We start from the raw sequence: 49,070 nt of genomic DNA on the forward strand, positions 1-49,070 counted from the left end.
AGGTGCACGGGCGTCATCGCCATGACGGCGACCATCGTCGCGTGGCTGAGCGCGATCGACAGGAGTGCGAGACGCACTCCCGCGCGATCCTCCGACAGCCCGGCCGGCACAGGGGCGGCGACCCCTGAGCGTGCGGCCTCCGCCGCCGTGGCGCGATCCTGCTCGTCCTGCCAGGCGGCCGCGAGGGCGAGCGGATCGGGTCGGAGCCCGACGAGGTACAGCGCGGCCGCGAGGCACTGCGCGAGGACCGTGAAGAGGAAGGGCCCGCTGAGCTCGGGCAGGCCGAGCACCGCGCCGAGGCTCTCCCCGGGCCCGATGAGGTTCGGGCCGCTCACCGCTCCGACGGTCGTCGCCCAGACGACGAGGGAGAGGTCGCGACCGCGCGTGGCGGGAGCCGAGAGGTCGGCGGCAGCGAAGCGCGATTGCAGGTTGACCGCCGTGCCCGTGCCGATGAGCAGGATGCCCAGCAGGAGCAGCGGGAAGCTGCCGATGCCGGCGGAGGCCATAGCGAGCACCGCACCGAGGGCGGCGGTCACGGCGCCGGTCGCGAGCGCGGGTGCGCGGCCTGAGCGACGGGCAAGCCGCGCGAGCGGCACGGCCGCGAGGGCGGCGCCGAGAGTCGACATCGTCGCCGCCATGCCGCTGAAGGCGGGCGAGCCCGAGATCTGCGCCGCGAGGATCGCGCCGATCGAGAGCGTCGAGCCCATGCCCAGGCCGGCGAGCACCTGACCGACCATGAGCACGCGCCGAGTGCGGCGCTGCGCCGCCGCTACCGTCTCGGCGGTCAGCGGCACGGTGGTGGTCATGCCGGGTCGAGCCGATCGTCGCGGTTCTTGGCGGGGTTGCTCAGCACGCCGAGCCCCTCGATGTGGATCTCGACGGTCTGCCCGTCGACGAACCCGCCGAGACCGTTGGGGGTGCCGGTCATGATGATGTCGCCCGGCAGGAGGGTCCACGCATCCGTGATGAACGCGATGATGTCGGGAATCGAGTGGATGAAGTCGTTGGTGTTGCCCTTGCGCCGCAGCTCCCCGTCGACGAAGGTCTCGATCTCGAGGTTGGTCGGGTCGAGGTCGGTCTCGATGTACGGCCCGATGGGTGCGAAGGTGTCGTAGCCCTTTGCGCGCGCCCACTGCCCGTCGGCGAACATGACGTCGCGGGCGGAGACGTCGTTGCCGATCGTGTACCCGAAGACGACGTCCTTCCAGTCCTCAGGCTTGACGCGCTTGGCGATCGCGCCGATGACGATGACGAGCTCGCCCTCGTGGGTGATGCGACCCTCGACGGGCGGCAGGATGATCGGCTCGCCCGGCCCGATGACGGCCGTGTTGGGCTTCATGAAGATGAGCGGCGTCTCGGCGACGTCGTGCCCCATCTCGGCGGCGTGCGCGGCGTAGTTCATGCCGACGCACACGACCTTGGACCGCGGGATGACCGGTGCGAGGATGCGCGCCTGGGCGAGCGGCACGCGCTCCCCCGTCGTGGCGAACCCGTGGTACATCGGGTCGCCGGTGAGCACGACGAGGTGGTCGGCGTCGACGATGCCGAACTGGGGGGCCTCTCCCTCGGTGCTAAAACGCGCGATCTTCACCGCATCAGCCTACTGCCGGGGTACCCGTCGATTCGATGCGAACGCATCACCGACGGGATGCTCGGCTCACGCGTTCTGCTTCTTGAGGCGCGAGGCGGCGCGGGCGCGCAGGGTCTGGTCGAGCTCGACCTTGCGGATGCGCACCTTCTCGGGGGTCACCTCGACGCACTCGTCCTCCCGGGCGAACTCGAGGCACTCCTCAAGAGTGAGCTGACGCGGCGGGGTCAGTCGCTCGAGCTCCTCGGCCGTGGAGGAGCGGATGTTGTTGAGCTTCTTCTCCTTGGTGATGTTGACGTCCATGTCGTCGGCGCGCGAGTTCTCGCCCACGACCATGCCCTCGTAGACCTCTTCGGTCGGGTTGACGAAGAACGTCATGCGCTCCTGGAGCGTCATCATCGCGTTGCTCGTCACGACACCCGAACGGTCGGCGACGATCGAGCCGTTGTTGCGCGAGACGATCGACCCCGCCCACGCCTCGTAGCCGTGGAAGATCGCGTTCGCGATGCCCGTGCCTCGCGTGGTCGTGAGGAACTCGGTGCGGAAGCCGATGAGCCCGCGGCTCGGCACGAGGAACTCCATGCGCACCCAGCCCGTGCCGTGGTTCGTCATGCCCTCCATGCGGCCGCGGCGCGAGGCGAGCAGCTGCGTGATGGCGCCGAGGTACTCCTCGGGAGCGTCGATCGTGAGCTCCTCGAACGGCTCGTGGAGCTTGCCGTCGACCTGCTTGGTGACGACCTGCGGCTTGCCGACCGTGAGTTCGAATCCTTCGCGACGCATGTTCTCGACGAGGATCGCGAGGGCGAGCTCGCCGCGGCCCTGCACCTCCCACGCGTCGGGACGCCCGATGTCGACGACGCGGATCGACACGTTGCCGATGAGCTCTCGGTCCAGGCGATCCTTGACCATGCGAGCCGTGAGCTTGTGGCCCTTGACCTTGCCGACGAGCGGCGAGGTGTTGGTGCCGATCGTCATCGAGATCGCCGGGTCGTCGACGGTGATCGCCGGCAGCGGCCGGATGTCGTCGGGGTCGGCGATCGTCTCGCCGATCGTGATCTCGTCCATGCCCGCCACGGCGACGATGTCGCCCGCGTAGCCGGACTCTGCCGGGTAGCGCTCGAGCGCGCGCGTCTTGAGCAGCTCGGTGATGCGCACGTTCGTGTGGCTGCCGTCGTGGCGCACCCAGGCGACGGTCTGGCCCTTCTTGAGCGTGCCGTTGAAGATGCGCAGCAGGGCGATGCGGCCGAGGAACGGGCTCGCGTCGAGATTCGTAACGTGCGCCTGCAGGGGGTGCTCGTCGTCGTAGCTCGGCGCCGGGACGTGCTGCAGAATCGCCTCGAAGAGCGGCTCGAGGTCGTCGTTGTCGGGAAGCTCGCCGTCGGCGGGACGGTTGCGGCTCGCCGCGCCGGCGCGACCCGAGGCGTAGATGACCGGCAGATCGAGGATCGCGTCGACGTCGAGGTCGGGCACCTCGTCCTGCAGGTCGCTCGCCAACCCCAGCAGAAGGTCGTGAGTCTCCTCCTCGACGGCTTCGATGCGGGCATCCGGTCGATCGGTCTTGTTGACCAGAAGGATGACCGGGAGCTTGGCGGCGAGCGCCTTGCGCAGCACGAAGCGGGTCTGCGGCAGCGGGCCCTCGCTCGCGTCGACGAGCAGCACGACGCCGTCGACCATGCTCAGGCCGCGCTCGACCTCGCCGCCGAAGTCGGCGTGGCCGGGGGTGTCGATCACGTTGATCGTGATCTCCTGGCCCTCGGCGTGCTTGCCCTTGTAGGTGACCGCCGTGTTCTTGGCGAGGATCGTGATGCCCTTCTCGCGCTCGAGATCGTTCGAGTCCATCGCCCGATCCTCGAGGTGAGCGTGCGCGGCGAAGGAGTCGGTCTGCCGCAGCATGGCGTCGACGAGGGTGGTCTTGCCGTGGTCGACGTGGGCGACGATCGCCACGTTGCGCAGGTCGGTGCGGGTGGCGAGTGCCATGGTGAATCAGTCCTTGGTTGCTGCGCGCTGCTCTCGACGCTCCCGCTGCGCCACTGGATCGGGCAGGGGAACAGCGGCGATGAGGCGCTGAGTGTAGGGGTCCTGGGGATTGCGCAGAATCTGATCGCGCGAACCCTGCTCCACGAGTCTACCGCGATGCATGACCGCGATACGGTGCGCCAGGATATCGACCACGGCGAGGTCGTGGCTGATGAACAGACAGGCGAACTGCAGTCTCTGCTGAAGCTCCTGGAGCAGGTCGAGGAACCGTGCCTGCACCGACACGTCGAGGGCGCTCGTGGGCTCGTCCGCGACGAGAAGCTCGGGAGTGAGCGCGAGGGCGCGGGCGATGCCGACGCGCTGGCGCTGGCCACCCGAGAGTTCGTGAGGGTAGCGGTTGCGGTAGCTGCGCGGCAGCTCCACGGAGTCGAGCAGGTCTTCCACGCGCGCGTCGAGCTCTGACCCTTTCGCCTCGCCAGCGAGGTAGAGCGGTTCGCCGATGCTCTCGCCGATCGGCATGCGCGGGTTGAGGCTCGACCCGGGGTCCTGGAAGACGATGCCGGCCTTGCGGCGCAGCGGCCTCAGATCGCGAGCGTTCGCGGTCGAGATGTCGAGACCCGCCGAGACGAGTCGGCCCTGCTTGATCGGCAGAAGGCCGACCGCCGCGCGCCCGAGGGTCGTCTTGCCCGAGCCGGACTCCCCCACGAGCCCGACGATCTCGCCGGGGAAGACCTCCAGATTGATCTCGTCGGCGGCGAGGAAGGCGGGTACTCGACCGCGCTTGGGGTACTCGATCGAGACGCTCTGGAACGAGAGCACGGGCTCGGCTGTTCGCGTCGTGCCGGCGCGAGAGCCCTCCTCCGTGAGGTTGACGCCCAGGTGCGGAACGGAGGCGAGGAGTGACTGGGTGTAGGGATGCTGCGGCTTCTGGAAGATGTCGAGAGCGGTTCCCTGCTCGACTGCTTCGCCATCCTTCATGACCATGATCGAGTCGGCAAGGTCGGCGACGACGCCCATGTCGTGCGTGATGAGCACGATCGCCGAGTCGAGGCGCGTGCGCAGGCTACGCAGCAGCTCGAGGATCTCGGCCTGGACCGTGACATCGAGCGCGGTCGTGGGCTCGTCGGCGATGAGCAGCACCGGGTCGCACGAGATCGCCTGCGCGATCATGGCGCGCTGCCGCTGGCCGCCGGAGAGCTGGTGCGGGTACTTGTGGAACGCCGTGCCCGGGTCGGGCATGTCGACCTTGTCGAGCAGCTCGATCGACCGTTCTTTGGCCTGGGCGGGTGTGAGGTCGAAGTGCGTCCGAAGGGTCTCGACGATCTGGAAGCCCACCGTGTAGACGGGGTTGAGGGCCGTCATGGGCTCCTGGAAGATGACGGCGATCTCGCTGCCGCGCACCTTGCGCAGCTCGTTGGCACCGAGCCCGGCGAGTTCGCGCTCGAGCAGCTGGATCGAGCCGGTGACGCGCGCAGTCGGAGGCAGCAGGCCGAGGAGCGCCATCGAGCTCGAGCTCTTGCCCGAGCCGGACTCGCCGACGATCGCGAGCACCTCGCCGCGGCGGACGCTGTAGGTGAGGCCGACCGCCGCCGGGTAGTACTCGCCGTCGACCCAGAAGTCGACGCCGAGATCGGCGACCTCGAGCACGGTCTCGACATCGGCGGGTGCGGTGGGGGTCACGAGGGGTCCTTCCTTGCTCGCGCAGTGCGCGATCCTGACGAGCGGGGTGAGTCTGAGAAACTGGCGTCATGCGCCTTCAGCCCGCGAGCTTCCGCCCCGCCTTCGGGCGCGTCATCACGATCGCCATGATCGCGATCGCGCTCGTGTGCCTCGCGAGCTTCGTGGTGGCGGGCGATCTCGCGGGGCTCGTGCGCTTCGGCTCGTGGTTCGTGCTTCTCGCCGTGCTGGCTGTCGCCCTCTTCTGGCTTCCTCGAGTCGATGTGCTCGAGCACGCCGTAGTGGTGCGCAACCCCCTGAGCACGTGGGTCGTGCCGTGGCAGGCCATTCAGATCGTCGACACGAAGTACGCGCTCACCCTCACGACGCCCGCTGGGCGCATCGAAGCGTGGGCGGCGCCCGCATCGGGCCGCTTCACGGTCTTCACGCTCAACCCGGAGGACACGCGCGTGAGCGAATCCGCTCGCGTCGCGGGCTCGATCCGGCCGGGCGACACCCTCTCGAGCGAGAGCGGCGCCGCTGCCAACCACATCCGCCGCTGGTGGGAGGAGCTGCGCGACGATGGACTGCTCGACGGTCCGCTCGAGCCCGGCAGCCTGCGGCGCACGTGGCACCCGACGACGATCGCCGTGATGAGCGCGCTCGGCGCGCTGGGCATCCTGGGCCTCGCGGTCTAGTCGGCGCACCGTCGCTTCTCGACCGATCGACATGCGCCTGACGCGCACTGAGGCGAGCATCACGATGAGCTCCCGCTCCGGCCAGGTCGGTCGTCCTTGTCTGTATCGACCGAGGGGCCGACGCCGCCGACCGCCGTGCCGCCCGCCTGGAAGCCCGCACCGCGCGTGACGCCCGCGGTCGTCGCGCGCTGGAGCGACTCGCGGTTCTGCTTGACGAGCTTGCGCGCGTTCGGAAGCCGCTTCTGGCGCGGGTCGAACGCGTCGCGCAGCCCGTCGCCGATGAAGTTGATGCACAGGGCGATCGCGATGATGAAGACGCCTGGCCACCAGAACAGCCACGGCCGCGTCGCGAAGGCGGCCTGGTTCTCGCTGATGATGCGCCCGAGCGACGTGTCGGGCGGCTGCACGCCGTAGCCGAGGAAGCTCAGTGCCGTCTCCAGCAGGATCGCCGCCGCCATGAGCAGCGTCGTGTTGACGATAATGACGCCGATCGCGTTGGGCAGGATGTGCTTGAAGATGATGCGGCGGTCGCTCGCCCCCGCCACGCGCGCGGCATCGACGAATTCGCGCTCGCGCAGGCTCAGCACCTCGGCGCGCACGAGTCGAGCGAGGCCCGTCCACGTGAAGAGACCGATGATGATCGCGAGCACGAAGGCACCGAGTCGTCCGAAGGCCAGGCCGAGGACGGCGCCGACCACGATGAGCGGGATCGTGATGATGATGTCGGTGAAGCGCATGAGCACCGAGTCGACCCAGCCGCGGTAGTAGCCCGCGATCGCGCCGATGACGGTGCCGATCGCGGTAGCGATGAGTCCGACGACGACCATGATGACGACGGACTGCTGGGTGCCCCGCATGACGACCGCGAAGATGTCGCGGCCGATCTCGTCCTGACCGAAGGGGTGATCGCCGATGCGGATGCCGTCACCGCCGAGGAACTCCGGCACGAGGCTGAGCGTCGGCGCTCCGCCGTTCTGGGGAGTGGGGATCGCCGTCCAGGTCCACTGCCACCACCCGGCGGTCTTGATCGCGAGGTCGAACACCGCGAAGTCGAATCCCACGGCGCTGAAGGCGAGCACGATGATGAACGCGAGCACGATCATCGAGATCACGGCGCCGCGGTGACGGAAGAAGCGTCGGCGGACGATCTGGCCCTGGCTGAGGCCCTCGACCTCCTTGAGCTCGATCGAGTTCTCGGCGTCGGTCACGCCCGTCGAGGCGTCGCCCGGCTTCGGAGACGGTTCAGTGGTCATCAGGACACCCGGATTCGCGGATCGAGAGCGGCATAAGCGAGGTCGGCGATCAGGTTGAAGAGGATCGCGAGACCGCCGACTACGACGAAGAAGGCCATCACGGGGTTCGGGTCAACCTGGTTGAGGCCGTTGATGAAGAGCTGGCCCATGCCGGTCCACCCGAATACCGTCTCGGTGATGACAGCGCCACCGACGATTCCGCCGATATCGAAGGCGACGATCGTCGCGATGGGGATGAGGGCGTTGCGGAAGGCGTGACGCACGACGACCGTGCGCTCGTTGAGGCCCTTGGCCCTCGCCGTGCGGATGTAGTCCTGGTTCATGACTTCGAGCAGGCTCGCGCGCGAGTAGCGCGTGTAGGTCGCGAACGAGATGAGGATGAGCGCGATCGTGGGCAGCAGCAGGTGGGTGTAGATGTCGACGCCCTCGACCCAGATGGAGCCCTCGAGCCCGGGGGTCGACGAGCCGATCGTCGCGATCGGCCTGCCGCGGATGCGGCCCGACGAGACGTAGTCGTCCCACACGATCATGAAGCGGTCGAGAAGGATCGCGAGCGCCGTGAGGACTCCCGTGAATGCTGTGATGCGCATGACGGGGGCGCGGTCATGACCGCCCATGAGGCGACCGACGAGCATGCTGGCACCGACCGTCGCGAGACCGAGGAGGACGAGCATCCACCACTCTGTGATGAAGAACGAGAAGTAGAACTGGAACGGGAAGTACACGGCGAGCCCGATGCCGGCGGTCACGAGCGCGGCACGCAGAGCGCGTCGGTTCTGGAGCCCGGTGATGAGCAGCGTCATGCCGACTGCCGAGCCGATCGCGACGATGGCGACACCGACGATCGTGAGGCCCGGCACGGTGAACCAGTCGACGAGGTTCATGATCACGAGGATCGAGACGGTCGCGCCGACCGCGATGACGAACGTCGTAATCTTGCGCCTCAACGCCCCCGGGATGATCGACGCCCAGAGGAGCCCCGACGCGGTGGCCAGGAGCGCGATGACCCAGACCGGCAACTGCGGATCATCCTGGAGGAAGTCGTTGAAGCCGATCGCGATGTACTGCTTGAGCAGCACGGCCACCCAGAAGATGGGGAGCGAGAAGAACAGGAAGGAGATGAAGGTGACCGTGTAGTCGTAGCCGCTGTACTGACGCAGCGCCGTCGTGATTCCGACGACGAGACCGAGGATGATCGCGACGACCGTCGCGACGGTCACGAGCTGCAGAGTGGCGCCGATGGCCTGCTCGAGCATCGCGTTGACATCGCGGCCCTGCACGCTGATGCCGAAGTCGAGACGCAGAATGCCGAAGAACCAGATGAAGTAGCGCAACGGCGGCACGACATCGAGGTTCAGGAGCCGCGTGCGCGACTCGATGAGCTGCTCCTTGTTGGGAGCGTTGCTCGCTCGGAGGTCTTCGAGCGGATCGCCCGAGAACGCCACGAGGTTGTACATGAGGAACGTCGCCGCGAGAAGCACGAAGACTGAGGCGATGAGTCGCCGGACGACGAATGTGGCCATGGAACTGGCACCCTACCTGTTCAGAATCCCTGGGGCACCCTCAGCGCGGGGCGCTGGAACCGCCGAAGCGATTCCAGCGCCCGCACTGAGGACTGACGCGAGTCAGTCGGTGGTGCTGCTGCCGACTAGTTGTTCTCGGTCGGTGCCCAGTCCCAGACGTTCCAGAAGATCGTCGGGGACAGCGGGCCCGGGTTCACGTTCTCCACGCGGTCCGAGTAGGCGGTGACGCCAGGGAACTGGAAGATGGTGAGACCGTAGAAGTCGTCCATCAGCAGCTTGTCGATCTGCAGCTGGATGTCGATCTGCTCCTCGGGGTCGAGGGTCACGTCCAGCTGGCTCAGCAGCTCGTCGACCTCAGCGTTGTTGTACTTGCTGAAGTTGTTGATGCCGTCCGAGCGGAAGGTCGCCGAGCTGTTGGTCACACCGAGGCTCGTCGACTGCCATCCGAAGAAGGTCGCGTCGTACGCGCCCGGCGTGCCGAGCAGGCCACCCCACTCGGGGCTGCCGCAGTCCTCGACCACGAAGCCGGCCTCGGTGGCCGAGGCCTGAATGAGGGCGAACTCGTTGACACGACGCGGGTTGTTCGACGCGTACAGGATGCAGACCGCGGGGTCGGTGACGCCGGCCTCAGCGATGAGCGCCTGAGCGCCCGCGATGTCGACCTCTCCGAAGTTCGCCTGCATGCCGTTGTTCTCGACGGTCTCGTCGTAGCCGGGCGCACCCGGGAGGAAGAGCTGCGAGTTGCGCACCTCGGCCTCGGGGTTGAGCGGAACGATGAGCGTGTCGACGATCTGCTGACGCGGGATCGTCTTGAGGAAGGCCTCGCGCAGGAGCGGGTCGTCGAACGTGCCGTTCTTCGAGTCCGCGAAGGTGAGGTCGACGTGCTCGTAGACAGCCTCTTCGCCACCGAGGACGGTCACGCCGTCGAGCGCCGCGAGGGCGTCCGCAACGTCGGCCGTGGCCTGGGGGCTGATGATGTCGACCTCGCCGTTGGCGAGCGCCTGCACGGCGGCGAGCGGGTCAGGAATGAACCGCACCGTGATCTCTTCGATCTCGGGCAGGTTGTCGCCACGGTAGTTCTCGTTGGCGGTCAGCGTGATGTACTGGTCGGCCACGAAGTCCGTGATCGTGTACGGGCCGCTGCCGACGACGAGATCGGTGTCCTCCGGCATCTCGCTGAAGTTGAATCCCGAGTTCCAGAACGACGAGATCGCGGCGAGCGCCTCGGTGTCGTTGTTCTGCACGGCGTCGATGAGCGCCTGCTTGGCCTCGGCCGGGTCCTCGATCTCGAGAGCCTTGCCCGCGGTGATGTGGGCCGGCATGCCGACGTCGAAGACGAGCTCCCAATCGACGAAGAAGTCGTCGTACACGAGCGTGATGGTCTTGCCATCGATCTCGGGAGTCTGCGAGACGAGCTCGAGGCCCGAACCGATGGAGCCGTCGAAGAAGACGACGTCGGTCGGGTACTCGTCGGTGAACTCACCGGTGTCGGGGTCGGTGAACTCGCTCGGGTCGAAGTCGGGCGTGTTGAGAACGCCCGAGTTCGCGACCCACGCGAGGAGCATGTCTGCGGCGTCGACCTCGGTGCCGTCGGACCACTGCGTGTCGTCGTTGATCGTGTACTGGACCGTCAGCGGGTCCTCGGAGACGATCTCGTAGGTGCCGAAGGACTCGTCACGCACGAGCGCGGGCTCGTTGTTGTAGTAGTTGAAGCCCGAGTTGGACATGTACACGATGTTCGCGTTGGCCGTGGCGTTGCCGAACGACGTGTCGGGGTTGTACGAGTAAAACGCCTGGTTCCACGCGACGCTGATGGAGCTACCCTCGACGACCTCGGACTGCGGCGCTGCGCAAGCCGAGAGTACGAGAGCGCTCGCCGCGACCGTGGCCACTGAGGCCCCGATTCTGCTGTTTCGCAATTTTCCTCCTGTGCAAGATGGATACGTGCAGCACCGACTTGCGGTCGGGCGCGCACGCGTATTGGATCTGACCCTAGAGAGGCTGAATCATCGGAGCCAAACCGGCGCGGCATTCGTTACACACCAGTAACGATGTGCGCGGAAAATCGTCGCGACTACTGTTTTCGTGCGCGAAAGCGCCGCTTGATGCAGATATTTTGCGTCCGACGGCGCATCGTTGATGATTTCCGTGATGCCCGCCAATCCGGTGGCTGAGGAGCGAGGAGTTGCCCTGGTGGTTTGCGCCAAAGAACAGACCGTGTTGTCCACCCCGCGTTGGGGCATGTCCACAAAGTGCGCGTTTGCGCGCTTGCTGTTGCTCGGGGAACCCCGCCCGACCACCACGACGTACCCATGACTGATCAGCCCCGCCCCGACGGTCTCGAGATCGCTCCCCTCACCCGCGCTCGCGTGCGCATCGAGATCTTGCTCGTGCTGGGCCTCTCCCTCGGTGCGAGCGCCGTCTACTCGATCGTCGCGATCACCAACCGACTCACGCGGGAGGTTCCCCTCTCGCAGCAGACCGCCACCATCAATGCCTCGCGCGACAGCCGGGAGATCTTCGACCTCGTCTACCAGTTGCTCAGCATCGCGTTCGGCCTGGTGCCCGTCGCGCTCGTCGCGTGGCTGCTGTGGAGTGCGGCGCGACCCCACCTGCACCGCTTGGGGCTCGACGCGACGCGGCCATGGCGCGACCTCCGCGACGGGCTGGGGATCGCCCTCCTCGTGGGCGTGCCCGGGCTCGGTCTCTACCTCGCCGGGCGTGGTCTGGGGCTCACGGTGACGGTCGTGCCCACCGCGCTCGACGAGTACTGGTGGACGGTTCCCGTGCTGCTGCTCGCGGCACTGCGCGCAGGCCTCGTCGAGGAGCTCATCGCCGTCGGGTACCTGTTCGCCCGACTGCGCGACCTGCGCTGGAGCCCCTGGGCGATCATCCTCACGAGCGCCCTGCTGCGCGGCACCTACCACCTCTACCAGGGCTTCGGTGCGTTCGTCGGCAACGTGGCCATGGGCATCCTCTTCGGATGGTTGTACACGCGCACCGGCCGCGTGGCCCCTCTCATCGTGGCCCACACCGCGATCAATGCGGCGGTCTTCGTCGGCTACCCGGCCACCGCCGCGGCCTTCCCCGACCTCTTCGGCATCCCCGCCTAGCGGGCTGCGCGGAAACTACTCAGCAAAGGCGCTCCCGTCGCGCCGCAGGCGCGCCAGACAAGCACAGCGGGATGCCGGTGGAGGCAATCGCCTTTAGGCGAATGCCTCCACCGGCGGGCAGGAGCAGGCGACGTTGCGGTCGCCGTAGGCCTGGTCGACGCGGCGCACGGGCGGCCAGTACTTGTCGGCGCGCGTCGCGCCGAACCCGCCGTCGACGGTGGAGCCGGCGAGCGTGGCCGGGTAGCTGGCGAGCTCGCGCGAGTAGGGGTGCTCCCACTCGCCGACGATGACGCTCTCGGCGGTGTGCGGCGCGTTCACGAGCGGGTTGTCGCTGGCGGGCCACTCCCCCGCGGCGACCGCGTCGGCTTCGTGCCTGATGGCGATCATCGCCTGGATGAACCGCTCAAGCTCGGCGAGATCCTCCGACTCGGTCGGCTCGACCATGAGAGTGCCGGCCACGGGGAACGACATGGTGGGCGCATGGAACCCGTAGTCGATGAGGCGCTTGGCGACGTCGTCGACGGTCACACCTGTGGTTTCGCGCAGCGGCCGCAGGTCGAGGATGCACTCGTGGGCGACGAGACCGTTCTCGCCGGCGTAGAGCACGGGATAGTGCTCGCGCAGGCGCAGGGCGATGTAGTTCGCGGCGAGGACGGCGGTCGCCGTGGCCTCCGTGAGGCCCTCAGCGCCCATGAGGCGGGCGTAGGCCCAGGAGATCGGCAGGATGCTCGCGCTGCCGTAGGGCGCGGCCGAGACGGGCGCCCCGCGGTGCACGACAGTACCGACGGAGCCGGTGCGCATGTCGAAGGGCGGGTGCGCCTCCATCTGGGCCAGCGGGTGGCCGGGGAGGAACGCGGCCAGGTGCGCCTTGGCGGCGACGGGCCCCACTCCGGGGCCTCCACCGCCGTGGGGGATGCAGAAGGTCTTGTGAAGGTTGAGATGGCTGACGTCGCCGCCGAGGTCGCCGAAGCGCGCGTAGCCGAGCAGGGCGTTGAGGTTCGCGCCGTCGACGTAGACCTGGCCGCCTGCCTCGTGGACGGCGGCCGTGACGTCCTTGACGTCGTGCTCGTACACACCGTGCGTCGAGGGGTAGGTGATCATGAGCGCGGCGAGCTCATCGCCGTGCTCGGCGAGCTTGGCGCGCAGGTCGTCGAGATCGACGTCGCCGCTGCCGGTCGTGGCGACGACGACGACGCGCATCCCGGCGAGGACGGCCGAGGCCGCGTTCGTGCCGTGCGCGCTCGACGGGATCAGACAGACCGTGCGGTGATCGTCGCCTCGCGACCGGTGGTAGCCGCGGATGGCGAGCAGACCGGCGAGCTCGCCTTGGCTGCCGGCGTTGGGCTGCAGTGAGACGGCGTCGTAGCCGGTGAGTTCGGCGAGCCAGTCTTCGAGCATGCCGATCATGACGAGCGAGCCCTGCACGTCGTCGAGCGGCGCGAAGGGGTGCAGGCCGTTGAACTCGGGCCAGCTCACGGCGGCCATCTCGGTCGCGGCGTTGAGCTTCATGGTGCACGACCCCAGCGGGATCATGCCGCGGTCGAGCGCGTAGTCGCGGTCGGCGAGGCGCTTGAGGTAGCGCATCATGGCGGTCTCGCTGCGGTGGGCGTGGAACACCGGGTGCTCCATGTACGCGGATGCCCGGCGCAGGCTCGAGGGGATCGCACTGTCGAACACCATCGCCCAGTCTGACTCGAGCCCGAACACGCTCACCACGTCGGGCAGCACTGCCTCCGTCGTCTCATCGACGCTCAACCGGATGGTGTCGTCATCGACCTGCCACAGCAGCAGGTCGCGCTCGCGCGCTGCCGCCACGAGCTCGCGGGCTCGCCCGGGGGCGCTGATCTCGAGGGTGTCGAAGAAGGCCTCGTGCGCCACCGCGTAGTCGGCCCCGCGCAGGAGCGCCGCGAGCGTCGACGCCTGATCGTGCACGCGCTCGGCGATCCGGCGCAGCCCGTCGGGCCCGTGGTAGACGCCATACATCGATGCCATGACGGCGAGCAGTACTTGCGCCGTGCAGATATTGCTCGTCGCCTTGTCGCGGCGGATGTGCTGCTCACGCGTCTGGAGCGTGAGCCGGTAGGCGGGCTTGCCGTCGGCGTCCTTCGAGACGCCCACGAGTCGGCCGGGCAGCTGCCGCTCGAGCCCCTCGCGCACGGCGAGGTAGCCCGCGTGAGGGCCGCCGAATCCCATCGGCACGCCGAAGCGCTGCGTCGTGCCGACAGCGACGTCGGCACCGTGCTCGCCGGGTGGGGTCAGAAGCGTCAGCGCGAGGAGGTCGGCGGCCACGACCGCGAGGCCGCCGTGCTCCTTCACGCGGGCGATGACCGCGGAGGGATCCCACACGCGACCGGATGCGGCCGGGTACTGCACGAAGACGCCGAAGGCCTCCGGCAGGTCGGCCCGGTCGGTCTCGGCGAGCGGCAGGTACTCGAGGTCGAGCCCGAGCGCTTCCGCGCGCCCGTCGAGAACGGCGCGCGTCTGCGCGAAGAGGTCGCTATCGACCAGGAAGAGATTCGACGCGCTCTTCGACACCCGGCGGGCGAGGAGCATGCCCTCAACGACGGCCGTGGCCTCGTCGAGCATCGACGCATTCGCGGTGTGCAGCCTCGTGAGGTCGGCGACCATGGTCTGGAAGTTCAGCAGTGCCTCGAGGCGCCCCTGCGAGATCTCGGGCTGGTACGGCGTATAGGCCGTGTACCAACTGGGGTTCTCGAAGACGTTGCGCTGAATCACCGCGGGGGTGAACGTGCCGTAGTAGCCCTGCCCGATGAGCGAGCGCCGCACGGTGTTGTGGTCGGCGATCGCGCGCAACTCGGCGAGCACCTCGGCCTCCGACGCCGGTTCGGGCAACGTGCGCAGCGGGCTCGACTGGCGGATGGCGGTGGGTACGGCCGCATCCATCATCGATGCGAGGTCGGGGTACCCGAGGGCGTCGAGCATGAGCTGGCGGGCGTCGGTGTCGAGGCCGATGTGACGGTCGGCGAAGGCGTGGCTCACAGGTGTCGAGGCTCCCAGGGGTCGAGTGCGTAAAGGGCTGATGCGGTGCGCCGGTCAGGCACTGATGAGTGTGCGGTACTCGTCGGCGGTCAGGAGGGTCGGCGGCTCGCTCACGCGCAGCTTCACGAGCCAGCCCTCGCCATAGGGATCGGAGTTGATCGACTCTGGCGCGTCGACCACACCCTGATTCGCCTCGACGACCTCGCCGTCGAGCGGCGCGTAGAGCTCGCCGACCGACTTGGTCGACTCGACCTCGCCGACGATCGCGCCCGAGGTGAGCGCCGCACCGACAGCCGGCAGCTCGACATAGACGACGTCGCCGAGCGCGTCGGCGGCATACTGCGTGATGCCGACCGTCGCGATGTCGCCGTCGAGGCGCACCCACTCGTGCTCGGCGGTGTACTGCAGCTCGTCGGGAACGCTCATGGCTCACGCCTCTTTTCGATAGAAGGGAAGGGCAACGACGGTCGCGGGCACGCGGGTGCCGCGCACGTCGACGTCGAGCACGGTGCCCGGCGTCTGGTGATCGGGGTGCACGAAGGCCATCGCGATCGGGTACCCCAGCGTGGGCGACAGCGCGCCGCTCGTGACGACGCCCACCTCGGTGTCGCCCGCCAGCACCGGGTAGTCGGCGCGCGGGGCGCGACGGCCCTCGGTGCGCAGGCCTACGAGCACGCGCGCGTCGGCGGCGGGGCCGGCCTCGACCGCCGACTTGCCGACGAAGCGCGGCTTGTCGACGGCGACGACGCGGCCGAGGCCCGCCTGCACGGGCAGGATGTCGCGGCTCAACTCGTGACCGTAGAGCGGCATGCCCGCCTCGAGGCGCAGGGTGTCGCGCGCGGCGAGCCCGCAGGGCACGAGGCCGTTCGGCTCGCCCGCGGCGAGGATGGCCCGCCACAGGGAGGGTGCGTCGGCGTTGTCGAGGTACAGCTCGAAGCCGTCCTCGCCCGTGTAGCCCGTGCGCGCGATGAAGACGGCGCCGCCGGCCCACGTCATACCCATCGCGGCGTAGTAGCCGAGGCTGTCGAGTGTGCGGCCACGTGAGAGCTCGTCGCTGATCTCGAGCCCCTCCGTCTGCTCGAGGATCGCGCGCGCCGCCGGGCCCTGCACGGCGATGAGCGAGAGCTGCTCGGTCAGATCGGCGAGCTGCACCTCGAAGTCGGCCTGCCGGTCGAGAAGTGCCTCCTCGACGGCATGGCGGTTGCTCGCGTTGGCCACCACGAGGTACTCGGCATCGGCGCTCGCGTAGACGATGAGGTCGTCGATGATGCCACCGCTCTCGTCGAGCAAGAGCGAGTACTTCGCCTTGAGCAGGGGCAGTGTCGACAGCCGCCCCGCGAGCGCGACGTCGAGGAAGGCGCCCGCATCAGCTCCCGTGACGGAGATCTCAGCCATGTGCGAGAGGTCGAAGAGCCCCGCGGCGGTGCGCACGGCGGCGTGCTCGGCGAGGTCGCTGCTGTAGCGCACGGGCATCTGCCAGCCCGCGAAGCCCGTGAAGGACGCCCCCAGGGCGAGATGCTCGTCGTGCAGCGGTGATCTCTGCATCGGTGCGAGAGGGGTGGTGTCTGACACGGAGTTCTCCTGACACGTCGGGTCGGTGGAACTCCCCCTCTGTCATGAGCCTGAGAGTTTCACGCGCCCGAGATGCACGGGCGGCGCTTTCACCGTGGGCGAGGAGGCGCGAGCGCGCTCCTGCTTTTCAGAGTGGCCTGGTCGAGCGGTACGGATGACCTGAGAGATTGGCGGGGAGGCTTGCTCCTTCGGTGCGCGGCCGTGCTGCTGTGGCTCGCGCTCTCCCGCCCGACGTTGCGGCCGAGTGTGAAGTTGTCGCCTCAGACTACAACTGTCGGGCTCCCTTGGCGTGAGGAAACGCATACCGGGAAGCCACCGTGACGTGGGGCTTCCCGGTATACGCGGCAGATCGAGCGTGGAAGGAGGCTAGATCAGACCCTTTTCCTCGAGCCAGTCGCGCGCGGCGACCGAGGCCTGCACGTTCTCGTCGCCTTCGACCCGATCACGGAGGGCGATGAGGTCCTCCGTCGAGAGGGCTGCGGAGATCTCATTGAGCACGGCCGCGAGCTCGTCGCTGTACACGGCCGAGTTGAGCAACGGGAGCACGTTCTGCGCGGCGATGAGGTTGAGGGGATCCTCCAGTACCACGAGATCCTCGGCCGTGATCGCGGGCGACGTCGTGTAGATGTCGGCGACCTGCACGGCGTCGTCGACGAGCGCACGCACCGTGTCCGGTCCGCCGAAGTCCTCGATCGGGACGAACTCGACGTCGGTCACGCCGTACACCGAGGCGAGCCCCGGAATGCCGTACCCGAGCTCGCCGAACTGCGGATTGGCTCCGAGAGCGAACGGTTCGAGTGCGCTCAGGTCGCCGATCTCTACCAGGCCGAACTCGTCGGCCTTGGCGCGCGTGACCACGTAGGCGTCCTTGTCTTGAGCGGGAGACGAGTCGAGCACCTGGAAGCCGTCGGGCACGATCTCGGCGAGCGCCGCATCAACCTCTTCCGTCGATCGAGCCTCGTTCTCGGTGTCGTAGAAGAACAGGAGATTGCCGTTGTACTCGGGCATGAGGTCGATCGATCCGTCCTCGAGCGCGGGAATCGTCGCCTGTCGCGGCCCGAGATTCAGCGCCGTCTCGACGTCGAACCCTGCTTCCTCGAGAGCGATCGCGTACATCTCCGCGAGGATCTCGCTCTCGGGGAAGGCGAACGACCCGATGACGATGGTCTCACCGGTGCCCTCGGCCGGCTCCGACGGGCCCGTCGGATCAGTGGTCGCGCACCCTGCCAGAGCGACGAGCGCTCCGACCGCGACCGCACTGACGGCGAATCGTGCCTTGTTCTGTGCTGTGAACATGCGTTATTTCCCTTCGTCGGCAGAGGCTTCTGCCACCGCGCGTCGTCCGGCTGACGCCGCGCGGGTGTCTGAGGTTTCCCGGCGCACTGCGCGGGGCGTGAAGATCGGGGTGCGCAGTGCGCGCGGGCTGACGAAGCGCTGCACGAGGGCGAGCATTCCGTCGACCACGAGCGCCAGAATCGTGACGAGGAGCGCTCCACCCAGGATGCGGTCGTTGTCGTTGAACCCGATGCCGCTGGAGATGATGCGGCCGATCCCGCCGAGCCCGATGTACGAGGCCACCACGGCGGTCGCGATGACCTGCAGGACGGACGCGCGGATGCCCCCGATGATGAGCGGCATCGCCAAGGGAATCTCCACCTTGGCGAGAATCTGCATCTCGCTCATGCCGCTCGCCCGAGCGGCGTCGACGGTCGTGCGGTCGACCGACTCGATACCCGCGTACGCGCCCGCGAGCGTCGAGGGGATCGCGAGGATCGTGAGCGCCGTGAACGCCGCGGCGAACCCGGTCACGGTGAACGAGAGGAAATACCCGAAGAACACCGACAGCGCCATGAGGAGGCCGAGCGTCGGCATGGCTCGAGCGCCGCCGGTGAGCGAGATCACGAACTGCCGCCCGCGCCCCGTGTGCCCGATGTAGAACCCGAGCGGCAGGGCGATGACCGCGGAGATGAGCACGCAGATCGCGGTGTAGAGCACGTGCTCGATGAGCCGATCACTGATGGGGAGCGGGCTCTGCGAACCGGGAACGTAGTTCTCCGGGTTGACGAGCCAGATCAGCGCGCTGAGGAAGAACTCCACGACGCACCTCCCCTCTGGCGGGGCGGCGAAGGCTGCCGGGCGAGCAAGCGCAGGGGCGCCGTCGTCTGCCACGGCATGAGCACGCGCCCGAGCGCGACCAGGATGACGTCGAACAGCAGAGCGATGAGGATGCTCGCCACGATGCCGATCAGGATCTCCTCGAGGTTGTTGCGCTGCCGACCGTTGAGGAACAGGTACCCGAGGTTGCGCGAGCCGATGATCGCGCCGACCGAGACGAGGGCGATCGTGCTCACCGACACGACGCGCAGACCCGCGAGCAGCACGGGGCCGGCGAGGGGAAGCTCGACCCGCCAGAACCGTGTCCACGACGAGTAGCCGACCGCGGTCGCTGCTTGCCGCGTGTCCTTGTCGACCGAGGCCAGAGCGTCCGCTGCGGATCGCACCATGACCGCCACGCCGTAGATGGTGAGTGCGACCAGGACGTTCACTTCACTGAGAACACGGGTTCCGAGAATGTAGGGCAGGATCACGAAGAGCGGCAGGGACGGGATCGTGTAGAGCAGGCTGCCCGCGCTGATGGTGACGGCCCGCAGCGTGGGGTTGCGGTTGGCGACCCACCCGAGCGGCACGGCGATCACGAACGACAGCACGATGGGCACGACGCTCAAGCGAATGTGGCTGAGGGTGAGCTCGGCAACCAGGTCGAGGTTGTCGAGCGTCCAGCTCATCGGGGATCCGCTCCCGGGGCTGCCGGCGAACCGGCGAGCACTCCTGTCGGTCGCCCGTCGCCGTCGACGACGAGAGTCACGTCGCCGTCGCCCTGGCGGTGCTGGAGGTAGAGCTGCCGCTTGCCGGCGTCGGCACCGATGAAGCTCGCCACGAAGTCCTCCGCCGGCTCCGAGAGAATCTGGCCGGGCGTTCCCACCTGCGCGACGACTCCCCCGGTCTTCAAGATCACGACCTGATCGGCGAGGAGGAACGCCTCGTCGATATCGTGCGTCACGAACACGATCGTCTTGCCGAGTTCGCGCTGCAGCCGGTTGAGCTCCTGCTGCAGTTCTGCGCGCACGATTGGGTCAACGGCCCCGAAGGGTTCGTCCATGAGGAGCACGTTGGGGTCGGCGGCGAGAGCACGCGCGACTCCAACGCGCTGCTGCTGCCCCCCGGAGAGCTGGTTCGGGTACCTCATCGCGAGCGACTCCTCGAGGCCGACGGTGCCGAGCAGTTCGCGTGCAGCAGCTCGGGCCTGCGCCCTGGGCACCCCGTTGAGGCGCGGCACCGTCGCGATGTTGTCGACGACCGTGCGATGCGGAAGGAGGCCCGCTGCCTGCAGCACGTAGCCGATCCGGCGTCGCAGCCGCACGGGGTCGAGTCGGGCGATGTCCTCGCCATCGATGAGAATGCGGCCCCCGGTCGGGTCGACCATGCGATTGATCATGCGCAGCAGGGTGGTCTTGCCCGAGCCGGACGAGCCGACGAAGACGGTGGTCTTGTGAGAGGGCAACACGAGCGTGAAGTCGTCGACGGCTCGCGTGCCGTCGTCGAAGACCTTGGACACTCCCTGGAACTCGATCATGGCTGTCGGCTCGTCTCTGGGCGGGAATGCGGCTTCTAACAGGTCAACCCAAACATGATTCAGGCTTCCGTGCCTGGGAAGTTCATGCGCACGTGGCTGGCTGCGGCGTCCGGTCGGCGCCTGCGTGCATCACGGGAGTCGCCACTGCGGCTCCCCCAGAGCTGTGTCGCCGCGGTCGCCGGAGCCCTAGTCCGAGTCCGAGCCCGAGTCCGAGTCCGAGTCCGAGTCCGAGTCCGAGTCTTCTGAACGGAAGTACCGCACGGCTTGCCAGATGAGCAGCACGACGACCGTGAGCGCCATGAGTGCGAAGACCGGGCCCGCCCACGCGGCAGTGGCCGCGTCGGTCGGTATCGGAAGGGCGCCGAGATCGTTCATGACCTCACCCTACGACGGAGCCGCGGCTCTACTCACTCGAGCCACGGAAGTCGTCGGGGCTCGGAAAGTCGTCGTCGTCGAATTGCAGCGTGAGCATCTCTGCGGCGCCCTGGGTCACCTCGATGATGCCGCGCAGCAGTTCCTCGGTTGTCGCAGAGCGCAGGAGAGTCACCTGGTCGAGCGGCCCCACGGGCGCGATACCCGCGAGCTGCCAGACGGCCGCGACCGGGTCGTCGTCGAGCACGATGTCGGCGGGCCACTGCTGCTCGACGAACTCGCTCGCCTGGGCGATCGTGCGGCGCACGAGCTGCTCTGCCTGCTCGCGCAGGGGCTGCAGCGAATCCTGCCACTCCAGCTCGGGCAACACGCGCACCTCTGCTTGAGGGTGGGGGTCGTCGTCGAGCCATTCGACGACCTCGATGCGGCGCGAGCCCTGCGCCACGAGCCCGATGAACCCTTCGCTCGCCTCGACCTGGGTGATCTGCGCGACGGTGCCGATCGGGAACCGCTGCTCGCCCCCGCCGACCTCCGAGCCTCGCTCGATGAGGACGATGCCGAATTCGGAGGGCTCCTCGCCGAGCACCTTCGAGAGCATGACGATGTACCGCTCCTCGAAGATGCGCAGGGCGGCGGGCATGGACGGGAACAGCACGCTGCCCAGCGGGAACATCGGCAGAACCGTCATGCCGCCAGAATCCCACGGGATCCTGTGCGGGCGCGGGACGTTCGACCCTGCCGAACGGCAGAGAGGGTGACTAGCCTTGTGGTGCGCGCAGCCGCGCATCCTCACGATCAAGGAGCATCATGCAGATCACCTCGAAGGTCTTCGTCGTCACCGGCGCCGGCAACGGCATCGGGCGCGAGGTCGCCCTCCAGCTCGTCGAGAAGGGCGCGCGCGTCGCGGCCATCGACCTGAGCGAGGCGGGTCTCGCCGAGACCGTGAATCTCGCGGGAGAAAAGGGCGATGCGATCTCGACGCACGTCGTCAACATCACCGATCGGGATGCTGTGCTCGCGCTGCCCGCCGCCGTCACCGCCGCGCACGGCCAGGTCGACGGGCTGCTCAACATCGCCGGCATCATCCAGAAGTTCGTACCGATCGCCGATCTGGGCTTCGACCAGATCGAGCGCGTCATCGACGTGAACCTGTACGGCACGATCAACACCATCAAGGCCTTCCTGCCCGAGCTCACGCAGCGGCCCGAGGCCGCGATCGTCAACGTCGCGAGCATGGGCGCCTACGCCCCCGTGCCCGGCCAGTCGCTCTACGGCGCGACCAAGGCCGCTGTGGCGCAACTGTCACGCGGACTGCATTCCGAGCTCATGGCGACCAACGTGCAGGTCACGGGCGTCTTCCCGGGCGCGATCGGCACGAACATCGCGGTGAACTCGGCCATCATGACCCCCGAGGAGATGGCGGCGATGAGCGCCGGCGCTGGCGGCAAGGAGCGCAAGTCGACCCCCGCGCCCGAGGCGGGGCGGCAGATCGTCGCGGCCGTCGAGAAGGGCAGCTACGAGATCTTCATCGGCTCCGACGCTCGCTTCATGTCGCGCATGTCGCGCCTCTCGCCGAAGCGCGCGGCAGCACTCATCTACTCGCAGATGAAAGACCTGCTCGGGCACTAGCCGGTAGCGCGGCCCCGTCGGTGGTCGGCGGTGTAGCGCTCGAACACCTCCGGGGCGGCCGGCGGCTCCGTGCGGCGGCCGCCGAGGAAAGCGCCGTGCAAGTACTGCGCCAAGTCGCGCAGCGCCGCGTCGAGCACCGCGCCCGAGTGCCGCACCTCGGCGTCGGGCGAGGCGAGCGCGGCCTCCGCGATGCGCCAGGCCGCGTGGAGCGCGGAGGAGAGCGAGGCCCGCTCGTCGAGGTCGCGGAAGTAGTACGTCTCCGTCGATTGCACGTAGTCGACTCGTGCGACCGCGATCTGCTCGGCGATGGACTCGATGATGACCGCCGCGGCGGGGCGCGGAGTCTGGGTGTGCGACTCGGCGAAGCCTGCCTCCTCGAGCTGCGAAACCCGCAGGGCGAGGGAGCGGCGCCGGGCGAGTGCTCCGTGCAGTTGGAGGAACCACGTCGCGCTCGCCGAGAGCAGTGCGAAGCCCGCGAGCGCCTCGACGGGCGCGAGCACGCGCAGCCACGGCTCGATCGGCACGGTGTCCCCGAACCCGAGCGTCGTGAGCGTGGCGCCCGAGAAGTAGACCGCCTCCCAGAAGGCGACGAAGTCGGCCGGGTCGATGTCGTGCGAGTAGGCGAAGCCCTCCGGAATGTGCGGCGTGTAGATGAGGGCCCATCCGACGACCTGCGTCGCCGCCCAGATCGCGATGACGGCGACTACCGAAGCAGGACCGACGGCGAGTCCCAGACGGCGGGCCCGCCGTGTCGCGCGCCAAGAGAGCGCGAAGATCAGCCGACTGATGGTGCCACGCCCGCTGGGGTTGAGGAGCGTGTGGAATACGTCGTACGCGCTCGCGAGAACGAGCGCGATGCCGAGGGCGGAGACGAGCCAATCCATGCCGCCGAGAGTAGCCGAGTGCGTCAGCCCTCGGGCCGCGATCCCTCGTCGCTCGCGCTCGCCTCGCGCGCGGCGAGCCGTTTGCCCCGATGCAACCCCACCTCGTAGGTAGTGACAACGACGAGTGTGAGGGCGATGAGCGGCACCACGAACCACAGCATGACGTCGGTGAAACCTTCGAGAACGTCATGCTGCGTGGCTGCGAGCACGAGGTAGGCCGTGTAGGCGACGTAGATCGCCACGAAGAGCCCGCCCTCCCATCGAGCGATGATGAACCCCGTGAACGCGATCGGCAGGAGGGCGATCGCGGTGGCGAGCATGACCGGCAGGTCGAGTGAGATCGCGGCGGCGGGAACGGGGATGCCCTCGCCGAAGATGATCGCCGGCAGACCGAGCACGAGCCCGATGTTGAAGATGTTGCTGCCGACGATGTTGCCGACGGCCATGTCGCGCTCGCCGCGCCGCACGGCGATGATCGAGGTCGCGAGCTCCGGCAGCGAGGTGCCGATCGCGACGACGGTGAGCCCGACGACGAGGCTGCTCACACCGAGCCCGGTCGCGATGCTCACGGCACCGGTCACGAGCAGCTGCGAGCCGAGCACCAGGAGCCCGATGCCGACGGCGAGCAGGAGGAGCGAGAGCCACACCGGCGTGGGTCTGCCGTGGGTCGGGATCGGCGCGGTGCCGGCACCCTCCGCCCCCACGCGCACCTCCCGACGCCCGATGAGGATGCTCAGTACCGCGTGCACGACGAGCCCGGCGAGCAGCAGCACGCCGTCGAGCAGCCCGATCTGACCGTCGAGGCTCACGGCGACGAGCAGCACCGACAGTCCCACCATGACGGGGATGTCGAACCGCACGAGCTGTCGCTTGATGAGCAGCGGCACGACGAGGGCAGAGAGCCCGAGGATGAGCAGGATGTTGACGATGTTGCTGCCGATGACGTTGCCGACGGCGAGCCCCGGCTCGCCGCTGATGACCGAGCCGACGGTCACCGCCAGCTCGGGTGCCGATGTGGCCGCGGAGACGACGATGAGGCCGACGATGAGCGGCGACATGCCGATGCGGGTCGCAATGCTCGACGCACCGCGCACGAGCGCCTCACCGCCGGCAATGAGAAGAACGAGCCCGCCGAGGACAAGGAGGACGTCGAGAATCTGCACCCGCCCAGCCTAGAGTTCGCGCGTGAGCGTGAGCCGGAAGAGTCGCACGACGCGGCCGGACTCGCGCTCGTAGGCCCGGTACCCCGGCCACTGGTGCTCGATGCGGCGCCAGGCTGCTTCTCGAGCATCCCCCTCGATGAGGGCGGCGCGCACCGCGTACCGCCGCCCTCTCACCGCGATCTGCGCGTCGGGATGGGCGAGCAGGTTGTACGTCCACGCCGGATGCTTCTCGCGGGCGAAGCTCGTGCCGGCCACGATGGCGCAGCCGTGGCCGTCGGCCGTGTACATGAGGATCGAGTCGCGCGGCTGGCCGCTGCGCGCCCCGATCGTGCGCAGCACGAGCGAGGGTACGAGGAGACCGCTCAACTGGATGGAGCTGCCGGTGACCGTCGCGATCGCGCGCTCGATCGGCGGCATGAGGCGCGGGGCGAGCCAGCGGAAGGCGCGCGTGCGGGTGATCGGCGCGACGACGGCGCGGACGGTGCGGACGATCGGGTCGCTCATGCCCCCAGTGTGGCGCAGGCGGTGCCGCGAGCGCTCGGTGGTGTGATGCCTGGGGGGTCAGGCCTGGGCGGGCATCGCCGGCAGGGGCCGCAGGGCGAGGGTCATGACGAGGCTGTCGTACGCCTTGCCCGGCCACTGGATGACCTCGCGCTCGGCGAAGCCCCAGTACAGGTAGATCTCGACCAGGTCCTCGGCGGGTCGCGCCGTGTCGATACCGAGGAACGCGGCACGTCGGCGGATCGCCTCATCGCGGATCTTCTCGAAGAGCGTGCGCGCGTGGCCGTCGCCCCGATGATCGGGATGCACGGCCAACTGGTTGAGCCACGCGGCGCGACGCACGTTCGCGACCTCGCTGAGATTGCGCAGCACGCTGCTCGGCGGCATGCTCAGGGTCGCCATGCCGATGAGCTGGCCGTCCTGCTCGAGCACCCACGTGCTGCCCTGGAACGAGCGGCGGCGCGTCGTGGCGACGGTCTGGTCGACGCCGGAGAAGTTGAGGCCCCGGTCGGCGAGTTCAGCGTGCGCGAGGTGCAAGAGGTTCGTCATTTCGACGACCTCGTCCCGGTCGGCCTTGCGCAGAATCGGACCGGTCATGCGGCCCTCGGGGAGAACATTCCCCCTAGCCTACCGAGGTCGCTCCCCCGGTGGTTCGCGAGCCGCTGAGGTCAAGACGCTCCTGCACGTAGTCGCCGAGCGGTCGGAGTGCGTCATCGGGGGCGGTCGGCATCCACCGCACACGAACGCCGTCATCGGTGAGGACGAGCGGGCCGGACTCGGCGCGCATCGCCGACTCGTCGTCGAGCGGGAGGGCGCGGGAGTCGAGCACGACGGTGGTTCCCTCGCGAAAGCCGGCGTCGAGCGCGGTCTGCCGCAGGGCGCGACGCTCCTGGGCCGACGCGGCCTGATGGCCGGGGAGCACCTGGCGTGTGGCACGCAGGATGGTGCCGGGCTCGAAGGCCTCGCCGTCGACGGTGACGAGGATCGCGCCGAGGAAGAATCCTTCACCGGTGCGCCGCATCGTCGCGGGGCGCGGGATGAACCCGAGCGCGCGACGGGGCGGCACGGTGACGGCGAGCTGCTCGGGCGGGATGCCGCGGGCGGCGAGCTCGGCGGCGGCCGCGGCGAGCGCGGCTCGGGCGTCGGTCAGCGCGCGGTGAGCATCCACGTTTCTATCGTGCCGGACGCGACCTGCGCGTCAGCCGATGAGGCCGAGGACGAGGCCCGCGAGAGTGAGACCGACGATGTCGCCGCCGACCTCGATCGCCCACACGCGGAAGCCGTCACCACCGAAGAGGCGGTGCGAGAGCGAGCTCGCGGCGGCGAAGCCGATGCCGATGAGGAGGCCGGCGAGCGCGCCGCCGAGCGGACCGGCGGCGCCCTGCGCCTCGGCGACGAACCAGAGCACGCTCGCGAGCGCAATGACCTGCACGAGGGCGCCGACCGCGGTCAGACCGAAGACGACGGTCATGCCGTGCATGCCGGGCGGGTTCGCCGGGTCGTGACCCTTGGCCCGCATCCACGCGGGGTAGAAGGTCTTGGGGCCGAACCAGATCGCGCCCGTGATGAAGTACACGACGAATCCGGCGAGAATGCCCAGCCAGTTGAGCTCGAGAAGGAACATGCGCTGACGCTAGCGCGCGAGCAGTGCGCGCGTCCATGTTCGATTTCTGGGCGTCAGGTGCGGGTGGCGTGTGCGGGTGGGGCGTGCGGGCTGTGTGTCGGCTCTGCGCCGATGCCGGTCGGAATACCCGTGATCGCCCTGTGCCTCTCGCGGCACATGCCTCGCGAGGCACACTCCCCCGCGTGCGTGTCGGCTCCCACGGCGACATACGCTTGACCCATGGTCGTTCGACGCCTCGTCGCCCGCGCGTTCTGGGCCGTCAGCCGCTGGAAGCTCGTCTCGGAGCCCGCCCCCGATCGCCCCACCGTTCTCGTTGGGGCACCGCACACGTCGAACTGGGATTTCGTCTTCATGCTCGCGATCGCCTGGCGGCTCGACCTGCACTTTCGCTGGCTCGGCAAGAAGAGCCTGTTCCGCGGCTGGCGCGGGCCGATCATGCGACGCCTCGGCGGCATACCTGTCGACCGGGATGCTCCAGCTCTCGTGGTGTCGGAAGTGCTCGAGCGCATCCGCTCTGGCGATGTCTTCGGCCTCGTCGCCACCCCCGATGGCACCCGCAGAGGCCACAGCCACTGGAAGTCGGGCTTCTACCGGATCGCGCGCGAAGCGGGCCTCCCGGTCACGCTGGGCTACGTCGACCGCACGACCATGACCACCGGGCTCGGGCCGACGCTTGAGCTCACCGGCGACGTGCCGCACGACATGGACCGCATTCGCGCCTTCTACGCCGACAAGTCGGGGGCTCGACCCGAGCACCGGGTTGAGCCGAGGTTGCGCGAAGAGCTCGGCAGCTGACGACACCGCGCGACTCGAGTGCGAGAATTGTCGAGTGAGCTTCGTGTTCGACGTCATCGGCGACCTGCTCGTCGGATGGCTCTGGTGGCTCATTCCCGAAGAGGTCGACCGACGCAACGACCGCAAACGGCTCCTCGTGGGGGAAGTGCGGTGCTCGATCCGTGCACTCGAACGACGCGTACTGAACATTGGTACCGAATGGAGCGGCGGCGTCGCCACCGTGGAACCCGGCCTGTTGCGCTTCAGCCCGTCGATCGGGATCGTCGGTGATCGCGTCGTGCCCGTGCAGAGCATCCGACCTGCCCCATCGCCCAACGCGCTCTCCATCAGTGGCGCGCCACTCGGGGGCGCCTCAGGCGGCATCGGCACCGGCTTCATCATCACCACCACCGGTGGAGAACTGACGGTCACCTTTCCGACGGTGGTTGCCACGGAGGTCGCCGACCTCCTCGCGAGCGCACCCCGCGCGACCGAGGCTGCCGAGAACTGAGCCGTCGCGCCACCGCGGAGGCGGGCTGCTAGCGGAAGACGGGAGCCTGGCTGATCCCGTACGTGAAGAGTGAGAGCCAGACGATGAAGAAGATCACCTGCACGGTCGTGCCGACGATTCCGATGATCAGGGCGGCTGTAGCGAGCCCCCGACCTCCCTCATGCGTCACGGCGATCTGGCGGCGAGCCATCACGCCGAGCACGATGCCGACGATCGGGAGCATGAAGCTGGCGATGAATCCGACGAGTGCGAGCGTGTTGGTGCGAGGCGGGTAGGTCGTGGTCACGACTCATTCTCACACGCCGTCGCGGCGCAGCATCGCGAAGACGTGAGCGAGCGAGCTACCGATTAGGCGTTATCGAGGTCCGGTTCCGCTCGAGCTGCGTCGGCGATCTCCTCCTCCGGTCGAGGGGCGATCGTCTCATCGTCCTCGAGCTCGGGGATGCTCGACTCGTCGGGCGCGGGCGTGCGGCCCTCCGAGGCACCCTCATTGTGGGAAGTCATCTTGGCTCCTTGTCGTCGATGAATCGGTAGACGATCTCACCAGCGAGTATCTGGGTGTCATGGTTCAAGGTCGTTGTTGCGTGAATCGTGTGTCATCTGATGGGCCAGTTCGCGCGCGCGGCGAGAAACCTCCCGTACGCCGGTCAGGTCAGCTGTGAGATTTCGAACAAGTGGCCGTCCGGGTCGCGGAAGAATGCCCGAATCTCGCCACCTCGATCAAGAGGTGCGCTCAGAAACTGGGCTCCGCGCGCGCTGAGCAGGACGTAGGTGCCCTGACAGTCATCGACCCGAAAGATGAGCTGCGAGCTGACGTGATCAGCATCACCCGGCGCGGCGAACGTGACAGTCGGCTTTTCCGGGCTCGGTCCACCGCCGGTGACGAGCAACAGCCAGTTCCCCAGCAGATCCAGCACCACCGAGGTGCCTCCGTATTCGCCGTAGACAGAGGCACCCAAGACCTTGACGTACCAGTCACGACTGGCGGTCGCATCTTCCACAACCAGCATGTGCGTCATCGCTCGGGCCTCGAATTGGTCCATGCCCGCAGGCTACTCCGACGGCCCGACTGCGGACGCCTACGCGAACGCTTCGGTCGAGCACCTCGGCCGTCACGCGACCTGGAGAGGCGTGATCGCGGCGATCTGGTCAGCTGCTCGATCTTGCGCACGATCGAGCTCGTAGTGCGTCTGCAGGTTCAGCCAGAACTCGGCCGACGTGCCGAAGTACTTCGACAGCCGAAGCGCGGTGTCTGCGCTGATTCCGCGCGTGCCATGCACGATCTCGTTGATGCGACGCGGAGGCACACCGATCGCAACAGCGAGGCGGTTCTGGGTGATGCCAAACCCCCTGATGAAGTCCTCCATGAGAACCTCGCCCGGATGAATCGGGGGAATCTTGTCAGTGATAGTCAACGATCTCGACCTCCTCTGGCCCAGCATCGGTCCACACGAAGCAGATCCGCCACTGGTCGTTGATTCTGATGCTGTGCTGCCCGGCTCGATTGCCTTTCAGCGCCTCAAGCCGATTACCGGGCGGGATTCGCAAGTCGTCAAGAACGGTCGCGGCTCCCACTTGGCGAAGCTTCCGCAGCGCCACCGAATGGATCCGAGGATCGATCGACGGCACCCGTTCACGACGCCACAGTCGCTCTGTGTCTTTGCTGCCGAACGACCGGATCACGCGATCATTGTATAACGCGTCGCGTCAATAACGCTAGGCGTTAAGCCGGGACTCGACCACTTCACAAGCCACGATCTCGCATGACGCGAGCGGACTCGAGCTCGTGGAAGTGCTCATCAATGAAGCTGCGAAGTTCACTGGAAGGCAACCACTCAATCGCCGACTCGTTGAGTCTTGCAATAAGCGCTTCTCCATCCCAATAGGAATCGGTACATTCGGCGTCCGGATCGTCCCAAGGAACGTCATGCAACTCCCAGAGCGGCGGGGAACGACGAAAGTTCCAACGCGGCGGGGGAAGTTGGACGAGCAATACGGCCCGACCCGCGACCTCTCCTGCGGTTGCACGGCCCCCGAGCACCGTTGAGTCGAGAAGCATCGGACATCTACCTACTTCTGGTTTCCAGACGTTGCTTGGAAGCGGAACTCGACCACGTCGCCGTCCTGCATGACGTAGTCCTTGCCCTCGATGCGGGCCTTGCCCTTCGCGCGGGCCTCCGCGACCGAACCACACGCGACGAGGTCGTCGAAGCCGATGATCTCGGCCTTGATGAAGCCCTTCTCGAAGTCGGTGTGGATGACACCGGCTGCCTGCGGGGCCTTCCAGCCCTTGCCGATCGTCCAGGCGCGCGACTCCTTCGGGCCCGCCGTGAGGTACGTCTGCAGTCCGAGCGTGTCGAAGCCGATGCGCGCGAGCTGCGAGAGCCCGCTCTCCGTCTGACCCGTCGACGCGAGAAGCTCGGCCGCGTCCTCGGGGTCGAGGCCGATGAGCTCGCTCTCGATCTTCGCGTCGAGGAACACGGCTTGCGCCGGCGCGACCAGTGCGGCGAGCTCGTCCATGCGCGCGCGGTCGCCGAGCACGCCCTCGTCGACGTTGAACACGTAGATGAACGGCTTCGCGCTCAGCAGGCCGAGCTCGCGGATCGGGGAGGCGTCGAACCCGGCGGCGGAGAGCGTGCGCCCGGCCTCGAGGTGGGCCTTCGCAGCGAGGGCCGCATCCATGACCGCAGGATCCAGCTTCTTGCCCCGCAGCTCCTTCTCGTATCGCGGGAGCGCCTTCTCGAGCGTCTGCAGGTCGGCGAGCATGAGCTCGGTGTTGATCGTCTCCATGTCGCTCGCCGGGTCGACTCCGCCGGCGACGTGCACGACGTCGCTGTCGGTGAAGGCGCGCACGACCTGCGCGATCGCGTCGGACTCGCGAATGTTCGCGAGGAACTGGTTGCCGAGGCCCTCGCCCTCGCTCGCACCCTTGACGATGCCCGCGATGTCGACGAACGACAGAGTGGCGGGCAGGATGCGCTCACTGCCGAAGATCTGCGCGAGCACCGTCAGGCGCTCGTCGGGCAGCTCGACGACACCCACGTTCGGGTCGATCGTGGCGAACGGATAGTTCGCCGCGAGCACGTCGTTCTCGGTGAGCGCGTTGAAGAGGGTGGACTTGCCGACGTTGGGCAGGCCGACGATGCCGATAGTGAGAGCCACGGGGGTTCAGCCTACCGGCGACCGCTGAGCCGAGAGCGCCGATCTCGGGCGCATCAGCAGGGTTGCCGTCGCAGTCGGTAGCATCGAGGGATGCTCGGCCTCCGCCCTCGCGCCGCCACCGCCCTCGCCCTCCTCGCCGGCGCGGGCATCGTGCTCGCGGCTTCGGCCCCCGCTCAAGCGGAGCGCCCCGCCGTGCCGACCTCGCTCGGCTCGACGCAGCCCGTGACGTCGACCGTCTCGCCCGCCGCCGCGACGACCGAGCGCATCAGCGGCGCCGACCGGTACGCGACCTCCGTCGCGGCGAGCCTCGCGACCTTCCCCGGCCCCGACACCCCCGACGTCGTGTACCTCGTCGCGGGCGAGAACTTCCCCGACGCGATCGTTGCCGGGCCCGTCGCGGCCGCCGCCGGCGGGGGCCTGCTGCTCACCGCCTCGCGCAGCCTGCCGCGCGTCGTCGCCGACGAGCTGCGACGTCTCGACCCCGATCGCATCGTCGTCGTCGGCGGCACGAGCGCGATCTCGTCGTCGGTCGCGAGGGCCGCCGACGCCATTGCGCCCGTCGAGCGCATCGGCGGCGCCGACCGCTACGCGACCGCTGAGCTGCTCGTGCGCTCCGTCTTCAGCAGTGCCGACACCGTGTTCGTCGCCACGGGCGCGAGCTTCCCCGACGCTCTCGCCGCCGGCCCCGCCGCGGGCTCCGCGGGAGCGCCCGTGCTCATCGTGCGCGGCAACGGCTCTCGTCTCGACCGCACCGCTCTGCGGCTGCTGCGCGACCTCGGCACGACCTCGGTCGTGCTCGTCGGCGGCACGAGCGTCGTCTCCCGCGGCATCGCATCGCAGCTGGGTTCCGAGCTGGGCTCGAGCCAGGTGGAGCGCGCCGCCGGCGCCGACCGCTACGCCACGGCGCGCGCAATCTCCGAATCGGCGTTCGGCACGAGCGCGCCCCGCGTGCTCATCGCCTCCGGCACGAGCTTCGCCGACGCCCTCTCCATCTCCGTCCTCGCCGCGCGCGAGAACCTGCCGCTGTACCTCTCGCTCCCCTACTGCGCCCCCAGCTCGGTGCGCAGCGCCCTGGGCTCGAGCGCCATCACGACGCGCACCCTCGTCGGCGGGCCGGGCGCCCTCAGCCCCGGCGTCGAGCGACTCGAGCAGTGCCGAAGCCTGAGCTCAGCATCCTCACTGTGGGTGCTCGTGAACAAGCGCAACGGCATTCCGACGAGCTACGTGCCGAGCAGCCTGCGTCGCCCCTCGATTCCCAGCAGCGGCTCCTACCTGCTGCGGTCGGATGCGGCGGCGGCCCTCGAGCGCATGTACTCGGGTGTGCGCGCGGCGGGCGCGGGGAGTGTGGGGCTCACGAGCGGCTACCGGCCCGCGTCCTCCCAGGCGGCGATCTACAACAACGCCGTCCGCACGCGCGGCCAGACGTACGCCGACCTGTACGTCGCGCGACCGGGGCACAGCGAGCACCAGACGGGGCTCGCCGCCGACCTGTACCCCATCGGGGCCTCCAACTGCGGCTCATACACGTGCCTGGGCGCCACCCGCCAGGGGCGCTGGCTGGCCGCCAACTCGTGGAAGTACGGCTACATCCTGCGCTACGAGTCGGGCATGACGAGCGTCACCGGGTACGAGTACGAGTCCTGGCACTTCCGGTACGTCGGGGAGACGCTCGCCGCCGACTACGCCGCGAGCGGCCGGCGCACGCTCGAGCAGTTCTACGGCCAGCCGGCCGCGCCGCGCTACTGAGCGCCTAGCGTGGGAGCATGAGCGCCGACTCCCCCTCCCCCGCCTTCACCCCGGCGCCCGCCGACCGCACGCGCCCCGAGCTGCGGGGAACGTTCGGCATGGCGGCGAGCACGCACTGGCTCGCCACGGCCACCGCGCAGTCGGTGCTCGAGCGGGGCGGCACCGCCGTCGACGCCGCCGTGGCTGCGGCGTTCGTGCTGCACGTGGTCGAGCCGCACCTCAACGGGCCGGGCGGGGATCTCACGGCGCTCGTCGCACCCGCGGGCGAGCATCCCTTCGTTCTCGCAGGGCAGGGCGCCGCGCCGGCCGCCGCGACCATCGAGCACTACCGCTCGCTGGGGCTCGACGAGGTTCCCGGTGCCGGCCCGCTCGCCGCCGCCGTGCCCGGCTCGGTTGTCGCGTGGCTTCACCTGCTCGAGACGCGCGGCACCTGGGAGCTGGCCGACGTGCTCGCCCCCGCTCTCGGCTACGCGCGCGACGGGCACCCCGTGCACGAGAACGTGGTGCGCGTGATCACCGCGGTGGCGCCGCTGTTCGAGGAGCATTGGCCGACCTCGGCTGCGCAGTGGATGCCCGGCGGCACGGCTCCCGCACCCGGCGACATGATCACCAACGAGCCGTGGGCCGCGGTGCTCGCGCGCCTCATGGGCGCGGGCGAGGCGCCTTCGTCGAGTGCGGGCAGCAGCCGCGAGTCGCGCGTGCGCGCCGCGATCGACTGGTGGAACCGCGAGGTGGGCTCGGCCGTCGAGGAGTTCGTGCGCGAGCCCGTGCAGCACTCCCTCGGCGGCGCGCTGCCCGGCGTGCTCACCGCGGCGGATCTCGCCGCGTACGCGCCCGCCGAGGAGGAGCCCGTCGCGTTGAGCTTCCGCGGCGTCGACGTGGTCAAGGCCGGCCCGTGGAGCCAGGGGCCCGTGCTGCTGCAGGCGCTCGCGATCCTCGAGGCGCGCGCCGCGACATCGCCGCACGGCGATGCCGTGCTCGACCCGTCGACGGCGCTCGGCGTGCACACCATCACCGAGGCGCTCAAGCTCGCCCTCGCCGACCGCGACGCCTGGTACGGCGACCCCGCCCACGCCGAGGTGCCGCTCGCCGAGCTGCTGAGCGCGTCCTACGCGGCCGAGCGCGCTGCCGCGATCAGCGAGAACGCGTCGCGCGAGGTGCGCCCCGGCCGCCCCGGCGGCCGCTCGCCGTGGATGCCGCCCGTGCGCTCAGCCGGCGAGACTGCGGCCGATCCCCTGCCGGGCTCGGGCGAGCCGACGCTCGACCGCGCGGGGCGCCAGCGCGGCGACACGTGCCACCTCGACGTGGTCGACCGGCACGGCACGATGATCTCGGTGACGCCCTCGGGCGGCTGGCTGCAGTCGTCGCCCACGATTCCGGGTCTCGGCTTCTGCCTGGGCACGCGCCTGCAGATGGCGTGGCTCGACGAGGATGCTCCGTCTCGGCTTGCGCCGGGCATCCGGCCGCGCAGCACGCTGTCGCCGACCATGCTCGTGCGCGACGGGCGCGTGATCGAAGCGCTCGGCACCCCGGGCGGTGACCAGCAGGACCAGTGGCAGCTGCTCTACCTTCTGCGCCGGCTCGTGGGAGGCTACGAGCCGCAGCAGGCCATCGACGCGCCCATGTTCCACACCGATGCGATGGTCTCGTCGTTCGAGCCGCGCACGGTGCAGCCGGCGTCGCTCACGGTCGAGTCGCGGCTGGGGGATTCAGTGATCGAGGAACTGCGGGCGCGCGGCCACGAGGTGACGGTCATGGGGCCGTGGAGCCTCGGCCGCCTGAGCTGCGTGGGTGTCGACCCCGAGCGCGGCTGCTTCTACGCGGCGGCGAACTCGCGCGGGGCGCAGGGGTACGCCGCCGGGCGCTGAGACACACCGCGCGGGGCGACCCACCCGACCTGGAACGACTCGCCCGTTCCGGAACCGGTGAAGCGTTCCCGAACGGGCGAGTTCGGCGCTGCACGCGGAGGAGCGTCCCGCCGAGCAACTCAGCGCGGGGTCGGCACGAGGGTCACGTCGTGCAGAGCGCCGTCGGCGACGTGGGCGGTCATGACCGTGCCGACGGGCTGGCGCCGCCGGTCAGTCGGCGAGCCCGGGTTGAGGAGGCGCACGCCGCCGGGAGTCGTCGAATCCCAGGGGATGTGGGAGTGGCCGAAGACGAGGACGTCGGCGGGAGCATCCGAATCGGGACCGAACAGGGCGTCGCACCGGCGCTCGCGACCCGCTGCGGCGCCTGTCTCGTGGATGACCGCGATACGCACGCCCTCGACCTCGACGCGGGCAACCTCGCCGAGCCGGTCGTGCAGCTCGGGGCCGTCGTTGTTGCCCGCAACGCCGACGAGGCGTGCCGCGCGCGACTCGAGTGCGTCGAGCGTCGCGACGTCGACCCAGTCGCCCGCGTGGATGACGAGGTCTGCCTCGTCGACGAGGCGCCACACCTGCGGCTGCAGGGCCTTCGCCCGCACGGGCAGGTGCGTATCGCTGAGAAGGAGGATCCTCACGCGAGCGAGGGTACGACCTCGGCGTCCACGATGGGCATGATGTCGCGCTTGATGGACTCGAGGATGCGGGCATTGAACTCCGGCCCGAGCTGGTTCGGCACGGTCACGAGCAGCGTGTCGGCGGCCTGCACGGCGGCGTCCTGCGCGAGCTCCGCGGCAATCGCGTCGGGTGCTCCGATGTAGGAGCGGCCGAAGCGCGAGCGCGCACCGTCGAGAATGCCCACCTGGTCGCGCTGGGCGCCCTGCGCCTGCACGCCGAAGTAGTACTGCGTCTCCTCGTCGATGATCGGCAGGATGCTCCGACTCACCGACACCCGCGGCGTGCGAGCGTGCCCCGCCGACGCCCATGCCTCGCGGTACATCGCGATTTGCTCCGCCTGCAGCTCGTCGAACGGAGCCCCGGTGTCCTCCGTGAGCAGCGTCGAACTCATGAGGTTCATGCCCTGCTCGGCCGTCCACACGGCGGTCGCGCGCGTGCCCGCGCCCCACCAGATGCGGTCGCTCAGGCCCGGCGCATGCGGCTGGATCGGCTGCATCGCCGTCGTGCCCGTCATGTGCGGGTTCGCGGGCGCGAAGCCCTCCCCGGCGATCGCGCGGCGGAAGATGTCGGTGTGGCGCCGCGCCATGTCGGCGTCGCTCTCGCCCTCGGCGGGCTTGAAGCCGAATGCGCGCCAGCCGTCGACGACCGTCTCGGGTGACCCCCGGCTGATGCCGAGCTGCAGTCGGCCGCTCGCAATGAGGTCGGCCTGTGCGGCGAGCTCCGCCATCGCGAGGGGGTTCTCGTAGCGCATGTCAATGACGCCCGTGCCGAGCTCGATGCGGCTCGTGCGCGCACCCGCGGCGGCCAGCAAGGGCCACGGCGAGGCGTGCTGGCGGGCGAAGTGGTGCACGCGGAAGTACGCGCCGTCGACGCCGACCTCCTCGGCGGCGACCGCGAGCTCGATCGCCTGCTGCAGCACTTCGGCGCCTGTGCGCGTGCGCGAGCCGGGGACGTCCTGCCAGTGTCCGAAGGAGAGGAATCCGAGCTTCGTCATGCTGGAGTCAATGCGTTCGTATGCAGAACTATTCCCGGCGCGCGGGGTCGGCGGGAGCATCCGGGTCAGGCTTCTCCGGGTCGAGCGGCTCCGGCAGAGCGGGAACGCCCGGTTCGTGATCCCTTCCCGGCCGCGTCGTCAGGTACACGCCGGCGAGCACGACCGCGCCGCCGACGACCTGGCCGATCGTGAGGACGTCGCCGAACGCGAGTGCGATGACCGCCGTGAACACCGGCAAGAGGTTGAGGAACACGCCCGTCTTCGACGCGCCGAGGGTGCCGACCGCGATGTTCCAGAACAGGTAGGCGAGGGCGGAGGGGAAGACCATGATCCAGACGAGGCCCCACCACGCCCCAGCGCTCGGCCCGGCCTCGATGCCGGGCGCCCCGAGCACGGCGACGACGGGAACGAGCATGACCGCGCTCATGGCCGCCTGGATCGTCGTCGCCGTGATCGGCGGAGTCGTCAGGCGGCGGCTCGTGATGACGTAGGCCGTCCACACGCTGATCGCGCCGAGCATGAGCAGGTCGCCGGGCGAGAAGCCGATGCCTTCGCTGAGGCCCTGCCCCGTGAGGATGACGATCAGCACACCCGCGAACGACACGACGATGCCGACGACGCCGGGTCGTCGGATGCGCTCGTGCAGCACGATGACCGCCGCGATCGCGATGACCGCCGGGTTGAGCGCCGTGATGACGCTCGCCGTCACCGGCGAGGTCGACTCGAGCGCCGAGTAGAGGAAGAGTGTGTAGAACACCATGCCGAGCAGTGCCTGCACGAGGTGCAGGCGCCACTCGCGCAGAGCATCCCGCCACCGGGGCTTCTCCAGCCACCACGCCACGACGACGAGGATCGGCAGCGCGCCCACCCAGCGCAGCCATGTCAGTTCGAGCGGCGAGAACTCGGCGACCACCCGGTCGGCGACGACGAAGTTGCTCGCCCAGAACAACTGGGCGAGCACGGCGGGGCTGAAGCGGCGGAGGGCGTTCACGGTCTCAGGCTAGGGCCGCGCGGCGCGCCCGGAGCACGCGGTCGGGGGCGCATGCGAGCATCGGAGCGTGCCCCTGAACTTCACCGCCATCGACTTCGAGACCGCCAACAATGCTGCGGCCTCCGCGTGCTCGGTGGGGCTCGTGAAGGTGCGCGACGGTCGCGTGGTCGACAAGGCGGGCTGGCTAATCCGCCCGCCGCTCGGCTTCGACCACGTGCTCGAGTGGAACACGCGCATCCACGGCATCACCGCCGCCGACATCGTCGACGCGCCTCTGTGGTGCGATCAGGTGGATGCCCTGCTCGACTTCGTCGACGGCGACGTTCTCACCGCCCACAACGCGGGGTTCGACATGGGGGTGCTGCGCGCCGCCTGCGAGGCGAGCCGGCTCGAGACGCCCGACCTGCGCTACCTGTGCAGCCTGCGGGTCGCGCGCAAGACCTACCACCTCGACTCCTACAAGCTGCCCGTCGCGGCGATGGCGGCGGGCTTCGAGGACTTCGCCCACCACGACGCGCTCGCCGACGCCGAAGCGTGCGCCGCCATCATCGTCCATGCGGCGAAGCGCCACGACGTCTCCACGATGGAGGACCTCGCGCGCATCACGGGCGGCGGGCTCGGCCTCATCGGTCCGGCGGCCGAGGCGGCCGCGGCTGACCGACGCCCGGCCGTGCTCGGCTAGGCCGAGTCGCTCCGGCCCGAGCGACGCGGTTCAGCCCTTGCGCACCGTCGCGGTCACGGGCGTCGCGTTCGCGAACAGGTCGAGCACCGGGCAGTGCGCGTCGACAGCCTCGCGCAAGTGCTCGTAGCGCTCCTGCGACTCGGGGCCGGTGATCGTGATCGCGAGCCGCACGTCGCTGAAGCCGGCCCGCACGCCCTCGTCGATGCCGAACAGGCGGCGCGCATCCAGATCGCCTTCCGCGTCGATCGTGATGTCGTCGACCTGGATGCCCAGCGCCTGCGCGTACAGGCGGTAGACGACGACCTGGCACGAGATGAGAGCGCCGAGCGCGAACTCGACGGGGCTCGGAGCGACATCGTCGCCCGCGAGCGCGGCCGGCTCGTCGACGACGAACGCGTGCTTGCCGGCGCGGATCGTCGTCGCGACCGAGCCCTCGCCGACGCCCGAGACGCGGTAGGTGAGCTGGGCGGAGGTCGCGTCTGCGGCAATGCGATCGCCCCAGGCGGCGCCCGCCTCGGTGAGCCGCGCGGCCCGCTCGTCGGCGGTGGACGTGGGGACGGAGGGTGCGGTGAGAAGAGTCATGCGGGCGACGCTAGGCGGGATGCCCGGCGCGCGTCGAGGGCGGCCGTCACGCACCGCAACACGACGTCACGCAGTGACGCGCGACGTCACACCCCGCAACATGCGCCAGATCTGACGCGAAGTGGCGCATCCGGAGGAGGCGAGCGCCCCCTTGCGCCAGATCTGACACTGGTTGCGGCGCCACATCCCGGAAGCTGGGAGGCCACTCGCGCCGACGGGCTACCGTGGCGAGCGCTCGCGGCCCCCGAGTGCCGCGCGCGGAGAGGGGAGCGTGATGTGGTTCGACTCGTGGGGAGACATAGCGCGGGTGCTGCTCGTGGGGAGTGCCGCGTATGCGACGCTCATCGTCGTACTGCGGCTGAGCGGCAAGCGCACGCTGAGCCAGCTCAACGCCTTCGACTTCGTCGTCACCGTCGCGATCGGCTCGACGCTCGCGACGATCCTGCTGAGCTCCGACGTGTCGTGGTCCGAGGGTCTCGCGGCCCTCGCCCTGCTCGTCGGCCTGCAGCTCGTCGTCGCGCTCGTGTCATCGCGGTGGCCGCGCACTCGCTCCGTCGTCTCTGCTCAGCCGGTCGTGCTCGTGCGCGACGGCGCACTCAGGCGCGACGCGATCGCCCGCAACCGGCTCACGGAGACCGAGGTCGAGCAGGCGGTGCGCTCGAGCGGCAGCGGGGACCTCGCGAGCATCGCCGCGATCGTACTCAAGACCAACGGCACGCTCAGCGTCATCCCGCGCGAGAAGTACGGCGACGGCTCCGCGATGGGCAGCATGCGCGACCGCGACGCCGCCGACGAGACGTAGCCGCGCGCCCGCGCACGCGCCCGCGCCCACGCCCACGCCCGCGCACGCGCCCGCGCCCACGCCCGATCGTCGCGCCCAAGTCCGCCCCACGTGCCCCGAGCCCGTTCTTCGTGCTCCCAGAATTGCCCCAAGAGGGCGGAACCGCGGGCGGCGAGTGCCCCTCTGCGCCAGATCTGGCGCGTAGGGGCGCTCGCGCAGCGCGCCGCGGAGCGGCGCGGAGCGGAGCGGAGCGCTGCGCGAGCGCTAGTTCTGCGGGAAGCCCAGGTTGATGCCGCCGTGCGAGGGGTCGAGCCAGCGCGAGGTGATCGCCTTCTCGCGCGTGAAGAACGGGATCGCCTGCGTGCCGTACGCCTTCGCGTCGCCGAAGAGCGAGTTCTTCCAGCCGCCGAACGAGTAGTAGCCGACCGGCACGGGGATGGGCACGTTGATGCCGATCATGCCCACGGTGACCTCGTTCTGGAAGCGCCGCGCGGCTCCGCCGTCGTTGGTGAAGATCGCCGTGCCGTTGCCGTACTGCGAGCCGTTGATGAGGGCGAGCCCCTCCTCGTACGTCTTGACGCGCACGACGGAGAGCACGGGGCCGAAGATCTCGTCGGTGTAGACGCGCGAGGTCGTGGGCACCTTGTCGACGAGGGTCGGGCCGAGCCAGAAGCCGTTCGCGTCGCCGTCGACCTCGATGCCGCGCCCGTCGACGACGATCTCGGCGCCGTCCTCGGCGGCGACGTCGAGGTAGGAGGCGACCTTGTCGCGGTGCTCCTGCGTGATGAGCGGGCCCATGTCGCAGCTGCGCGTGCCGTCGCCGACCTTCAGGCCGCTCATGCGCGAGCGGATCTTGTCGATGAGCTCATCGGCGACGGGCTCGACGGCGACGACGACCGACACGGCCATGCAGCGCTCGCCGGCCGAGCCGAAGCCCGCGTTGACGGCGGAGTCGGCGACGAGGTCGAGGTCGGCGTCGGGCAGCACGAGCATGTGGTTCTTGGCGCCGCCGAGGGCCTGCACGCGCTTGCCGTTCTTGGAGGCGGTCTCGTAGATGTAGCGGGCGATCGGCGTCGACCCGACGAAGGAGATGCTGGCGATCTCGGGATGCTCGAGCAGAGCATCCACGGCCTCCTTGTCGCCGTTCACGACGTTGAGAACGCCGTCCGGCAGACCGCACTCCTTCATGACCTGCGCCATCCACAGCGACGCCGAGGGGTCCTTCTCGGAGGGCTTGAGCACGACCGTGTTGCCTGCGGCGATCGCGAGCGGGAAGAACCACAGCGGCACCATGGCGGGAAAGTTGAAGGGGCTGATGATGCCGACGACGCCGAGAGGCTGCTTGAGCGAGTAGACGTCGACGCCGGTGGAGACGTTCTCGCTGTACTCGCCCTTGAGCAGCTGCGGGATCGAGCAGGCGAGCTCGACGATCTCGAGGCCGCGCGCGATCTCGCCGGCCGCGTCGCTGAGCACCTTGCCGTGCTCCTCGGTGAGGATCGCCGCGAGCTCGTCCTTGCGCGCGTTGAGCGCCTCGCGGAAGGCGAACATGATCTGCTGGCGCTTCGCGATCGACGTGCCAGCCCACCCGGGCTGCGCTACTGCGGCGACGGAGACGGCGTGGTCGACGTCGGCGGTCGAGGCGAGGGCGACCTCGCGGGCGACGGCGCCGCGAGCAGGGTTGTAGACCGGCGCGGTGCGCGTAGAGGTGCCGGCGAAGGCCTCGCCGCCGACCCAGTGCTGCACGAGCGAATTCTGGACATCGGTCATGGGGTGCTCCTTCACGCGGACGACGGTGGTCGACCCCAGTCTGCGCTCCCCACGCTCTGCGATCAAGCACCGAAGTCGCACACGCTATCTGCGAAAACGCACAGCACTAGCCACCCGGCAGCAGCTCGGCGCGACGCCGGTCAACCTCATCGCGCAGCGCCTCGCGCACGATCGCGACGGCATCCACCGCGGGGCTGTCGGGGCGCGTGGAGAGCGTGAACGGCAGCCGGAAGTCGACCGCGCCGGGCAGCACCGGCACGAGCCCCTCGACGCCCTCGGCCATGAACGCGTGCAGCAGCCCGATGCCCGCCCCGGCGCGCGCCGCCTCGAGTTGCGCGAAGACGCTCGTCGAGCCGAAGCCGAGCCGCATGTCGCCGAGCACGGGGGCGAGGTCGAGTTCGTGCACCGTGAGCAGGGCATCCACGTAGAAGACGAGGTCGTGGCCGGCGAGGTCGGCGGGGTCGCGGATAGGCGGCCGCGCGGCCAGGTACTCGGGCGAGGCGTAGAGGCGCAGCGAGTACTCCGTGAGAAGCTCGGACTGCACGCGCGACCCCGCCGTCGACCCGATCGACACGACGAGATCGAAACCGGAGCCGCGCAAGGAGATCGGCTTCGTGGAGGTCACGAGCTCGACGGCGATTCCGGGATGCTCGGTGCGCACCCGCGCGAGCGCCGCAGCCGCGAACACCGCGCCGAAGCCGTCGGGCGTCGCGACCCGCACGGTGCCGCGCACGACGTCGCTGCCGGACGCCGCCGCGACGACCTGCTCGACGAGCCCCTCGAGGCCCGAGGCGCGCTCGACGACGTCGCGCCCGATCGCGGTGAGCTGCCACCCGTCGGCACCGCGGTCGAGCAGTCGCACGCCGAGCGCCGCCTCGAGGCGGTCGAGCCGCCGCCGCACGGTCGTGTGGTCGACGCCGAGGAGCGCCGCGGCCGACACCATGCGGCCGACGCGCGCGACGGCGACGAGGTAGCGCAGGTCATCGGTGCTCACGTCGAGGGAGCGCGGCGCCTGGGTCATGCCCTCACGATACGACCACGGCCACCGTCTCCTCGGGACGATCGCTGTCGGATGCTCCTGGCACACTGGCTCGTATGGACTTCCTGCTCCCGCTCCTGCTCGGCCTCGTCGTCGGCGCTGTGCTCGGCGTCATCATCGGCCTCCTCCTCTCGCGTCGCGGGGGCGCAGCGGCAGAGCTCGCCGCACTGCGCGAGCAGGCCACCGCTGCGGAGGTGCGCGTCGCCCAGGCGGAGTCGCGCGCGAGCGCCCTCGACGAGCAGCTCGCCCTCGCCCGGCATCGCGACCTCGAGCGGGAGGAGCGCGACAAGCAGGAGAGCCGCGTGCTGCAGGCCCTCGCGCCCGTGCAGGAGTCGCTGCGCACGATGCAGTCGAAGGTCACCGAGCTCGAGGCGCAGCGCAGCCAGCAGCACGGCCAGCTCGCGCAGCAGCTGCGCGCGGCGACCGAGTCGGAGGAGAGGCTGCGCAGCACGGCCGAGTCGCTCGCCTCGGCCCTGCGCTCGAACAGCGTGCGCGGCGTCTGGGGCGAGACGCAGCTGCGCAACGTCGTCGAGGCGGCGGGGCTCATCGAGCGCGTCGACTTCGACGTGCAGTCGAGCATCACCTCCGACGCCGGCGCGGGTCGCCCCGACATGGTCATCCACCTTCCCGGCGGCAAGAACATCGCCGTCGACGCCAAGGTGCCGTTCGAGGCGTACCTGCGCGCGAGCCAGATTCCCGTCACCGCGACGGGTGAGGAGGGCGCGCAGCGCGAGACCCTCATGAAGCAGCACGTGCGGCTCGTGCGCGGCCACATCGACACCCTCGCGAGCAAGGCCTACTGGGCGGGCCTCGAGGCCTCGCCCGAGCTCGTCATCGCCTTCATTCCGAGCGAGTCGCTCGTGTCGTCGGCCATGGAGGCCGACCCGGGCATCATGGACTACGCCTTCAGCAAGCGCGTGGCCCTCGCCTCCCCCGTCACCCTGTGGTCGGTGCTCAAGACCGTCGCGTTCTCCTGGCAGCAGGATGTCCTCACCGCCGATGCGAAGGTGCTCTTCGATCTGAGCCGCGAGCTCTACGGGCGCCTCGCGACGATGGCCGGGCACGTCGAGAAGCTCGGGCGCTCCATCGAGAGCACGATCAAGAACTACAACGGCTTCGTCGGGTCGATGGAGCGCCAGGTCTTCCCCACTGCGCGCAAGCTGCAGCGCCTCGACGAGTCGACCGTGCTCGGCACGCTCGACGCGATCGAGGAGGGGCCGCGCGAGCTCACGGCCATGGAGCTCGTCGCTGAGCTCGAGCAGGGCGAGGCGAGCACGGAGCGCGGCTCCGAAGCGAAGGGGTAGCGCCCCGGCGGGCGCGGTGCCATTCTGAGCGGCAGGGCGGCGATCGCTCCGCCGACACGAGAGGGGAGCATCCGATGCCCGACTACGTCTACGGATTCAGTGGGCTCGCCGTGCCCGACATCGACGCCGCTCGCACCTTCTACCGCGACACCCTCGGGCTCGACGTGACCGACGCGGAGATGGGCCAGCTCTCGCTCACCCTCCCGGGCGGCGGCTGGGTACTCGTGTACCCCAAGCCCGACCACTCCCCCGCCACCTACACGGTGCTGAACCTCGAGGTCTCCGACATCGACGACGCCGTCACCGACCTCATGGCACGCGGTGTCGAGATGACCCGCTACGAGGGTTTCGAGCAGGACGAGCTCGGCATCGCCCGCGGCATCGAGGGCGACTTCGGGCCCGATATCGCATGGTTCACAGACCCGGCGGGCAACATCCTCTCGGTGTTGGAGAATCCCACAAGCACCTAGCCGCAGGGCGACCACTGCTGGCTAGGATGAGCCGCACACACCAACGGCGGTGATCGATCGTCGTTGACCCTACGGCGAAAGATCAACGATGACCGAACGCCCCTGGCTCGCCCACTATCCGGCGGGACTGCTGAAGGTTCTGGTGACTCGTCTTCTTAGGCCGCGGATGCGGCCCGTGTGGTCATAATTGCTTCGAACTCGACCGGCGTCAATCTGCCCAGTACTCGTTGTTGGATCGCCATTCTGAGGGCCGCGACGGCGAGCTCCGAGGTCATCCGGTCAGCGATGGAGTATCCGACGATGCGGTTGGAAAACACATCCTTCATCGCGCACAGATAGACCTTCCCCTCGCTGGTGGGATGCTCGGTGATATCCGTCAACCACAGCAGGTCAGGCCGATTCGCAGTGAACTCGCGTCGGACGAGGTCGTCGCGCACCGGCGGCCCGACCAGGCGGCTCTTGCCCCGCTTCTTGCGCACGAACGCGCTGGTGATGCCCATCTGGGAGCACAGCCGCCAGACGCGTCGCTCCGAAGCGGTGAAGCCCGCGTCAGCGAGCTCGTCGGCGATGAACCGATACCCGAACGCCGGATCGTCGACGTGGATATCGATCGCAGCGTTGATCAGGTGCGCTTCGTCCCAGTCCCGTTGCGAAACCGGGTCGGCAAGCCACCGGTAATAGGGCTGCTTGGCGATCTTCAACACCCGGCACGTCACCGCGACCGGCACCCTCACGGGAGCGCCGGGCGCGGCCAGCTCCAGGACGAGCGGGTAGATCATTTTGAGATAGCGCCCTGCGACAGATAGGCAGCCGCTCGACGGAGCACCTCGTTCTCCTGCTCGAGCAGACGGATCCGTTTCCGCGCTTCGCGCAACTCGAGATTCTCCGCCGAGGTCGATCCCGGCTTGATACCGTCCTCGACCTCGGCCTTACGAACCCAGTTCTGGACACAGGTCTCGGAGATTCCGATGTCCTGAATCGGCCTGACTTTCGTTCCGTTCTTCAAGTAAGGATGGAACACGATGAACAGGAAGTATTCGCCGGAGATGCGTGAGCGGGCGTTGCGGATGCTCGCGGAGACGCGGCCGTCGCACCCCACGATGATGAGCGCCGTCCGCCACGTGGCAGGGCTGCTCGGGATGAGCCCCGAGACGCTGCGGCTGTGGCAACGCCGATACGAGGTCGACGCCGGGGTGACGACCGATGCAGCGGCTGAGATCAAGCGATTGCAGAAGGAGGTCTCGGAGTTGCGAAAGGCGAATGAGATCCTCAAGGCTGCGAGCATCTTTTTCGCGAAGGAGCTCGACCACCCCTCGACGAGATGATCCGGTTCATCAACGAGCATCGGGATCGTTTCGGGGTCGAGCTCATCTGCCAGGTCCTGCGGCCGGCAGTGAGAGGATTCCTGACCTCGCGCGGCTATCGCGCTGCGGCGGGCCGAGCGCCGTCCGCTCGGCAGTTGCGTGATGATCTGCTCGTGCCCGAGGTTGCGCGGCTGCACGCGGAGAACTACGGCGTTTATGGGCGACGGAAGATGCACGCGCTCCTGCGCCGGCAAGGGTGGGGCATCGGTCGCGATCAAACTGAACGGCTCATGCGGCTCGCCGGCGTGCGAGGCGTGAAGCGATCCAAGAAGGTGTTCACGACGAAGTCCGATCCGACGGTGGAGAAGCCGAAGGATCTCGTGCAGCGCCGGTTCACGGCCCCTGGCCCACGCCGTCTCTGGGTCGCCGACGTGACCTACGTTGCGACGTGGTCAGGGTTCGCCTACGTCGCGTTCGTCACCGATGTCTACTCGCGTCGCATCGTCGGCTGGAACGTCGCGTCGACACTGAGATCCGACATCCTGCCGTTGCAGGCGCTCGACATGGCCGCATGGGCCGCCGGTGGTCGACTCGACGGGCTGATCCACCATGCCGATCACAGGTCGAACTACCTCGCCGTGGTCTACACCGACCGCATCGAAGAACTCGGCGCGAAACCCTCGACGGGGACCGTCGGCGATTCCTTTGATAACGCCCTCGCTGAGGCCGTGAACGGACTCTACAAGACGGAACTGATCCGTCAGCGCGGGCCGTGGCGAACCGTCGAGCGGTCGAGCTCGCGACCCTCGAATACGTGTGGTGGTGGAACAACGCTCGCCTCCACGGCGAGCTCGACATGCGCACCCCACTTGAGGTCGAGCAGGCGTACTACGCTGACCTCGAATCAGCCCAACCGGCACCCGCCGGACAAGGCTCCCGATAGGAACGAAAGTCAGGCCGATTCAGTACTTCTTCGACTGCCTCACGGCGGAGGGTGTCCGCGAACTCGTCTGCGAGGCGCCCCCGCAATCCCGCGCCGACCTCGTTCACGGGGATGCGGTGGCATTCATTAGCGACGGTGCACCGTGCTGGTCGGAAAATCCGAACCATCGGACGACAAGTGCGTTCGACGACCCTCGCTCGGTAGTCGACGACGGAAATGCCTCAGCGCGACGGCTCCTGGGCTGACAGTTCCGAATGCATCCGTCCGTCGGGTTGCTGTTCAAGCTTGTGCCCTTCGATGTCGAGGTCGGGAAGGATCCGCTGGAGCCAGCGGGGTGCCCACCAGGTCGCCCGACCAAGGATCGCGAACGCCGCGGGGATGAGGGTCATGCGCACCAGGAACGCGTCGATGAGCACACCAATAGCGAGGGTGAAGCCGATCTGGGCGATCATCGTCTCCGGGGAGAAGATGAAGCCGGCGAAGACGGATGCCATGATGATCGCTGCGGCGACCACGACGCGCGAGGTGGCCGAGAACCCGTTGACTATGGCCTGCTGCGGGCTTTCGCCCTGGAGGAAGTGGTCGCGCATCGACGAGGACAGGAACACCTGGTAGTCCATCGCCAGTCCGTACAGGATGCCGGTGCCGATAATGGGGATGACCGGCACAAGGGGAGTGCCGGGCTCCACATTGAACAAGCCGCCTAGCCAGCCGTCTTGGAATACCAGAGTCGTCAGGCCCAGGGTCGCCAGGATGGATAGCACGAAGCCGCCGGTAGCGAGTATTGGCAGCAGCACGGAGCGGAAGGCGAACAGCAGGATGATCATCGACAGGATCACGATGATGGCGATATAGATCGGGAAGACCTCAGCCATCTTCTCGGTCATGTCTATCATCACAGCAGTGAGCCCGGTGACTCCCAGCGTTGCGCCGTCGCCGGAACCGTCCACGGCCGTTTCACGCAGCTCGTCCACGAGGTGCGCGGTCCGCTCGTCGCCCGGCCCGGTCTCGGGGATGACCATGAAGGCGACGGTGGCGTTGTCGTCGCTGGTGCCGATCAGCTGGGCTAGCCGCACGCCGTCCGCGTCGGAGATCCGTGTCGTGATCTCTGTGATCTGTTCCTCGTCGAAGTTGGACCCGGCCTCGGCCTCGGCGACCGCAATGAGCGGCCCGTTGAAGCCGGCGCCGAACGAATCGCCGACCGCATCGTAGCTCTGCCGGGCGGATGAGTCCGGGCTCGAGTTGCCGCCGGTGGGCATCCCCAGGGTCATGTTCGTGGCGGGTAGGGCCGCAAGTACGATGATGACCGTGGTGCCCAGGAGCACTAGCCAGCGGCGCTTGACGATGAACCCGGACCATCCGCGTGCGATGCGGTGGTGTTGATCCGCGGTCGCGCCCGTGGCGCGTGCTTTGACGGAGACGACCCTTTCGCCGACAAGGCCGAGGACGGCGGGCAGCAGGGTCAGGGCCACCAGGACGGCGACGGCGACGGTTCCGGCCGCGACGAGGGCCATCGCGGTGAGCATCGAGACGCCCACGGCGGCGAGGCCGACGAGTGCGACGACAACGGTGAGTCCGGCAAACACGACGGACGAGCCTGCGCTGCCAACTGCACGGCCGGTGGCCTCGCGAGCGGTGAGCTGCTGGACCCTGATCAGGTTGCGTTGGCGGTTGACGATGAACAGTGAGTAGTCGATGCCGACCGCAAGCCCGATCATGACGGCGAGGATCGGGGTCATCAGGTTGATCGGCTCGCCAGCAGCGGACGCGATGGCAATTCCCACGCCCACGCCGACGCTGACGATGCCGGTCACCAAGGGCAGGGCGCCTGCCAAGAACGAGCCGAGAACGAGTACCAGCACGACAGCTGCGATCAAGACGCCCACGATCTCGGCGGCGCCCAGCGCGGGCAGCGCGAACTTGAGTGATTCGCCGGGCAGGACGGTCAGGCCGGCCTCTCCGTCGTAGGCCTCGCCGGCCGCGATGATCTTCTCGATGTCAGCGGATCCCATCGACTGCACCTGCTGATCGAGTGCGAACTGGAACAGAGCTGCACTCTTGTCCTCGGAGATCAGCACCTGCGGGATGGGAAGCCCGTCGACGATCAGCGGCGCGAACCCATAGTCGTCGATCTGCTGCTGGATCTGCGCGTCTGCCTGCTGCTGGATCTGCGCCAGGTATGCCGCCTGTTCCGCCGCGGGAAGCGCAGCGGCCTGGGACATGAGGGCTTCGAGCTGCTCGACGAACGGTTGCTGCGCCTCCTCGACGGACCCTACGACGTGCTCTGTGCCGTAGACCGATTCGACCACGTCCATAATCACCTCGACACGCTCCGGCTCGGCAACCGAGCTGCCGTCTTCGGCGGTAAGGATGAAGCTCCCTTGGCCACGCGCCGCGTCGGGCAGCTCATCGGCGAGCGTGTCGAGGACATCCTGGGACGGAGTGCCGTCAATAGACAGGTTCGATGTGAGCTGTACGCCTCCCACCGCAATTACGGCGCCGAGCACCCCCAGGACGAGAGCCCAGGCGCTGATCGCGATCCAAGGTCGATGGAACGAGGAAAGGCCGAGGCGGTAGAGAAGGCTTGACATATGTGAACTCCTGGGTTTGCCGGTGGCAGTTGTGTGTTACCGAGTGTTCGCGAAACCAGAGCGAAGTCTGGCGAACATCACGTTGATGAGCGGATCCATGTTGTGGGCGAGTGTGGGCAGCGCGTCGTCACCGCGCGCCGGGAGGGCGATCTCACCCAAAGTGATTGCGCTGAAGATCCCATAGCAGGCGTTCACCAATAGCAGGGTGTCAAGGTCAGCACCGACGCCGCCAGTGGTCATGCCGAGGGCGCTGAGGAGTGGTCGCATGACCTGGCCATAGGTGGCGAGCAAGTACGGGCGCAGAGCAGGGTGGTCGCGTGCCAAGTCCTGCAACTGTGTCAATCGCTCAACGTTGCCCTGATTCAATTGCGAGCGTATCGCCCGTTCAAGTGCGTCGATGGCCGTCTCGCCCGACTCGACGCGCATACCTTTCAGCACCTGGAGCGCATCGATCACCACTACCGCTGCAACCGCCTCCTCTTTGCAGGAGAAGTGGTTGGCGAACGTTCGCCGGGAGTAACCGGTGGCGGTAGTGACTTCGTCAATCACAAAACCGCCCATCCCACGCTCGACCGCCAGACGGAAACTCGACTCAGCAAGCAGCCGCGAGGTCACCGCACGGTCAAGTCCCTGGAAGTGGTGTAACGGCTGATCCTTCGCTTTATGCGCTGAGTGCGATGAAGGTGTCGGCGACCACCTCGC

Annotated in this window: 48 protein-coding genes, 2 pseudogenes and 2 riboswitches (1 of these 52 cut by a window edge); of the genes and pseudogenes, 12 read left to right on the top strand and 38 right to left on the bottom strand. The window is 68.6% G+C overall.

Going from position 1 to position 49,070, the window contains the following annotated elements; genetic code table 11:
- From FK219_RS00820 to FK219_RS00835, 4 genes are all read right to left on the bottom strand, one after another.
- Nucleotides 1–806 carry the 5' portion of an MFS transporter gene (locus tag FK219_RS00820; RefSeq protein WP_152581989.1) on the bottom strand. Its footprint begins 478 nt before the window's first position, so the window shows 806 of its 1,284 coding nt (coding positions 1–806); its start codon is at nucleotides 804–806; its stop codon lies beyond the left edge, outside the window.
- Nucleotides 803–1,591 carry a fumarylacetoacetate hydrolase family protein gene (locus FK219_RS00825; RefSeq protein ID WP_152581990.1) on the bottom strand — a complete coding sequence of 263 codons (789 nt, stop codon included), beginning with the start codon at nucleotides 1,589–1,591 and terminating at the stop codon, nucleotides 803–805. The genes FK219_RS00820 and FK219_RS00825 overlap by 4 nt, the downstream gene beginning before the upstream one ends.
- Nucleotides 1,592–1,657: 66 nt before the next feature.
- Complete coding sequence (gene typA, locus FK219_RS00830) at nucleotides 1,658–3,565, bottom strand: translational GTPase TypA (protein ID WP_152581991.1); 1,908 nt, start codon at nucleotides 3,563–3,565, stop codon at nucleotides 1,658–1,660.
- Nucleotides 3,566–3,571: 6 nt separating this feature from the next.
- The gene (locus FK219_RS00835) at nucleotides 3,572–5,245 is read right to left on the bottom strand and encodes a dipeptide ABC transporter ATP-binding protein (RefSeq protein ID WP_165638004.1); all 1,674 of its coding nucleotides are present in this window, start codon (nucleotides 5,243–5,245) and stop codon (nucleotides 3,572–3,574) included.
- A 68-nt stretch (nucleotides 5,246–5,313) separates the two neighbouring features.
- Here FK219_RS00835 and FK219_RS00840 point away from each other — a divergent pair, with 68 nt between their 5' ends.
- Nucleotides 5,314–5,919 carry a PH domain-containing protein gene (locus FK219_RS00840; protein ID WP_152581992.1) on the top strand — a complete coding sequence of 202 codons (606 nt, stop codon included), beginning with the start codon at nucleotides 5,314–5,316 and terminating at the stop codon, nucleotides 5,917–5,919.
- Nucleotides 5,920–5,978: 59 nt separating this feature from the next.
- On the opposite strand, the gene FK219_RS00845 is transcribed toward FK219_RS00840, so the two are convergent.
- The 4 genes from FK219_RS00845 to FK219_RS13380 all read right to left on the bottom strand — a co-directional run bounded on the left by FK219_RS00845 (nucleotide 5,979) and on the right by FK219_RS13380 (nucleotide 10,944).
- Nucleotides 5,979–7,172, bottom strand: coding sequence for an ABC transporter permease (locus FK219_RS00845; protein ID WP_152581993.1), 1,194 nt, complete (start codon nucleotides 7,170–7,172; stop codon nucleotides 5,979–5,981).
- Nucleotides 7,172–8,695, bottom strand: coding sequence for an ABC transporter permease (locus tag FK219_RS00850; RefSeq protein WP_152581994.1), 1,524 nt, complete (start codon nucleotides 8,693–8,695; stop codon nucleotides 7,172–7,174). Before FK219_RS00850 ends, FK219_RS00845 begins: the two co-directional genes overlap by 1 nt.
- 125 nt (nucleotides 8,696–8,820) lie before the next feature.
- Nucleotides 8,821–10,587, bottom strand: a complete 1,767-nt coding sequence (locus tag FK219_RS00855; protein WP_328821548.1) for an ABC transporter family substrate-binding protein — start codon at nucleotides 10,585–10,587, stop codon at nucleotides 8,821–8,823.
- 114 nt (nucleotides 10,588–10,701) lie between these two features.
- Nucleotides 10,702–10,944 carry a hypothetical protein gene (locus tag FK219_RS13380; RefSeq protein ID WP_152581996.1) on the bottom strand — a complete coding sequence of 81 codons (243 nt, stop codon included), beginning with the start codon at nucleotides 10,942–10,944 and terminating at the stop codon, nucleotides 10,702–10,704.
- Nucleotides 10,945–11,007: 63 nt separating this feature from the next.
- Here FK219_RS13380 and FK219_RS00860 point away from each other — a divergent pair, with 63 nt between their 5' ends.
- Nucleotides 11,008–11,808 carry a CPBP family intramembrane glutamic endopeptidase gene (locus FK219_RS00860; RefSeq protein WP_152581997.1) on the top strand — a complete coding sequence of 267 codons (801 nt, stop codon included), beginning with the start codon at nucleotides 11,008–11,010 and terminating at the stop codon, nucleotides 11,806–11,808.
- Nucleotides 11,809–11,901: 93 nt separating this feature from the next.
- On the opposite strand, the gene gcvP is transcribed toward FK219_RS00860, so the two are convergent.
- The 9 genes from gcvP to FK219_RS00905 all read right to left on the bottom strand — a co-directional run bounded on the left by gcvP (nucleotide 11,902) and on the right by FK219_RS00905 (nucleotide 21,074).
- Nucleotides 11,902–14,808, bottom strand: a complete 2,907-nt coding sequence (gcvP, locus tag FK219_RS00865; RefSeq protein WP_152581998.1) for an aminomethyl-transferring glycine dehydrogenase — start codon at nucleotides 14,806–14,808, stop codon at nucleotides 11,902–11,904.
- Between the two features lie 54 nt (nucleotides 14,809–14,862).
- Nucleotides 14,863–15,234: a glycine cleavage system protein GcvH gene (gcvH, locus tag FK219_RS00870; protein WP_152581999.1), complete on the bottom strand. Its 372-nt coding sequence runs from the start codon at nucleotides 15,232–15,234 to the stop codon at nucleotides 14,863–14,865.
- A gap of 3 nt (nucleotides 15,235–15,237) precedes the next feature.
- The gene (gcvT, locus tag FK219_RS00875) at nucleotides 15,238–16,353 is read right to left on the bottom strand and encodes a glycine cleavage system aminomethyltransferase GcvT (RefSeq protein ID WP_152582058.1); all 1,116 of its coding nucleotides are present in this window, start codon (nucleotides 16,351–16,353) and stop codon (nucleotides 15,238–15,240) included.
- Nucleotides 16,354–16,412: 59 nt separating this feature from the next.
- Nucleotides 16,413–16,516, bottom strand: a riboswitch (glycine riboswitch).
- Nucleotides 16,517–16,617: riboswitch (glycine riboswitch) on the bottom strand. It lies immediately after the preceding riboswitch.
- A gap of 129 nt (nucleotides 16,618–16,746) precedes the next feature.
- Nucleotides 16,747–17,676, bottom strand: a complete 930-nt coding sequence (locus FK219_RS00880) for an ABC transporter substrate-binding protein (RefSeq protein ID WP_152582000.1) — start codon at nucleotides 17,674–17,676, stop codon at nucleotides 16,747–16,749.
- A 3-nt stretch (nucleotides 17,677–17,679) separates the two neighbouring features.
- Nucleotides 17,680–18,477: an ABC transporter permease gene (locus tag FK219_RS00885; protein ID WP_152582001.1), complete on the bottom strand. Its 798-nt coding sequence runs from the start codon at nucleotides 18,475–18,477 to the stop codon at nucleotides 17,680–17,682.
- On the bottom strand, nucleotides 18,453–19,166 hold the full coding sequence (locus tag FK219_RS00890; RefSeq protein WP_152582002.1) for an ABC transporter permease: 714 nt from the start codon (nucleotides 19,164–19,166) through the stop codon (nucleotides 18,453–18,455). Before FK219_RS00890 ends, FK219_RS00885 begins: the two co-directional genes overlap by 25 nt.
- A complete protein-coding gene (locus FK219_RS00895; RefSeq protein ID WP_152582003.1) occupies nucleotides 19,163–20,014 on the bottom strand; it encodes an ABC transporter ATP-binding protein in 852 nt (283 codons plus the stop codon). The genes FK219_RS00890 and FK219_RS00895 overlap by 4 nt, the downstream gene beginning before the upstream one ends.
- A gap of 186 nt (nucleotides 20,015–20,200) precedes the next feature.
- Entirely contained in the window at nucleotides 20,201–20,389 is a 189-nt protein-coding gene (locus FK219_RS00900) for a hypothetical protein (RefSeq protein WP_165638005.1), read from the bottom strand.
- Between the two features lie 28 nt (nucleotides 20,390–20,417).
- Nucleotides 20,418–21,074, bottom strand: coding sequence for an LON peptidase substrate-binding domain-containing protein (locus FK219_RS00905; RefSeq protein ID WP_152582005.1), 657 nt, complete (start codon nucleotides 21,072–21,074; stop codon nucleotides 20,418–20,420).
- A 119-nt stretch (nucleotides 21,075–21,193) separates the two neighbouring features.
- On the opposite strand from FK219_RS00905, the gene FK219_RS00910 reads away from it, so the two are divergent.
- A complete protein-coding gene (locus FK219_RS00910) occupies nucleotides 21,194–22,015 on the top strand; it encodes an SDR family NAD(P)-dependent oxidoreductase (protein WP_152582006.1) in 822 nt (273 codons plus the stop codon).
- Here FK219_RS00910 and FK219_RS00915 read toward each other — a convergent pair.
- From FK219_RS00915 to FK219_RS00940, 6 genes are read right to left on the bottom strand one after another with little or no spacing between them, the layout of a single operon-like run.
- Nucleotides 22,012–22,899: a potassium channel family protein gene (locus tag FK219_RS00915; protein WP_152582007.1), complete on the bottom strand. Its 888-nt coding sequence runs from the start codon at nucleotides 22,897–22,899 to the stop codon at nucleotides 22,012–22,014. The two genes, FK219_RS00910 and FK219_RS00915, sit on opposite strands and share 4 nt — an antisense overlap.
- Nucleotides 22,900–22,922: 23 nt before the next feature.
- Nucleotides 22,923–24,062: a calcium/sodium antiporter gene (locus tag FK219_RS00920; RefSeq protein ID WP_152582008.1), complete on the bottom strand. Its 1,140-nt coding sequence runs from the start codon at nucleotides 24,060–24,062 to the stop codon at nucleotides 22,923–22,925.
- 9 nt (nucleotides 24,063–24,071) lie between these two features.
- Nucleotides 24,072–24,566 (bottom strand): nitroreductase family deazaflavin-dependent oxidoreductase, encoded by a 495-nt coding sequence (locus FK219_RS00925; RefSeq protein ID WP_152582009.1) that lies wholly within the window; start codon nucleotides 24,564–24,566, stop codon nucleotides 24,072–24,074.
- Between the two features lie 57 nt (nucleotides 24,567–24,623).
- Nucleotides 24,624–25,160, bottom strand: coding sequence for a GNAT family N-acetyltransferase (locus tag FK219_RS00930; protein ID WP_152582010.1), 537 nt, complete (start codon nucleotides 25,158–25,160; stop codon nucleotides 24,624–24,626).
- A gap of 25 nt (nucleotides 25,161–25,185) precedes the next feature.
- Entirely contained in the window at nucleotides 25,186–25,731 is a 546-nt protein-coding gene (locus FK219_RS00935; protein ID WP_152582011.1) for a hypothetical protein, read from the bottom strand.
- Between the two features lie 30 nt (nucleotides 25,732–25,761).
- Nucleotides 25,762–26,187 carry a DUF1761 domain-containing protein gene (locus tag FK219_RS00940; protein WP_152582012.1) on the bottom strand — a complete coding sequence of 142 codons (426 nt, stop codon included), beginning with the start codon at nucleotides 26,185–26,187 and terminating at the stop codon, nucleotides 25,762–25,764.
- 219 nt (nucleotides 26,188–26,406) lie between these two features.
- On the opposite strand from FK219_RS00940, the gene FK219_RS00945 reads away from it, so the two are divergent.
- The gene (locus FK219_RS00945) at nucleotides 26,407–26,982 is read left to right on the top strand and encodes a 1-acyl-sn-glycerol-3-phosphate acyltransferase (RefSeq protein WP_152582013.1); all 576 of its coding nucleotides are present in this window, start codon (nucleotides 26,407–26,409) and stop codon (nucleotides 26,980–26,982) included.
- 34 nt (nucleotides 26,983–27,016) lie between these two features.
- Entirely contained in the window at nucleotides 27,017–27,472 is a 456-nt protein-coding gene (locus FK219_RS00950; RefSeq protein WP_152582014.1) for a hypothetical protein, read from the top strand.
- A gap of 28 nt (nucleotides 27,473–27,500) precedes the next feature.
- On the opposite strand, the gene FK219_RS00955 is transcribed toward FK219_RS00950, so the two are convergent.
- The 6 genes from FK219_RS00955 to ychF form a co-directional block, all read right to left on the bottom strand.
- A complete protein-coding gene (locus tag FK219_RS00955) occupies nucleotides 27,501–27,758 on the bottom strand; it encodes a DUF4190 domain-containing protein (protein WP_328821551.1) in 258 nt (85 codons plus the stop codon).
- A 62-nt stretch (nucleotides 27,759–27,820) separates the two neighbouring features.
- Nucleotides 27,821–27,976 carry a hypothetical protein gene (locus FK219_RS00960; RefSeq protein WP_165637996.1) on the bottom strand — a complete coding sequence of 52 codons (156 nt, stop codon included), beginning with the start codon at nucleotides 27,974–27,976 and terminating at the stop codon, nucleotides 27,821–27,823.
- Nucleotides 27,977–28,119: 143 nt separating this feature from the next.
- Nucleotides 28,120–28,515 carry a VOC family protein gene (locus FK219_RS00965; RefSeq protein ID WP_152582015.1) on the bottom strand — a complete coding sequence of 132 codons (396 nt, stop codon included), beginning with the start codon at nucleotides 28,513–28,515 and terminating at the stop codon, nucleotides 28,120–28,122.
- A gap of 69 nt (nucleotides 28,516–28,584) precedes the next feature.
- On the bottom strand, nucleotides 28,585–28,887 hold the full coding sequence (locus FK219_RS00970) for a HigA family addiction module antitoxin (RefSeq protein WP_152582016.1): 303 nt from the start codon (nucleotides 28,885–28,887) through the stop codon (nucleotides 28,585–28,587).
- Nucleotides 28,874–29,155 carry a type II toxin-antitoxin system RelE/ParE family toxin gene (locus tag FK219_RS00975; RefSeq protein ID WP_152582017.1) on the bottom strand — a complete coding sequence of 94 codons (282 nt, stop codon included), beginning with the start codon at nucleotides 29,153–29,155 and terminating at the stop codon, nucleotides 28,874–28,876. Before FK219_RS00975 ends, FK219_RS00970 begins: the two co-directional genes overlap by 14 nt.
- 387 nt (nucleotides 29,156–29,542) lie before the next feature.
- Nucleotides 29,543–30,634 (bottom strand): redox-regulated ATPase YchF, encoded by a 1,092-nt coding sequence (gene ychF, locus FK219_RS00980; protein WP_152582018.1) that lies wholly within the window; start codon nucleotides 30,632–30,634, stop codon nucleotides 29,543–29,545.
- Nucleotides 30,635–30,724: 90 nt separating this feature from the next.
- Here ychF and FK219_RS00985 point away from each other — a divergent pair, with 90 nt between their 5' ends.
- Together FK219_RS00985 and FK219_RS00990 are read left to right on the top strand one after the other, a co-directional pair.
- Entirely contained in the window at nucleotides 30,725–32,380 is a 1,656-nt protein-coding gene (locus FK219_RS00985; protein ID WP_152582019.1) for a cell wall-binding repeat-containing protein, read from the top strand.
- A gap of 17 nt (nucleotides 32,381–32,397) precedes the next feature.
- Nucleotides 32,398–34,248 (top strand): gamma-glutamyltransferase family protein, encoded by a 1,851-nt coding sequence (locus tag FK219_RS00990; RefSeq protein WP_235923644.1) that lies wholly within the window; start codon nucleotides 32,398–32,400, stop codon nucleotides 34,246–34,248.
- 119 nt (nucleotides 34,249–34,367) lie between these two features.
- Here the strand turns inward: FK219_RS00990 and FK219_RS13545 are convergent, their stop codons facing one another.
- From FK219_RS13545 to FK219_RS14050, 3 genes are read right to left on the bottom strand one after another with little or no spacing between them, the layout of a single operon-like run.
- Complete coding sequence (locus tag FK219_RS13545; protein ID WP_152582020.1) at nucleotides 34,368–34,880, bottom strand: metallophosphoesterase family protein; 513 nt, start codon at nucleotides 34,878–34,880, stop codon at nucleotides 34,368–34,370.
- Nucleotides 34,877–35,914: an LLM class flavin-dependent oxidoreductase gene (locus tag FK219_RS13550; protein ID WP_152582021.1), complete on the bottom strand. Its 1,038-nt coding sequence runs from the start codon at nucleotides 35,912–35,914 to the stop codon at nucleotides 34,877–34,879. Before FK219_RS13550 ends, FK219_RS13545 begins: the two co-directional genes overlap by 4 nt.
- Nucleotides 35,915–35,942: 28 nt before the next feature.
- Nucleotides 35,943–36,905 carry a DMT family transporter gene (locus FK219_RS14050; RefSeq protein WP_152582022.1) on the bottom strand — a complete coding sequence of 321 codons (963 nt, stop codon included), beginning with the start codon at nucleotides 36,903–36,905 and terminating at the stop codon, nucleotides 35,943–35,945.
- Nucleotides 36,906–36,972: 67 nt separating this feature from the next.
- Between FK219_RS14050 and FK219_RS01010 the strand changes: the two genes are divergently transcribed.
- Entirely contained in the window at nucleotides 36,973–37,587 is a 615-nt protein-coding gene (locus tag FK219_RS01010; protein ID WP_152582023.1) for an exonuclease domain-containing protein, read from the top strand.
- Nucleotides 37,588–37,617: 30 nt separating this feature from the next.
- On the opposite strand, the gene FK219_RS01015 is transcribed toward FK219_RS01010, so the two are convergent.
- A complete protein-coding gene (locus tag FK219_RS01015; RefSeq protein ID WP_152582024.1) occupies nucleotides 37,618–38,169 on the bottom strand; it encodes an OsmC family protein in 552 nt (183 codons plus the stop codon).
- 274 nt (nucleotides 38,170–38,443) lie between these two features.
- Here FK219_RS01015 and FK219_RS01020 point away from each other — a divergent pair, with 274 nt between their 5' ends.
- Nucleotides 38,444–38,971 (top strand): DUF421 domain-containing protein, encoded by a 528-nt coding sequence (locus FK219_RS01020; protein ID WP_152582061.1) that lies wholly within the window; start codon nucleotides 38,444–38,446, stop codon nucleotides 38,969–38,971.
- A gap of 243 nt (nucleotides 38,972–39,214) precedes the next feature.
- Here the strand turns inward: FK219_RS01020 and FK219_RS01025 are convergent, their stop codons facing one another.
- On the bottom strand, nucleotides 39,215–40,717 hold the full coding sequence (locus tag FK219_RS01025) for a CoA-acylating methylmalonate-semialdehyde dehydrogenase (RefSeq protein WP_152582025.1): 1,503 nt from the start codon (nucleotides 40,715–40,717) through the stop codon (nucleotides 39,215–39,217).
- A gap of 106 nt (nucleotides 40,718–40,823) precedes the next feature.
- Entirely contained in the window at nucleotides 40,824–41,738 is a 915-nt protein-coding gene (locus FK219_RS01030; protein WP_152582026.1) for a LysR family transcriptional regulator, read from the bottom strand.
- A 74-nt stretch (nucleotides 41,739–41,812) separates the two neighbouring features.
- Between FK219_RS01030 and rmuC the strand changes: the two genes are divergently transcribed.
- Entirely contained in the window at nucleotides 41,813–43,060 is a 1,248-nt protein-coding gene (gene rmuC, locus FK219_RS01035) for a DNA recombination protein RmuC (protein WP_152582027.1), read from the top strand.
- Nucleotides 43,061–43,134: 74 nt separating this feature from the next.
- A complete protein-coding gene (locus tag FK219_RS01040) occupies nucleotides 43,135–43,530 on the top strand; it encodes a VOC family protein (RefSeq protein ID WP_152582028.1) in 396 nt (131 codons plus the stop codon).
- Nucleotides 43,531–43,754: 224 nt separating this feature from the next.
- On the opposite strand, the pseudogene FK219_RS01045 reads toward FK219_RS01040, so the two are convergent.
- Nucleotides 43,755–44,506, bottom strand: a pseudogene (locus FK219_RS01045) (IS3 family transposase); the annotation flags it as partial.
- A gap of 46 nt (nucleotides 44,507–44,552) precedes the next feature.
- On the opposite strand from FK219_RS01045, the pseudogene FK219_RS01055 reads away from it, so the two are divergent.
- Nucleotides 44,553–45,777, top strand: a pseudogene (locus tag FK219_RS01055) (IS3 family transposase).
- A gap of 221 nt (nucleotides 45,778–45,998) precedes the next feature.
- Here the strand turns inward: FK219_RS01055 and FK219_RS01060 are convergent.
- Both FK219_RS01060 and FK219_RS01065 read right to left on the bottom strand, forming a co-directional pair.
- Nucleotides 45,999–48,368: an MMPL family transporter gene (locus FK219_RS01060; protein ID WP_152582031.1), complete on the bottom strand. Its 2,370-nt coding sequence runs from the start codon at nucleotides 48,366–48,368 to the stop codon at nucleotides 45,999–46,001.
- Nucleotides 48,369–48,404: 36 nt separating this feature from the next.
- Nucleotides 48,405–49,070: TetR/AcrR family transcriptional regulator (locus FK219_RS01065; protein WP_210416743.1), on the bottom strand; the 666-nt coding region annotated here is incomplete at its 5' end.

It is taken from the genome of Microcella pacifica (genome assembly GCF_009371975.2).
GTDB lineage: Bacteria > Actinomycetota > Actinomycetes > Actinomycetales > Microbacteriaceae > Microcella > Microcella pacifica.

Excerpts from the sequence above, each read along its gene's own strand:
- FK219_RS13550 (WP_152582021.1), bottom strand. The coding sequence starts at position 35,914 with ATGACGAAGCTCGGATTCCTCTCCTTCGGACACTGGCAGGACGTCCCC.
- typA (WP_152581991.1), bottom strand. The coding sequence starts at position 3,565 with ATGGCACTCGCCACCCGCACCGACCTGCGCAACGTGGCGATCGTCGCC.
- FK219_RS01025 (WP_152582025.1), bottom strand. The coding sequence starts at position 40,717 with ATGACCGATGTCCAGAATTCGCTCGTGCAGCACTGGGTCGGCGGCGAG.
- FK219_RS00985 (WP_152582019.1), top strand. The coding sequence starts at position 30,725 with ATGCTCGGCCTCCGCCCTCGCGCCGCCACCGCCCTCGCCCTCCTCGCC.
- FK219_RS00895 (WP_152582003.1), bottom strand. The coding sequence starts at position 20,014 with ATGATCGAGTTCCAGGGAGTGTCCAAGGTCTTCGACGACGGCACGCGA.
- FK219_RS01040 (WP_152582028.1), top strand. The coding sequence starts at position 43,135 with ATGCCCGACTACGTCTACGGATTCAGTGGGCTCGCCGTGCCCGACATC.
- FK219_RS00915 (WP_152582007.1), bottom strand. The coding sequence starts at position 22,899 with ATGGATTGGCTCGTCTCCGCCCTCGGCATCGCGCTCGTTCTCGCGAGC.
- FK219_RS01020 (WP_152582061.1), top strand. The coding sequence starts at position 38,444 with ATGTGGTTCGACTCGTGGGGAGACATAGCGCGGGTGCTGCTCGTGGGG.
- FK219_RS01030 (WP_152582026.1), bottom strand. The coding sequence starts at position 41,738 with ATGACCCAGGCGCCGCGCTCCCTCGACGTGAGCACCGATGACCTGCGC.
- FK219_RS00910 (WP_152582006.1), top strand. The coding sequence starts at position 21,194 with ATGCAGATCACCTCGAAGGTCTTCGTCGTCACCGGCGCCGGCAACGGC.
- FK219_RS00965 (WP_152582015.1), bottom strand. The coding sequence starts at position 28,515 with ATGGACCAATTCGAGGCCCGAGCGATGACGCACATGCTGGTTGTGGAA.
- FK219_RS00850 (WP_152581994.1), bottom strand. The coding sequence starts at position 8,695 with ATGGCCACATTCGTCGTCCGGCGACTCATCGCCTCAGTCTTCGTGCTT.
- FK219_RS00925 (WP_152582009.1), bottom strand. The coding sequence starts at position 24,566 with ATGAGCGACCCGATCGTCCGCACCGTCCGCGCCGTCGTCGCGCCGATC.
- FK219_RS00945 (WP_152582013.1), top strand. The coding sequence starts at position 26,407 with ATGGTCGTTCGACGCCTCGTCGCCCGCGCGTTCTGGGCCGTCAGCCGC.
- FK219_RS00840 (WP_152581992.1), top strand. The coding sequence starts at position 5,314 with ATGCGCCTTCAGCCCGCGAGCTTCCGCCCCGCCTTCGGGCGCGTCATC.
- FK219_RS01060 (WP_152582031.1), bottom strand. The coding sequence starts at position 48,368 with ATGTCAAGCCTTCTCTACCGCCTCGGCCTTTCCTCGTTCCATCGACCT.
- FK219_RS00890 (WP_152582002.1), bottom strand. The coding sequence starts at position 19,166 with ATGAGCTGGACGCTCGACAACCTCGACCTGGTTGCCGAGCTCACCCTC.
- rmuC (WP_152582027.1), top strand. The coding sequence starts at position 41,813 with ATGGACTTCCTGCTCCCGCTCCTGCTCGGCCTCGTCGTCGGCGCTGTG.
- FK219_RS00940 (WP_152582012.1), bottom strand. The coding sequence starts at position 26,187 with ATGTTCCTTCTCGAGCTCAACTGGCTGGGCATTCTCGCCGGATTCGTC.
- FK219_RS00900 (WP_165638005.1), bottom strand. The coding sequence starts at position 20,389 with ATGAACGATCTCGGCGCCCTTCCGATACCGACCGACGCGGCCACTGCC.
- FK219_RS00930 (WP_152582010.1), bottom strand. The coding sequence starts at position 25,160 with ATGACCGGTCCGATTCTGCGCAAGGCCGACCGGGACGAGGTCGTCGAA.
- FK219_RS00880 (WP_152582000.1), bottom strand. The coding sequence starts at position 17,676 with ATGTTCACAGCACAGAACAAGGCACGATTCGCCGTCAGTGCGGTCGCG.
- FK219_RS00860 (WP_152581997.1), top strand. The coding sequence starts at position 11,008 with ATGACTGATCAGCCCCGCCCCGACGGTCTCGAGATCGCTCCCCTCACC.
- FK219_RS00990 (WP_235923644.1), top strand. The coding sequence starts at position 32,398 with ATGAGCGCCGACTCCCCCTCCCCCGCCTTCACCCCGGCGCCCGCCGAC.
- FK219_RS00905 (WP_152582005.1), bottom strand. The coding sequence starts at position 21,074 with ATGACGGTTCTGCCGATGTTCCCGCTGGGCAGCGTGCTGTTCCCGTCC.
- FK219_RS00845 (WP_152581993.1), bottom strand. The coding sequence starts at position 7,172 with ATGACCACTGAACCGTCTCCGAAGCCGGGCGACGCCTCGACGGGCGTG.
- FK219_RS01015 (WP_152582024.1), bottom strand. The coding sequence starts at position 38,169 with ATGACTCTTCTCACCGCACCCTCCGTCCCCACGTCCACCGCCGACGAG.
- gcvT (WP_152582058.1), bottom strand. The coding sequence starts at position 16,353 with ATGCAGAGATCACCGCTGCACGACGAGCATCTCGCCCTGGGGGCGTCC.
- FK219_RS00960 (WP_165637996.1), bottom strand. The coding sequence starts at position 27,976 with ATGACTTCCCACAATGAGGGTGCCTCGGAGGGCCGCACGCCCGCGCCC.
- gcvH (WP_152581999.1), bottom strand. The coding sequence starts at position 15,234 with ATGAGCGTTCCCGACGAGCTGCAGTACACCGCCGAGCACGAGTGGGTG.